A 57,671-nucleotide genomic window follows, 5' to 3' on the forward strand; every position below is an offset into this window, starting at 1 on the left:
ACCGAAGTTTCGGTCGACCAACAAGACACACAAGCCAGTACGCCCGCACAGGAGGTGAAGGCCCCTGCCCCGGAGCCGCCGGAAGAGGAAGTCTCCGACACGCCGACACCTGAGGTGACCGAACCCAGCCAGACAACAGAAGACCTGAATACCGAAGAGGTGATCCCGAACCCCGAAGTAACACTGATGACGTCATCGGTCAGGCCAAAGATACGGTCCAAACCGGTGAAGGATGTCGTGCTCCCTCGTCCCGCGAGACCCAAACCCGCGCCACAACCCAGTCCGCAAAAGAAATCAGCGGCCTCTCAATCAATGGTTAAGGCGCAAAACCAGCAAGCGCAGAAATCCGCACGCAACGCCGCAACACAATCTGCGCGCGGCAGCGGGCGCACAATAAGCCCCGCAAAATGGCAATCCCGTCTTTTGGCACATCTAGAGCGTCGCAAGCCCCGCTCTAAGGGCGAAAGAGGCGTGGCCTATGTTACCTTTCGACTGGATGCTGCCGGAACGGTTTTGTCCGTCCGGCTTGCCCGGTCGTCCGGCAATCAAGCGATCGATCAGGCCGCGGTCAGCCTTGTCCGGCGCGCATCCCCTGTTCCCCCTCCCCCGCCTGACGCATCGCTTACGATCACCGTACCTGTGAAGTTTAACAGACGATAATTGTCACCGCCCCACGGCAGCGGAGACCCGATAGCGCGGAAAGCCGCCGAGCTTGTAAAAAGCATAATGAGCCGTGGGAACCGTTTGTGAAATCCAACGTTCATCCGTCACGATACAGCAGTGTCGTGACCCACATTTTTCTTATCAGTAAAGAGGACGTAACGATGGCCAAAACGAAGACGCTTGAAGACCTTTTTCTAGATACCCTGAAAGACATTTACTATGCCGAGCGCAAAATTCTAAAGGCATTGCCCAAGATGAAGCGCGCGGCGACAAACGAAAAGCTGGCCCAGGCTTTTGAGAAGCACCACAGCGAGACAGAAGAGCAGATCGAACGGCTGCAAAAGGTCTTTGAAAGCATGGGCAAGACCGCCCGTGGCAAGACCTGCGACGCCATCGAAGGCATTATCGCCGAAGCAGAAGAAATCATGGACGAATTCAAAGGCTCTCCGGCCCTTGATGCTGGCTTGATCTCCTCAGCTCAGGCTGTCGAGCATTATGAAATAACCCGCTACGGTACCCTGCATCGCTGGGCGAAAGAGCTGGGCATGAAGGACGCGGCCAAGCTGCTGAATGAAACATTGCAGCAAGAATGGAAGACCGACGAGGATCTTACCAAACTTGCAGATAAAACAGTGAATGATTCAGCAAAAGCGCCAGAAAACGCCTAAGGCTGAGGACGGCGGGCGGGGTGCGCTGGCCCCTGCCCGTCAACCAGATCTGACAAGATAGAGGTTTTCAGCAGCGCTTGGCATGATCTGAGCGTGTTTGTCTGACACAAGCCGACGGATCATGAGGATGCTGCAATCGTCCACAATGCCGTTTGGCGGCATATCCGCGCCTTCCAAGAAACGGCGTTGTGCATCATCGTCCATTCCGGCCCAAAAGCCATCCGTGGCGACAACAAGCGGCGCGGTGCCCTCACCCTGAAGGGTCGATATATCAGGGGCAATGAATTCCGTAGCCCGAAAACTGCGTGTCAGCCTATTTCTTAGCGGTGAGCCTATGATCTCATCTAGGGGCACATCCTTGATCGCGTTGGCCAATGTGTGTGGTTTTATCAGCCACTCTATCGCGGCATGTGTACGGAAACGTCCGATCAGACAGTCACCAGCGTAAAGAATTTCTATCTGGCGTTTGGGCTCGATCAGCGCCACAAGATAGCTTGCCGACGCCCATCGCAGTGCCCTCGAGCGTTTGGTATGAATCTGTCGCAGCTGATCGACGATGTCATTGGCGGATACACGTGTTTTCGCAGATGTGAACCAATCGACCAAATCGCGCGCGATCAACTGTGCCAGCTCACCGCTTTGCGGTTTTGCGCTTGCCCCGTCTAGCACAATGCACAGCACCGTATCATCCCGCAGGCCGATGCCACAGTAATCCTGATTGGTGTCTGTGCCCTCGCCCCTAATACTGCGCCAGCTTATCTCAACACCCACTTCACATATGCCCATCATCGGCCGCGGCCAAAGCCGCAAAACGTTTCCGAACGATATCGGCTCGCCCCTCTGGCCCTCTTATGTTTCCCGCGACGAAACCATCAAAATCCCAATGTCGCTGCAGCGCCTGGCATTGTTCGGCGATAAAAGAACGGATGTCTGCATCAGCATTCTTCACATCCTCCACCAACGCCTCGCGCCCGTCCACGACCAGCAGAATATCCTCGATATCGCGGCTCATCAGCAGGTCGTCATCCCCGCGCCCCAGGAATGCTTCGAGCTTTGTGGCGAGAAATAGTTCTGGCACGAGGTGTTTGATTTCCAGCTGATCTGTCAGAGGGTACGCAACTGCTGTCTCGATACCTTTCGCATACCACCGGTTGCTGAACCCCAGTATTTTTTCGTCGTCAGGCATAAAGTCGACCTTCAGCTCGCCCAGGCGCATCCGGCAAATCACATTGTCCTCGTGGGTTTCTGAAAACCCCTTTTTGCGCAACTGCATCTGCAATTGCGCCCACTCCGCATAACCGGCCAGATCAATGATAAGATCCACGTCATCCGTGGCCCGAACATCCTCAAGGGTTATGGTGTCTGTGATAAACAGCGCTGTTGTGCATCCGCCAACAAAAACAAAACGTTTTCGCAGTTCGGGACCAAGCGCCGCAGCGACCGTTTCAAGCATGTTTCGCAATTGCCCGTGAACGGTTGTCATCTGCTCAATAACTTTTCTGATAGACGGTCAGATGCAAGCTTGGCTTCCCGTTGGCGGCCCAATCGTATCGCATCAATGAGTGCGAGGTATTCGTAAAGTTTCTCATCTTCTTGAACAGCATCCGGTACGGATTTGAAAAGGGGGTCAACGGCTTGTCCCATTTCCGTGCCATAGGCATATGGCCATACGTAAATATAGCTGCCACCCGCCACCAAATACGGCTCAAGCATCGGGGCTGAAAAGGCGGTTGGGATACCTCTTATCATCGCGCCGGGCTTGGCTGGAAACACAAATTTCAGACCATGTATGATAAAGTTGTACAGGTCGCGGCGATTTGGTTTGGCATGTCCGTCTGGACCGCCTTTGAGGGCAAGCCCGGATGAGCAGCTGCGGTTGATCGAGGCATTCACCTCGGACTTGCTGATACCAAGGGACGCCTCGAGGCTGCGAACAGAATACGGGTCTTCGCGCGAAGGCGGGCTGTTGTGGTTGGAAGCGCGTTCTTGTTCTTCAAGGCTCACGAGCTTGAGCAGTATGACAATGTCCTGGCTTTTCATATGGTACCTTTATGCGTCCCTTGTCCATGGACTGCGGACAGTTAAGCACACTACTGGCCATTCTGTCAAAGGGGGTACCCGCAGCGCGTTCCCGGAAACATCAACCTACGGACGCCCGCGCTTTTCAAACCACTTCCGACTGAAGCCGACAAATGCTTTGTCTGGGATCTTGGGCGCATCCAAGCCCCCGTCATCCATCCAAGTGCGCCACTCCTGCTCTAGGTGGTAGACATCCCACCCTGGTGCGGCCTCACGCGCGGCTTCATACGCCTGAGGCGACAATTTGATGCTGCTGATTTCGTCATTGACCGGCCCCTCTTTAACCATGGTTCCCCGGTTTTGGAAAACCATGAAATTCCCATCCAGACGTACCGCATAGTCTGGCATGTGATCATGGCTTTCGTCTTGGGCAACAATGCTGCCCACAAGACGTTTGAACTCGCGGCTCGTAGAGGTCGACCCACATTTCCGCTGCAACACTTCCAAAGATACACGCCAAGATTTCTGACGCCCGCAATGCTTGCGCGCAATTTCATAGATACGTCTTTCAAGCGGTTTCCTCAGGCGGAAATAATTCCGGTGAAGGGTCAGCACCTCTTGGGCCTGGATCGCGTTGAAAACCCAATCGGATAATTGCACTTCGATCTCTTGCATGCGGCCATCGCGGGTCTGGCGCACGATGCGGGCGCGGTCGATGATACTGAACAGGTCCATCTGTTCCGTGCCACCGGTGACAATATTCGTTTCGATCTGCGTCCCTTGCAGGCGGGTAAGCGCGCTTTTCAAAGCATCATAGCCGCGCCCATCCGTGACGCGGTTTGTCGCCTTTAACAGGTCAAACGCACGCAATCGTACGGTCCGCGACACCTGCCTGCCCTCGTTAAGGGCCGCCATAATCTGGCTGATACAGTAAATCAGGACATCCCTGTCATGGATCGTCGCCACACCCTCGCTCGAGGGTTTTACTTCAAGATAGTTCTTTCCTGTCTCATCTTCATATCTGCGAACGCGGTGGTCAGGTTTTGTAGAGAGAGAAAAAATAGGATGCGCCATCGATGCCATGTCGCCCTTGGGAGCCGCATCAAAAATATCGCAGACAAAGAAGTCCCCCTGCTCCTGCCGATCTGGCAAAAGCGGTGATCTGATTTCTTTCGTGATTTCACCCACACTATTTCCCTTTTCGTGTTTTTACACACAAATCCCTACACTTTCGTGATTTCACACACACCCTGCTAAGAATCGTGTTACCAATAGAAAGAGTCGAATCGAGTCACAGATTTCGTGATTTCACACACGGGGTCAAGGTTTTTCGTGATTTCACCCACACATTGGGTCCCGTCGTGACTCCGCACACGTAGTTTTGTGAGTTCACACACATATAATCGTGACTTCACACACGCCATGTTTTGAATAGGTATTTGATCTCAATTAGTTACCATACCAATTCAGAGCCCTAACACCCTTTATAACACATATATAACACTCTACAGATTTAGGCTTATCCGCCTTTGATATCTCATAGATATGCAATGAAATAAGGCTGCACATAGCCAAGCAAGCGAATCCATCCAGACTGACTGAACCACAGGGCTAAGAAAGCTAATCGGCATCCGCCCCATCACAGATGACTTTGACTTCGGCCCGGAAAGAGGCTGTCATCAATGGCGATACGACTTTGGTTGCCAATCCGATATCAAGCGGATCATACCAGTTGCGCAGGCGGTCCATCTCGTCTTGAGAGAGCGACACAGCGACCCTCAAGGTTTCCCCCCCTTTTTCAAACTCATCAACGGTGGGCTTCTTGGTCACTGTAATACGCCGGCGGAAATTTGCGATCGTCTTTTTTCGGGCGGCATACAAAAGATCATCAATTGGGACACCAAATTTCTCGGCCGTATCATGTAGGCGTTTGGTCAGTGGCACACCCAAGTGGATAATCCGGCTGACAATTTCACCCTTTGAAGGATCTTCATCCTGCTCAGTTTTTACGCGGGGCTTGGGTCGCGCGGGTTTTGAAGGGGCAGCGCGCTTGACCGGTTCTTGTTTCTTTGCCGGCTCAGCCTTGGCCGGTGTTTGTTTCTCAACGGGTTGTTCAGGTTCAACCGCCCTGCCCTCTTCTACAGGGCCGGGCTTGCCAATAATCTCTTTGGTGCGAAAATATTGCTCATCGGTTCCCTTAAGCTGCAGTGGAACTCTTTTACGTTTAACCATTGTTCGCCTCCGCTATCTCAAGACAAAGATCCAAAAACTCGGTCATCTCGTCCAAGGCATCTTGCAAGTGCTTGGGGTTCTTAAAATATCTTTCTTTACGCGTTTTCTCGGTCTGGATCATGCGGTCTAGCAGGCCTTCTTCGTCCATCCGGCGATATGCGTCGCGCTGCTGCACGTAGCGCGGCACAAACTTAAGCTTTTCGACGGGCGGGGATTTACCGTCGCCGACCAGCTTGTTCGCCCGCGCATGTAACATCACCCCAGATTCTGTTTTCGTCGGTTTTGAACCAACGCGGTTAATCGCCGCCCGGAACGGTGGAAGCGCAGTCGGGTCCTCTACCCTCGCCCGCATCCGGTACATCCAATTTGCCGTACCGACGGCAGTAGAAAGATCGCTGGTGGATGGCTGAATGGGGCACAGAATCAAATCGGACACAGTGGCCAATTGATCATGCAGCTCGTTTGCGTCGCCCGGGGTATCGACGATGAAAAGGTCCAGATCGCCTTCGTCTTCCAAATCCAGAACCATTTCGCGGGCTTCTTGCGGGTTAAGCGTTTTGAAAGCTTCGACTTTATCGCTCCAGTTGCCAGCGACAGTCGCGCGCCCTGCCCACTGCACAAGATTTTCGGTCTTATCTGTATCCAGAAACCCGCAAGAAATTCCTGCCGCGCTCGCCGCGCTCAGCAGACCGCGCGCAATCGTCGATTTTCCTGCGCCGCCTTTTTGATTGATCAAGGTGATGACCAGCATTTCGATGCCTCATGTAAATATGTAAAATTGCTGCAATGCCTTTCTGTAAAAATGAAGGCTTGTAAGCAGTACTACGTGTAAGTGTGTATGAAAGCAATATGGTAAATTGTGAGAATGTAGATGTGCAAAATGTATTTGCTTAAATGTGTAATGTAGCGAGTTGTAAATGTGCATCTTTGTAAGTCGGTAATGTGTTGAAGTGCCGGTTTGTAGTGTTGCATATCTGTTGATGTGTAAATAATTGCGTCCATATAAATACCATCACTTGTGATGGTACCCACATGGTGGTTTTGGCTTTAGTTGGCATCTTAAGGATCGTTATGGCGCTTCTGAGGCATAGTTCAGCGCAAGATACTCCCCGCATCTTACGTTAGATGTCCGAATCCACGGAAATATTCCCAAAACCATGGATCTGACCACGCTACCTCTTCCAAATGCGGTCAAAAACAAAGTGTCTGTATTCGGCGCACCAAGAAAATGCTCCACTCTCGCCCCCGTGGTTCGAGAAGGGTATCTTAAAATCATAACATTGATAAGCCGAGACCGCTATGCCGCATGTAAGCGCATCTTTGCCTCGCCGCGCGGCGAAGGCCGGTGCGTGGGAGCAATGTTTTTGATGTCTCGGCTAATGAGGGGTCCAAAAGATGTTTTCGCGCATGGCCGTCAGCTCACATGACAGAGCGGCCGCGGCCTAGCCTGTCACTACACTATATATACTTTCCGAGGCGGGCATAACTTCGGCAGTATATATAGTGCTCTACCCAAGATGCGCTGGAAGCTGTGATCGCCGAACGCATCAGCACCCTCGCTCAACTTATTGTACTCAATGCAAAAACAATAACGTCTTTTTGCCGATTATTGTCGCTCCGGGTGCCACTGATGCAGGGACCGCCTTCAATAAAACTTGGCCCAATTTTCAGAAAAAGCTTTGCATGAAGGCCAGTTATTGACATGATCTGGGCATAAATGTGTCAAGATTGTGATTGCCGTGGGCCAGTGTTTTTTAGGGCCCGACTTTGTTTCTAGGGTTTCTTCTGCCTATTTGGCTTGGAATGTTTAATGTCCGTTTGGTCGTTGTTTAAGAGAATTGTTCGGAAGGATGGCGTGCGCGCTAGCCCTTCTCGATTCCATTCTCACGGCATCCTACGTGACCCTTCCAATGACAGCCTAAATCGCGAAGAGTCTTTTCGCGTCGAGGCGTTAGAACCCCGCATCCTGTTATCGGCTGATCCCGTCTTGGGAGAGATGGCGCGTATCGCGGACAAGGCCGGGTGGGATGATCCCTTGGCCACCACTGCCGCCATCGTCGACATAATTGACGATGTTGCCGGGCAGGATAGCAAAGTCGCCGAGATCAAAACCCTTGAACCTGTAGATCCCGAGGTCATCTGGCCAGAGGCTTGGTCTGACGAAGCTGCTTCACATACTGATCATCTAACGTTGGTGCCCGACAGTGTAGCGGCGGCCACTGCAGAAGATGCAACTGCTATAGACATGGCGGCTGCCCAAGCCACAATCGATAAAGCGTTGGCGTTATGGGCCGCGTTGCCCGGGTTTACACCTATCACGACAACATTTGCCGTCGCTGATTTGGGGAGCGCAGCGCTTGCGTCAATTACCGACACACATATCACTATCGATGACAATGCGGCAGGTGCTGGCTGGTTCATTGATGCGACGCTTTCCGACAACGCTGAATATACCACGCTTGACGGATATACCTTGCGCGCCGGGGCAGGGGATGCCGCGGCGGGCGTTGATTTGCTGACGGCGGTTCTGCACGAGCTTGGCCACGCATACGGCTTTGATCATGGTGACGGCTTGGCGCTTATGGGCGCAGAGCTGGATGTGGGTGAGCGGCTGTTGTTGCCGACAACTGTCCCTACGACCCTTCCTGCGCTGAGCACCCAGCTTTATTATCAGGTCTTGGCGGACGGCGCGATCACCGCGTATTCCGACGCTGCCTTGACCGAACAGGTTTTGACGACAACCGGTGTCACCGAACTGATCGGTTTGTCCGGGGGCACTGACTCCTTGATCGGGGCTGATGCGTTGTTCGACAACGGCGCGGGTACCTTTACCGTAACGGGCCCTGACAGTGGCACCCTTAGCTTTGCCACAGATGCGAGCACCACCTACACATTGTCATACTCTGGCATCGGGTTGCTGCGCGGTGGCAATGATACCGACACCGCCCTTTATGTGATCGAAGGCCAAGACGTAGACACTGTGTGGGATATCACATCGGTGAACGCTGGCACGCTGACCTCCGAAAACGGCACCACAACGTTCGAGAATATCGGCAAGCTGGTCGGCGGGACGCAGGACGACGCGATCATCTATGCAGCGGGTGCGCTGCTGACCCACGGGTTTGACAACACCAAACAGGACGCAACTACCGGCGCAACCAATGTCTATGAAATGACGGTCGCTGATTTTGTAACCTTGTCGCTGGGTGATGCCACATCCGTTAACTCTACCCTTCTGCAAAATCAAACCGTCCAAGGGTTTATGATTGGTGGATCGGCCGTAACGCTGGAAGGCGTTGATGTCGCCACCCTGACCGTCACGGCCGCGACGCTCTTTGCTGGCTCTGACGGCGACGCGTATTTTACGAACAAGGCGAACGGGGATGAAAACCTAGGCACCGGGGTTGAAGGCGAGAACTTTAATTTCGATCTTCGGTTCTATCGCCAAGCTTATACCGATGGCGCGGTTTCCGGCTATCATGTCTGGGTGTCGCTTGGCGCATCCATCGACCAACTGACGCTGATCAACGCAGACGCGATCAAAGGGTCTATCGGTTCGGCTGAAATTCTGTTGAACGCCGCATCCGAAGGGGCGGTGATTTCTGGGATCAATACCGCAGGCGCGGTCGTGTTACGAGAAACAACGGCATTTTCTGCGGCCACTGCCGAATTTGCCTCGGTCACCGGTACGGCGGCATTGGCGTTCCAAGAAAAGGCCGAGCCGACGACGGGCAATTTCACCTATACGGATGTGGCATTCTTTGCCGGTGGCGTGACGCTGACCAAAACCACGGCAGACGTTAACCTTCCGTCCGGCGACACGGTTTTTGGTGATCTGCTGGTATTCCAGCTTCAGGACGCGTCGGCCTTTATCGGGGTTGGTGTCGATCTGCCCAGCGTTCTGATTCCGCCGGCGGAGGTTGAATTTGACACGACCGACGCCGAAGGGGTGCTTGCCACCGATTTCAACTTCACCTTGGGCCTGTTCAAAACGCAAGCGACGACAACCGTTCCGTCGGTGATTTATGGCGGGGTCAGCTTTACCACCGCAGCACAGGCCTTTGGATTGCCGGAGACTGAGCTGATCGCACGTGAGCTGTCGGTCAAATTGAATGCGGCGTCTGATCTAAGCACAGCGCTGGACTGGACGCAGGCCGCGCTGGAAAATCCGGCGGGCGATTCTTACCTTGATCTAGACTTTGACGGCATCGAACTGCTGGCTGATGTTGAGATCGCGATTGCGGACACTGTCTCCATCGCGGGTCAAATGGAGCTATCGGTTAAGACGGAAACAATTGACGATGGCGCGATCACGGCGGCCAATGCCACCGTGGTGACCTTCAAGCTCAGCGATGGCTTTTTCGCCGCTGGTACGTCGGCCTCTACCTTTGATACCGACGGTACCCTGATATCCGAACCCTTTACCCGTAATGTTGTCGATGGTCCGCCCACGGGCGTGACGGCTGCGTTCCAAGGGTTCTATGGGGCCAGCATCGGTTTTGAATTGGCGATTGTGGCACGCGGTGCCCAAGATGCCGCTGGCGCAGAAAGCTGGGTCGCGTTCCGGGCAACTGTCGATGCGATAGATGTCGTTGGCCTTGGTGATCCGTCGAGCTTTAATATCGATGGGCGTGATTTCTTGGTCACCGGCAACTTTGCGTCCACGTCGCTGACGCCGACCATTATGAACTGGCAGAACCTTTCCGATGACCTGACCGGGCCGCAACTGGATTTGACTGATGCGACGCTTGGCCTGAACGGGCTTGAGCAGTTCAAGATCGGCGGCACACTGACGTTGGAGGTTCCGGATGCCGTCTATCTGACCTCCACGTTTACAATGGCTGTGGTCGCGGATGCTGAAGCAACTGCCGTGGGCACTGTGACCGGTGACCTGCTGCTGCTAACATTAAGTGAAACAACCGTCTTTGGCGGGTCCGGTGCGCAGTTTGTCGACAATGGATCAGGCGAGCCGGTGATCGAACGCGGCAACGCAGCGGGTGTTTACATCGAAAATGCCGGACTGGCCTTGGGCGTCTTGATTGATCAAGGTGCTGATCTGACCGTTGCGACTGACGACACCACCTATATCGGGCTGGTGGGCGGTTTTGACCTCGCACAGATATTAGGCCTTGGTAATGTCGAGGCGCAGGCCAATGATGTGAGCCTCAAGTTCAACATCGCGGAGGATGCGTTTGGTGCAGAAGTTTCCAAACTGGATTGGGCCACGATCAATTATTCCGATGCAGCGACGGCCTTGGCCGATCTTGATAGCAGCATCGACTTTGCCCTTGGCGGGTCGCTTTTCTATGGCGACGGCTTTGTCTATCTTGGCGGTGGTTTCTCAATCGCGACGGGTGGCTACACCGTGTCCGGCGGTGGAACGGCTGCCGACGTAGCCGCGAATGTCACGACCTTTACCGTTTCGAATGCCGCACTGTTTGCGGGTGTCGGGGGCGGCTTCACCTACGACACTACCGACCCGACGGTGATCACTGGATTGATCGCTTTGGCCGACCTTGAGGGCGCAACCGGGTTTAATGCGAGCGGCGTGTCGGCTGAACTGGCCTTTGTGAACGAAGAAGCCGGTACCTTGCGCAGCTGGTCAGCCGTCGACGTCAGCGTTGCGTCGGCTGATCTGGCGGGTTTGCCAGCCGGATTTGTAGCCAGCACCACGAACCTGAGTTTTCGCACCAATGTTGCAGATGCAGTTTCTGGTACCAAACTGGATTGGACCAGCCTGAAACTGGATGGCAGCGGTTTTGATGTTGTGACCGGGCTAACTCAAGTCGCCGAGATTAACAGCACCTTGAATGTCGCCTTTGGCGGTTCTTTCCACGGAGAGATTGACGGGTCGGTATTGTTGGCCGGCACCCTGTCGGGCGAGATTGTGACGTTGGACACGCTTGATGCCTTGCCGGGTGATGTGGGCGCAAATGAAAACGTCAATGTCATGCGCTTCTCGGTAAACTCTGGCTATGTCTTTGCCGGTGTCGGGGGCGGCTTTACGCAAACGGACGGGGTCGTTGATGGTATTGCCGCGGGCGGTACCGGGTTTGCGGGCCAGAACCTGTCGTTCGACTTGCTATCGATCAGCCAAGGGCAATCGGACCCGACAATCCAAGGGACCACACAAAGCTGGACCGCACTACAAGCGGGTTCCGCGCAATTGGATGTCCGTGGTATCAACGGGATTGATCTCAAGGCCTATGACCTTGAAATTCGCCTGAACTCGGCCGCCACGACAGATGCGGCCGCCACGGCGACCAAGCTGGACTGGACCACGCTTGAAGCCACGGGCGTGCCCATCTTTGATGCGGTATCGATCACCAATACGGCTGATGGCATTACCTCTGATCTGGACTTCAGCGTCCAGGGTGCCGTTGAGGTGCGTATAGAAGACAACGTGCTTTTGTTTGGTGCTTTCGGAATTAGCGCCCAGACCAAAACCATCAACGACGGCAACGGCATTGAAGTGGCAGACGCGTCAGTTCTGTCGCTGTCGGTCACTGGCGCGACTTTGTTTGCAGGGGCAGGGGGCGCGTTTATCTATGATGGCACCACGGGCCGCGCCACCGGACTGGAGGGCGCTGGCACCGGTATTGCGGTTCAGGGTGCAAATCTCGAGCTTGGGATCATCAGCCAACCATCGACAGCCACAACACCGCTTAGCTGGGTGGCTGTGGCGGGTGAAATCGGTCAGGCTGACTTGCGCGGTATCGACGGAATTGTGGCCATCGCACGCGATATTACGTTCAGGTTCAATGGTGCCGCCGCTGATACAACCAAGTTGGACTGGTCCGGCATTTCTGATTTCAACGGCACGCGGATTGGCACCATTGAACAGACGCTCGACCTGTCCTTTGGCGGCGAGATAGAGCTGAACATTCAGGACAATGTGATTGTTGCGGCGGGCTTCTCGGGCTCGGTTCAGTCGGTGGCAAATGTCACGGATGGTGCCATTACGATTGCAGACGCCCGGTTGGTTCAGTTCAACCTTACTGATGCGTATCTGTTTGTCGGGGATGACGGTGCCTTTACCCGCGTCGACGACCTGGCCAGTGGTGTCGTCAACGGCGTGGCAGATCAGGGAACAGGCTTTGCCGTCACCAATGCAGCGCTGGACCTTTATGTCGTGAACGAAACCCCGGCAGCTGTGGGCGCATCGGCACGCAGTTGGACCGGACTATATGCAACGGCTGCTCAGGTCGCACCGCGCGGAATGCCTGATGGCTTTGAAATCGCGGTGACCGACATTGCGATCACCTTTAATAAGGCGATTAATGCGGACACCACAGCTGGCACCAAGCTGGATTGGGTCAATGTTGCGCAGTTCAGCGCCGTGCCGGATGTGTTTGACGCGGGCACCGATCTAAAGGTGTCTGGCACGCTGACACTGGATGCCTTTGGGTTCGTTGATCTTGGTGCGACATTCGACTTGCAAGTGATCTCTGGGGTGACAGCGCAGCTTGATACGGATGCGGCATTAGAAGATGCCAAGCTGCTGTTGCTGGGTATGACCCTGACCGATCCGCTGTTTATCGGTCAGCCGGGTGGTGTGGGGATATCAGTCGGCAGCGGTAACGTGGCTGTGGCCTTGTTGTCGGCGGTTCCGGACGCGGTGCCAACCGCGACGGTTACCACTATCCCAAGTGCAACGGCGATCACCGCAAACTTGGGCGATGCCACAATCACCGGGCTGCCATCAGAGGTCGATTTTGTGATCACTTCAGTGACGCTTGATTATTACACGCACGTACCTCTTACCGCATCTGATCCCGGGTTCGACTGGACAACAGTTGTAATCCCAGACGAAGCAACCTCAGGCGAGGGGGTCTTCTTTGAATATGGGCCGCTTGGCGCACCGTTGACCGCGCAGTTTAATGCCACGGCGGACCGCACGCTTGTGACCGGTGCCGTATCCTTTAGCGCGTTCGAGTTTATTGCCGCTGATGCGACATTCAGCTTTGCGCAGGATATAGTGGACGTTGATATCAACAGCGACCAAAGCTTTGATCTGGCGACTGACATGGATAACGCAGCTTTGACCCGGATTAGCTTGGGCGTTGTCGGAACGGCTGCGGATCCGGGCCTGACAATTGGCATTCGCGATGGGCCCGGCGTTTCGGTTGCCAGTGCTGAGCTGGTGTTTGCCAGCATCACGTCCTCAAACCCTGCCTTGGACGCTCGCGGTTATTTCGGCCTGAAAGCGAATATTGATACTGCCACCCTAGAAGGGGTGGATGCGATCGCGGCGACGCTGAACAACGGCACCCTTGAACTCAACTCTGCCGCCACCACAGGCAGCCTTGCACCTCTAACCGTCCTCAACTGGACCCAAGCCGTTAATCTCGATTCAACCGAGTGGTCAGACGGCACAGTCATCACCCCCACCAGCTATGACGTTCTTTCGGCAACCAACACCAACGGTGTGGTTGAGCCTGAAACCGTGACCGTACTGGACCTGAGCCGCGATGGCGTTGCCCTTTATGCGGATGCGACAATCGTTGTGGGTGACTTTGTCCATATCCGCGGTGAGGCAACCCTGATCGCCGAACAAAACGTCGCTGCGCGGACCTTGGATAACGCCACTACCTTTAACACGTCGGTTCTGCGCCTTGGCCTTGCCAATGTTGTTGTCTTTGCCGGTACAGGAACACCTGAATATCTGACCGATGTGACGGGGCGGGCAACCGCCGTTGACCCAGACAGTGATGTGGTTGGCGTCGCGCTGACCGTGGACAGCCTTGGCATTCTGCTGGTGTCTGAAACACCTGAATCCGCAACAGCTACAGCGCAGTTGAAATCATGGTACGCGATCAAGGCAAGCGGCACGGCGGCCCTGCTTGGGATCAATGGGCTAACGCTTAGCGGCACGTTGAATGTTGCAATCAATGGCACGTCGACCCCGACGCTTGGCACCAGCACTCTTGATTTCAGCGACACGGGCATCTGGAATGTGACCGTCGGATCAAACCCTGCCATCACCTTTGATGATCTGAACGAAAGCGTGCTGGAAGTACGCGGATCAATCGTGCTGGGTGTCGAAGAATATGTGTTCATCTCGGGTGAATTTGCCTTCCGTAAGGGTGACGCCCTGCTGGATGTTGTCTTGGCGGATGGTCAGATCAGAAAAATGAGCGCGATGACTGTCGGTGCGCGTGATGTGAATATCTTTGTCGGTACCGGTTATGACCAGACCAAGGCATTTGGCGCGCAAACCGATCTGGTTGGTTTGCAAATCTCTAACGGATTTGTGGCGCTGGCGTTGTTGCAGTCGGTTGATCCTGTAACCGGACTTCCCATCGCTGCTGGTGGGGCAAATGCCGGATCCTATACCGCACTGAGCGCCGGGGGCGACGTGACGCTGGTGGGTGTCGATGGCCTGACGCTGGCGGCCTATGATTTCGAGGTGTCTTATAATGCCGCGTCGGTCGGACGCGCGATAGACTTTGACACGAACAACCTGACCATCCCGACCGGTCTGAATGCGGCAGATGATGTTACCCTGTCGATGGCTGCGGAAATTCTTGAGGTGACGGGTTTTGCCGTCATCGGGATTGACCAATATGTGTTCCTGTCCGGGAATGTGACTTTCTCCAAGGGGTTTGTCCTTCCTGCTGCTGCCAACCCGACCACCAAGAATTTTGCCGTGACCCAGATCAGCGGTAGCAACATCAACGCCTTTGTCGGCGTTGGCGGCCCGTACTTCGTGCTTGATACGGACGCGCGCACCTCGACAGCGCCCGCTGTCGCTGGAAATGCAGTTGGTGTCGCGATCGAGAATATCACCTTCGATTTGGCGCTCTTGAGCCAAGTTGATGAAGTGACCACCGGGACCAACACGTCTTATGTGGCGACCGTGAATGGTGACCGCTATACTGCGCTTTATGCTGAGGTCGCGGGTGTTGATCTGGTGGGCGTTGGCGGCGTCGCGCTTGAGGCCAACAACATCAAGATCAAGGTCAACCAAGGCCGCGCTGGCGCGCCCACGGGCCCACAAGTTATTCTGCCTGCCTTCGACTTTACCACGGTTACCGGCCTATCACCGGGGACAGCGACCACAGAAGCAGATTTCCTTTATACGTTCAAAGAACAGGGCTTTGCCGATACCGTTATAGGGTTCCAAGCCATCGGGGCCACAGCCGGAACCGGCGCATCGCTCCTTATCAATACTTCCGGTGTAAAACCGACCAGCGTTGCAGACGCAGACTTTGCCCTTCAGGCCGACATCACGTTCGAGCGGACTACCCTCAGCAACGGCCAGATCGTCACCAAAATTTCCGCCACTGATGTGACTGCCAGCCTTGGCACGATAGACTTTGCCGCCACAGGCAATGCGCTGATCCTGATCACATCTGCGGGTCTAAGCGCCAATATCGATATAACATTCTCGGCGGTGTCGTTCACGGATGGCCGGAACACCTTTGCATTCGCATCCCCGACATTCCGCCTTGAGATCAACACAGCAACAGTTGCCGTGAACCAAGAGTTCAACGTCTCGGAATATGTCGATGGCGACGGGATCACCCAGACGACTCGGACGCTCACGCTGCCAGCGGGCAAGTTTATCCGCATCACGGGCGAAAACCTGGGCCTCAAGATTGACTTGGGCAACGCGACCGGAACCATCGGTGCCTCCGATACCCCCGAGCTTGAGTTTAGCGGTACGATTTCTATCGCGCAGGTCACGGATGTTTCAACGGCAACACCAACAAAACGTACAATCTTTGCCTTCACAGATGTGTCTGGCACCTACCGTGATCCTGACAGTTCCGACGTGTTCGGCCTGACCGAAGGCAAGGGCGTGATCATTTATTATGATGACGGTCCTGCCGCGACGCAAAACGGTCTTGCCGGTCAGATTGAACTGACGGCACAGGGCGGTGCAGGTGATTTCGCAGCCGAGGCGACAGCGATCTTGCGGTTCAACACCACAACACGCACCAACATCGCTCAAAGCGTCAGCATCGGAGATGCGCTGTATCAGCTGAACTTTGGCGCGGGCGAGGGGGATTTTGTCCAACTTGCGATTGCTGACGTTACGCTGACCTATGACCCATATCTGACCATCACCGGTTCGGTGAATACGCTCAACATTGACGCGATTGCCAATTTCAAAGCTGCGGGTGTTACCAGCGGGATCGCGGGCCGTAACATCAGCATTTTCTTTGGCGACAAAGGTGCGGATCTGGAAAGCACGGCAGATGATGTGGGTCTTTTGATCACCAACACCCAACTGGTGGTGCTGGAATTCGTGACAAGCGGTCTGCGGACATTCGCCATCTATGCCAAGGGTGATGCATCTGTCGTAGGGATTGATGGCCTGCGCATCGAGGGTCAAGTCGAAGTCTGGATCAACAACTCCGGCAAGGTGATTGCCCCGACGCTGGTCAATGACGTGCCACGGCTTAACCCTAGCGAAACACTAGAGCCGCTTCAGGTCAAATTCACATCCGGCACGATGGAGCAGGTGTTTGGTAATGTGTCGATTGGCATCGGTGCCACGGCGGGTGCCGATATCGTAACGATTACATCGGATGACGTGCTGTTCACCCGCACACCGTTGGGTGTGATCGAAGTATATGCGCCCGAGACCGTGATCCTTGTGAACCCCGAAGGGGATACAAGTCGCGCCATGGGCTTTGGTGGGGCCGCGCGGTTCAGCTTTGGCGGGATAGATGGGTTCCAACTGTCTGATATCCGGCTCACCAGCTATACGATCAACGGCGAAAGAGGCGAAATAACCAGCACCAGCACGCGCGGGCTGGTTAAGCTGAGCGCTGATCTGGCATCGCCGCTGCAAGACCAGATCGTGCGCCTTGATCAGCTGGAATACATCGACGTCATCTTTAACAACAACAACTACCTGACCAGCGAAGCGAACCCGAATGGTATCGTTGAAAGCTCGATTACAGATGTCGAACAGGAATTCCTGATCCGGGCCATCAACCAGAGTGGTGATGTCTATAACATCGAAGTGTCAGGTGCCGCGACACGTGTTGAGGGCACGGCCAAACCGACTTTCCGCTATCAGATCCTGTCAAAACCGACCGAGATTACATCGAACAGCCCGATCACCTATGAGGTCGAGTTCCTTGCTAATTCCTGGAAAGACAGTGCAAACCAGCTGGGCGCGCGCGAAATCGAACGTTTCCGTGTATTGCGCAATTTGACATCAGAATTTGGGGCCGCTCAATTTGAACTGGCGCGCCTTGCTGCGGCACAAGCACCAACAATTGCCCTGGCCAAACCGTTCTCTGGTGCCACGGTTGATGCGACGCAGTTGAACGCCAGCGGATTTATCGACGTGACGTTCCGCACCATCGTCGGGCAGTCGTTGAACGTGGACACGATTGATGGCAACGAAATTCGTATCTCCGCCGTCGGTGGTGCCGCAAATGTCGGCAGCGTTGTCGGCGTTGCACAGGTATCCGCGACCACATGGCGTTACTTCATCGCGGCCAAGCCACCTGCGTTGGCTGCGGGCCCGACCGGCACCGCTGCGAATACCCGCTCAAATGCGGCCTTCGGCGTGGGTGATGTGACCGTCCAGTTCTTGGCCGGTACGTGGTCCTATCAAAACTTGAATAACCAGACCGTATTGTTTGGTGCCGATGACGGGCTGACACCTACCGATCAGACAGACGCAAACAGCGTCAGCACCATGGTTGTCTATTCTTCTGTCTTTACCGTCGCCGACATTCCAGAAACGCAAACCAGCGGCCTGTCGCTCAATGTTGGTCCTGTCACGATTGAAGCGCCCTCTGTCGGTCTTGATAAGCTGGCGTTCAAAGATGGCCGCCTGATCTTGACCATTGCTATCGGCGCTGACCGCGCGGCGCTCGCGTTTGGCAGCACCACACCGGCTGGCGGCACGCCGTCCAATACCGGCGGTACAAGTGTTGTAATCAACGGTTTGCTGGTCAAATTCGACGTCGGCATTGATGTCTTGGCAACCATCACCGGTGGCGAGCCGGACATCGGGTTCACTGGCAAGTGGGAAGTCACAGCAGATAGTCTGCTTGGCACCATCCCCGAGGTTCTGACCTTTGAGGCATATGCGATCAAAATTGGATATGACCCTGATTATGATGCGTCAAAAGCACCGGCGGAAGTTCTGTCCGATGCCGGACAGAAACTGGTTGAAATTGGCACGGTCAAGGTCACGTTCCCACGCTTTGGCTTGACGGGCCTGATCACTGGCGACGTCACTACGCCGGGTCTGATTGTTTACGAAAACGGGTTTAGCCTGAAGACGGCGCAGCTGATCTATAGCAGTCTGTCCAGCAACCCGCAGTCGGCCACCCGTACGGACGGGCAGACCGGCACGATCAAATTTGGCAGCTTGCTTGAATTTGTTGATCTGCGCATCGGGGTGACAGACTTTAGGGTGGTCTTTGGTCAGGCTGTGACCTTTGACGGATCGATTTTTGTCGCCTCTGGTGGTGCAAAATTTGCACCCGGCAAACCAGTTTCAGCCGATATTCGCGACCGCACCACTGCGGAACTGACCGATACTGTGGGCGCGCCGGACACAGAGGCGATCCGCCTTGGGTTAACCTTTACCGACGGCCGTGTTGACGGGTTCATCTGGCGGATGGACACCTTCCGTATCACCTTGGGGCCAAACCTTGTTCTGACGGGCGTTGACCTGAACCTTGATACCGGTGCCGCGAATGACGAAGAGCTGATCAGCTTTGCCGCAATCGGCGCTGAACTGACCGTGGGGTCGGTGACGCTGATGGGTGAGGCACGGCAGTTTGCATTCCTTGGCGACGGCAGCTTTGTCACCAAGCGCGGCTTTGGCGTGTTCATCGGTGTTGGGTCGGCCACCGGCGCGACGTTCAAATGGCCGGCATGGCTGCCGATACGTATCACGGAAATTGGCGTGCAATGGGCTGATATTCAGGCCGCGCCCGAGAAATTCGTGCTGACGCTGTCCGCGACGATCACTGGTCTGCAGGGCAACCCGGGCCTTAAATTCGAAGGCACCGTAAAAGGCATCCAAATCGATGTAGGGCTGTTGCTGGATGGTAAGAACCCGATCATCGGCATCGAAGCATTGGGTGTGTCGGTTTCGGGCAACCTGTTTGGCGGCCAGATCGAAGGTACGCTGATCGGTGGCATTATCAATGTCGATGCGTCAGGAAACGAAGTGCCGACGCTGGATACGACAACAGTCGTGGCCGACCGTGTGTTCTTTGTCGGGGTTGAGGCCGGATATGCCTTTGCGGGTCTGTCGGGCTTCACCATCCGCTTCGCGATGAGCGAACTTGGCCCGTTGGGTGTTCTTGTGACCGCGCAGATTCCCGGTGGTATCCTGCTTGAGCCGATTTCGGGCCTGACGATCAATAACTTTACCGGCGGCGTTGATTTCTTTACCTCTCTGCCTGATATCACGACGCCGGGTGAATTGACGGGCCCTGCATTCCAATTGCCTGCGAACGTAAGTGTAGATGGTTGGCTGGATATGGTGCGCGGTCAGGTCCTGACCCAGTATCGTCTGATGCAGGCAAACCCATCGCAAAGCGGTTTTGCGGCCGCGTTCCAAGCGCCGATGGTGTTTTTTAATGATACGGCGACCACCGAGATCTACACATCCGAGTTGACCTTTAACGGTCAGGTGACGATCAAGATTTCCACAGACGGCAAAATACTTGTTATCGGCCAGCTGAATTTTGCTGCTGACAACCTGTCACTGTCCGCGCGGCTTTATGCCAACCTAAGCAAAATTGCCGCGGGTGAGGCGACGATCCTGTTCTTGGCAAAAATTCCGGATCAAGTTGACATCATCACGATCGAAGGCAGCTTGCGCTTTGGCTTCCAAACGCTGCTTGGCGACGATGTCGAGATTGAAATTGTTCAAGACCGCGCAGCCAATCCGACGCAGGAACTGGCAGGGCCCGGTGCAGGTACCGAAATTGGCGCTTCTGCGATTAACGGTGCCGGCTATATCGACGTTACATTCGAAGATTTGGGCACCGCAGTTCTGGATAAAGCATCGGTTCTGGATCTCGCGCCGGAGTTGATCATAACCACAGCTGGCGTAGTGCTTGATGATACGCTCGCGCCGGTACATCTGACTGGTACGACCTATCGCTTCTGGGTCATTGGTACGGCGACAAGCCCCATCAGCTATCAATATGTAAACCAGGGTTGGTCATACCTGAACGAACAAACGGGCGAGGTGCTGTATAGCACGGTTGTTAATGAGAGTTCATCCGCTGTGGGGACGGCTACGGTTGTCACCGGCCCTTGGATCGACATCCGCTTTATCCCTGAAATCGGTGCCGAACTGACCGCTGCAAACATGCAAGCGATTGCTGCCGGTGGCGCGCCGTTCGTTCTGCGTAACCAAGCGGGCGAAGTGGTCGAGTTGAAAACCACCGGGGAGGCTAACGACAAGCGCGTGATCGTTGGCAAGGATGTGATCCGGTATTTCCTGGCAGACACCAGCCTGCCGTTGGGCAAGTACACTGTGACCTTTACAGATGGTGCTTGGAATCGTGATGGGTTGGCCAATATCGCGACTGCCAGCCAAAGCTTTGAGATCGTGAGCCCAAGCGCATCGATTGTAGGACCGTTTGCCAAAACCGAAACCGGGTACACCGCTGATGTGAACGTCTTGAACAGTGGCGCGAAACAGCTGATCATTTCCTTCCGCGCGCCGTCCGGCAATGCGCTGAATTACGCCTCCATTCTAGACAGTCTAGCTGAATTCACGATGACGACCCCAAGCGGTGGTAGTGTTACCGTGGGTGACCCAGCAGCCGTACGGATGGTGATGGGTTCTAATGGTGCGGTAACGTACGAGGTGATCTCGGACGCAGGTATGACCCAAGCGGAATATTACGAATACCTGACCTCCGAAGGGATCACGCAGTTCCAATATACGCTGACCGGTCTGACTTACGCACCCGGTGTCTATGAGATCAGCTTTGACGCTAATGCATTCCGCGATGCTGCTGGTAACCAATCTATCGCGACAGCCACACCCATCGAATTGGTTGCAGAAGGTGCCACAGCCACGCTTGTTAATCCGGGCGAAGGCGCATCGATTGATGTTAACCGTCTTGGCGCGCGCAGCTATATCGACATTCAGTTCCCAACGGTGCCCACCGACTTTACCGGATATGACCACCGCTCGATTATTGATGCGGCCCCTGAATTCACCCTGTCTGGTGCAGGTTTGAACACAATCGCGCTGGATCCAGCACAGGCACCAACCCGGATCGGTGAAAATACCTACCGCTACTGGTTGACGGGTGACTTTGCCGATGGCGCAGAGACCACCAGCATCACAGTAACCGCAATCGCCGGTGCTTGGTCCTACACCAAAGCAGCAGCGGATATCACTGTAACAGGTACGGTAATCGATGGGGTGCTTCAGATTGGTGAAGTTGATGCTGTTACAGGTATCCAGAACCCGCTTACCTTGACGGGTATTTTTGGGGCGCCTCCTTCCGGATATGTCTTTGACATTGAATCAATACTGGATGCAGGGGCCGAGTTTACAGTGACTGCGCCCAACGGGGAGTCCTATACAGCCGAGCTGGTGACGACAACAGATGTGGTGCGGGCAGACGATGGCACGGGTAGCGATAGCGCCGTCCAGTACCAATACGCGATCTTGCTGACTGGAACAGTGGAGACCACTGAAGCAGTGACGCTGACCTTCGGGGCGGACCTGATCTCCTACAAGTCGACGAGTGTGGAAACGCTGACGCTTGTGGGTGCAAATGGCGGCACGGGTGCGATCAACAATTATGCAAGCTACATTGATATTCTGATTACCCCGGCGACGGGCGATGCAGCGCCTGATTTTGCCGCTGGTGATCTGTCGAAACTGACCCTGACTGTCGGCGGTGCCGCCGGGCCGGCTGTCGTTTCGCTGCTTGATATGGGCAATGGCGTGACACGGGTGTTCCTTGACGGTGCTGTTGCGGTCGGTGATGCGGTTCTGACAATTGCCAAAGACGCGTTCGGTGCCGATGGTGCCAAAAACCGTGCCCTGGCGCTGAATTTCCACATCGCCGGGGCGCAGGGCACGATCCAGAACCCCGGGCCGGATGGCACGATTGGGATCGGGACGTTGAATGGTCGTGGCTATGTCGATCTGAGCTTTGCCCGCCCAGACGGTGGCCTGCGGATTGGATCGATCATTGATCTGGCCCCAGAGTTTGAGTTTATCGGCGGCAATGTGACAATCGCCTTTGACGACACGCAGGCCCCAGAGTGGCTGAACCCTGATGACCCGACCATCGATCCGGATACGATCACCGAAGATTACCGGTTCCGTTACTGGACCACGGGGACCTATACACCCGGCACAACGATCAATCGTATTGCCAGCATTGATGGCGAAGCCACCGTTCTGCGCAATGATGGTACGGCTGCGGATAATGCGGGTACAGCCGGGTTTGTGGCGACGACCCTTGATACATCCTGGATCGATATCCGGTTTACCCCAACGTTTGGCGATCAGATTGAATTTGACACCCTAGGCGACGAGATCACCGTGACAGGTGCGACCCTTTCTGGCGACGCCATGCGGATCGGCGATGGCCTGACAGTGCGTTACTTCATAAGCGGCAATGTCGCGGCGGGTTCCGTGAATGTTACAATCAACGCAGGTACCTTCAGCTCGGGTGCAAATGCTGGCGAAGGGTCCGAAACGTCCTTCCAAGTGTTGCAACTGTCGGGCGCGCTGGCTGATCCTGTCGATGGGGGCGTGATTGGGCAATTGGATCTGAACAACCGCGGCTATATCGACGTGCGGTTTGTCAAACCGTCCTACGCCTTTGAGATCGACGTCGCATCGGTCCTTGATCTGGCCCCCGAAGTTATCTTTAGCGCGACGGGCGGCACCATTACTGCTGATCTGACACAGGCCCCGCTATATCTGGGGATGGATGGCGATGATGCGGTCTTCCGGATTTGGTACATTGGCAGCTTCCAAGGATCGGACGTTGCTGACAACGTTACTGTTGAGTTCATCGGTGGCAGCTTCAACTGGTTGGACACCAGCGGTAATACCATCGACGCGGTGGCCGCGAACAACAGTGTCGAACTTCAGGTCCAGTCAGCGACGAGCGGGTTCTTCTTGCTGTTGCAGCTGGGCACGAGCGAATTGCTGGATACTGGCAGCTTTGTGAACGGGGCCTTTACCCTTACCCGTGCGGACGGCTCAAGCCTGACCGTCACAGGGAATACAGCCCGCGCACCCCCGGGCCAGATCGAATTGACAATTACTGGCGGCACCTCCGCCAACCCGCTCGTAGCAGGCGAATTCGTAACGCTCAGCTACGGCACAGACGCTTGGAAATACGACGACGATATTGCGATTGAGGCTCAGGCCACCCAGACGCTGAGCATTACAAGCGACCTGACAAACGGCTATATCGACGTCACATTCGCCATGTTGGGCGACCTGACAACAAACCCTCTGTTTGCGTTGAATATTGCAACCCTGAACGGAGATGAATTTACCCTCAGCGGCGCCGGTTCATCGGTCAATATTCTGGCAATCGCCCCTGATGATATGGGCAATGGCACGTACCGCTATTACACCACAGGTGCCTTCAACACCGGCACTGTATTTGTTAAGTTCGAAGCCGGAACATGGGCTGACCTTGCTGGAAATACCGGCGCGGAAAGCACCGAAAGCTTTAAGGTTATCGACCGTGTTGCAGACGGTTCAGCCCCGGCTGACGGTGATACATCTTCGCGCATCTTCTATATCGAGATCGCAGGCGGCATTCGTTACAATGTTCCTGGCATCTCTGATCCCTTGCTGGAAGAACGCGGGATGGCCCGCCTGACCTTTGGTACTTACACCGATCCGGACCGTGGTGATGTCTTCCGCTTTACGTTGAAATTCTCGGGTACTGCCAAGGTTTATAAGCTGGGCAATATCGGGTCTATCGCCGGATCCTTCACAATCGAAGATGGTGGCGACACCGGACGTCCTGAGTTTTGGGGTGTAGCGGCTGTTCAGACAAACCTTTCTGCGCTGGCCGCGTTTGGTTTGCACGTGAACGGCAATGCCTTGCTGCAAATCAACCTGTCGGGCCAAGAGCGGACCGAGACGATCTCGCTTGAGGGGATTTCCGGCGACCTATTGGGTTCTAAAATTACCGGTGCCAATGTTAACGCGCTGGTTCTGAATAGAACCGCGAGCCTGTTCGCCGAAGAAGCGGTTGATACGACTGTAAGGCAGGCATTTGCGGTCAGAGACGTTGCGCTGGATGAGAATGCAACCATCGCGCTTACCAAGCGGTTTGATGGTGGTGTCTACCAGTGGCGGATTACCAGTGGTGCCAGCACCTATTATGTCGATCAAGATGGCGACAACACCCTAAGCCTGAGTTCCGAAGCGCGGGAATTCACGATGCCTGCCGGATCTTTTGCCTTCGAAGTTCAAGGCTCGATCAAGCTTACCATCCCTGGTGGTAACCCAGACACTGATGCCTTGGCTGAATTGAGCGGCGGCTTCTATATTTCGATCACAAGGGATCGAGCAGAAGTCTTTGCTCTAGCCAATGTCGTCGTGGGTCCATCGGATGCACCGCTGATTGAAGGGCGCGCACAGGGTCTGTTCATTGTGAATTATAGCGGTGCCAACGATGGTATTGCGGGCAAACTGTCGCTGGAGCGGACTGGTGGCAGTGAAGAGGATGGAGGGTCTCAAGCCAATAACGATTTTGCGGGAATTGACCCCACCCAATTCCGTCTTGATGTCACCATTTCGCTGCAGTTCAACACGACGCTTGCCTTGCAGGAATTCACCGTTCCGACATCCTTCTTGGGACTTCTACCGCCGGATGCCGAACCTACCGTCAAAATTTCGGCAGGCCTTCCCAACTTTAGCGATCCGGATGATCTATCCGCAGCGCCTTCTGTCTACTTCATCGCTTCGCTCAAGGGCTCGCTCACTCTCTTTGATGCGATAACATTGAACGGATCGCTGACCCTGACCGTTTCCAGCACGCCTGAATTTATCAACGGTGTTGATGCTGCTGGTGGCGAACGGACAACATCGACGGTCCGCCTGACGGGTGTGGTAAATGGCAATATCGCCTATATCGGCTCCGTCTTTGGTACGGTGGATTTGAAGTTTGAAAGCATTGCAGAAACCGTAAACGGCCAAACGACGTTGACTGCCGGTCTTGTAGGTCGGGCGCAACTTAGCTTGGTGGGTGGCTTGGCCATTCCGGGGGTTGCTTTGGATGCGGCAGTGTCGTTTAGCCTTGAAATCAACACCTACGATGAAACGATGCCGCTGGTCACATTCTTGAACGATGAGGAATATGTGCTGGCTGGGACCGTTGGTAACGCACGCTACTCTGATGCGGCCATTGATGCCAATGGTTTCAAGACCGGTACGATCCAGATCGCAAATGGCCTGTACCTGAAATTCAATGCCGAAATGAGCATTCAGAACATCGTCAAGCTGAATGGTAACTTCGAACTAAGCATCAGTAAGGCGACCGGGGTCATTGTGATCGAGGCCGAGCTCGACGTTAACGCACGGGTTGTTGGCGTCCTTGATAATCTGTCGTTGCAGGGCAAGCTTGTACTCTCTGAAGGTGGGATGATCATCTACGGTAGTTTCGGGATCAATGCTGGTATCAATGGCATTCTTGAATTCAAGGGCCAGGCGACCTTCGGGCTGAACACGTTCTCATCGGCGCGCGTCATTAGCGTTGGTGGTCAGAACGTTACTGTAGGGTCCGGCGTCAAGCTGGTCATTCAGGGCAGCGTTGAATTCGTGGGCTTCGCCACTGCGGCGGGGAAAACCACCATCGCGATCCTAAGCGACCGGACCGAAATCTCGTTTGATGTTGTCTTTGGTCTGGGTGGTCTTAACGTCCGCGCGGCAGGGGCTGCTGGGCTCTATTACACCGGTGTTAACATCACCGGTATTGCCATTGCGCTGAACGTGTCGATCGACGCAAACATTGCGCGGATCATCGATATCAGCGCCAGTGGCCGCCTGACGTTGAACACCACCGGTTCTGTGCAACGGATTGGCAGCTTCACGCTTGCGGCCAACAGCTTTAGCCTCGCGCTGACAGGGGACGTGCAGTTCCTCAAGACGATCAAGTTCAACGCGTCGTTTAACGTCACCATTCTCAACAACGCATGGAACGTGAACTTCAACGCCAACATCAACTTCTTTGGCATCGCGACGCTGGCGGCGAATGGCTGGTTCAAAAGCGATGGTACGTTCGATGTCAGCTTGCGCGGGGGCGTCTTGCTCGGCAGCCGTGGTTTCGGGATGGAGGGCAGCTTCTATTTCAACGTGTTCTACAAGCCCGTTGGCGGGGTCGACACAATCGGTTTCTCGGGCAGTGCGTCTGTTAGCCTTTATGGTCTGGGGATCAATTGGGGTGGGGCAAGCCTTAGCTTTGGGGCAAACATTCCAATCGGCAACGGCGGGAGCGTACCAATCAGGGTCAGCGCAAGTGCTAGCGTCAAAATTGTCTTTGTCCGCATCCGGTTGAACCTGAATTTCACCATTGGATATCTGCAACTGCCCGAACCGATCAAGCTGGCTGAAGTAGACAACGGCAACCTGATCCTGAACATGGGTGACGGCAATGGCGACCGTGGTATCGGTGAAGGTGCTGAGGACGAGACCTATGTCATCGAGCAAATCGCACCGGGTACGATCAGGGTTACCTACTCGGGCCGCGAACAAGTCTTTACTGGCGTAAATAGGATCACTGGCTACGGCGGCGCTGGCAATGACGTGATCCTTGTACGTGAAGGCGTGACTGCTGATCTGCTGTTTAACGGCGGCAACGGCATTGACCTTGTCGACTATCAGGGCAGTGGCAAAGCCACGATCAATCAGGGCGAAGCCGTCACAGACTTTGGTGACCAGATCACCATCGGGCGATTTGCCCAAGCGGAATCTGTAGTACACGGTGCCAATGTTACACGCGTCCTTGCCGCGGGCGAGACCCCCAGCCTGTTGGGCGATCGGATCGTTTCACACAGCAATCAGTCAATTTCGATCTTTGGGCTTGGCGGCGATGACTTTATCCAGCAATTGGGTGCCGGAAGCGCGACTATTGAAGGCGGCAATGGCGCTGACATCATCTTTGGCGGCGCAGGTGCCGATGCCATCAATGGCGGCAATGGTGCAGACCAAATCGACAGTGGTGCTGGAGATGACAGCGTTGACGGCGGCGCTGGCGCGGACCTGATCTTCCGTACCTTGGGTGCTGCTGGCATTCTGACGGTCAACGGGTCTGGCAGCGAGGATACGCTTTACGTCACCGGCTCTTCCAGAGCGGACACAGCGCGTTTGTCGCGTGGGTCTGTTGTGATCCGCAATGTGGATAATACACGCGGTGCAACGATCACTGGCGGCGTCGGCACCGTTCAGATCCAGTTGCTGGGCGGGCAGGACACAATCATCGTCAACGACATCTCGGGCCAAGGGGTCAGCCGCCTGATTATCGAGGATGACCTTGCGGTCGAAGGGCCTGGCTATACCGGGTCTGCAGCATCGCGCGAGGGCACCACGGACAACAACGCCGATATCGTGATTATCAACGGTACCGCTGCGGCAGATACGTTTGCATTGGTGCAAGACGACGTTGATGGCACTGACATCAAGGTGAACGCGACTTGGAATGGTGCCACTGCGGTTGCCATCGTCCTGAATGATTTCCGCCGCGACGCAGGTGACAAGCTGTTTATCAACGCAGGCGGTGCTGGTGACGTGATCGATGCCCACGCCCTGACCCAAAACACCGTGGCGCTTGAGCTAAACGGTGACGCAGGTAACGATACAATTATCGGTTCGCAGTATAATGACGTCATCGATGGTGGGGCCGATAATGATACGATCACCGGTGGTGAAGGCTTCGACATCTTCAGAGATGGCGGCAACACCTCGGTGGGTGACACGCTGATCGAAACATTCACTGCGTATGACTTTGGCCTGTTCGAAGACCGCTTTGTTGTGGGAACCTTGTCCGGCACGTCTGGCGATGTCTGGACTGCGGCAACTGTCGAAAATATTAATGGTATCTTCGAAAACGTCATTTTGACCGGTGGTAACGGTGTTGCCAATCGCATGGTGGTTAATGACCTGAACCGTCAAATCCGTGTCGCTGGCAGCGTCGTATCCGTGGCCGCGTTTGATGGCACCGTGACGCTTGACGCCAAGTCAGAAGGCACGCCAGAAACCTACCATATCAACGCGCCCAAAGGCTCTGATTTTGTCGTTAATATCAACGACACCGGCATCGGCTTTGCGACTGTGCGCTTTGACGGGTCGGATGATGCTGATCTGATTATTGTAAATGACGACACGCTTGCGGTGACAGGTGCGGCGACGGTGACGATCACGCACATCAACACGAACCAGGTTAATCTGAACACCGCAGGTGGCGGCGATGAAATCACGGTCCAAAGCACCGACATCCCGCTCTATATCCGGTCCGGTCTGGGCGATGACACGATCCGCATCGGTAACGCAGGTTCGCTGACCGAGATTGATGCGCTGGTTGATCTCGATGCCTATGATGTCTTTGGCGGCGGTACATCCCCAATCGACCGTGGCAGCGACACGTTGCTGATCGACGGCAGCAATGATGCACATACATCTGCAGGCACACTCGGACTGCGCAATCTGGCCGCTCTTGAGGGATGGATTGACGTCACCGGCTTCAACCTGTCGGCGGCTGGCATCAGCTATATCGCGGTCGAGAATATTGAAATTGATCTGGGTGCAGGGGCGAATATCGCCACGATCACCTCAACAGGTTTGGCCGACAAAACCACACTGCGCACAGGCGGCGGTGTCGATACCGTAAACCTTTATGCGATGAACGGCCCAACCTTCATTGAGACAGGGACCGGTGTAGATAGCGTTGTGGTCGGCAAGCCCGTGATGACGACGCCAGTTACAACATTCACCGTAAATGACATCCTGTTTGGTCAACTGACCATCAATGGCGGTTCCGAGGCTTTGGCCGCAAACGAAGGTAACGACACCCTGCGGGTCAGCGACAACGGTGACAGTGCCGTTGATCGTGGCAACCGTCTGACCGCTGACGAGATTATCGGCCTGGGGATGACAGTCGGGATCAAATACGCCGGGTTCGAAACCCTCGTGCTGGAAACCAGCAACGGTAACAACGAGCTACATGTTGACGGTACCCACGCCGGATTGACCAAGATTGATATGGGCGACGAGACTGTCTCTCCCACCGACGATTCCAGCAATGATGTGCTGAATATCGAACGGCTGGGCGGCCCGACCGAGATCAAGCTGGGCCAAGGCAATGACATCGTGCGCGTTAACTATGACGAATACGGTCAACAGACATTCGTTAACGGCCTGCAAAGCGGCAGCCTGAGCGTAACCTATGTGCTGGAGCTTGATGGTGAGCAGGGGTCGGACTTCTATCAGATCGGGCTGGCGGGCGAAGGTACTGCACTGATCCGTCTGCTGGATAGCGGGTTGCCAGATCAAGGTGCAGATAGCGCTGAAATCAACGGGACCAACCGTGCCGACCTGTTCCTGTTCCGTGCCAACCTGAACCCGGCGGTTGCCACTGGTGTGGTTGCGGCCCTGCAGCTTGATGCCAATGGCGATCAGATTGCCGGCATTCTAGAGCGCGTTGAATATAATGGTGCCCTTGAAGGGGATATTCAGGTCAATGGCCGCGACGGCGACGACATCTTTGTTCTTGATGACACATTGGCGACCTTCAACATCTTTGGTGACGCGGGCAATGATACCTTCCAGGTCGGTCAGCTGTTCGCCTCTGCCCGTGACGCGTCTAACCCGTATAACGGTCTGGACGGCATTGATTACTATGCGACCACGCAAGTTACGCTTGGCTTCCTGTCCAACGGGATCAGCAAGAACGCAACGCTGAACGGCGGCACTGGCCAAGACAACTTTACCGTCTATTCCAACAAGGCCGAACTGTTCCTGTTCGGGGACGAAGACGATGACAGCTTCCTTGTCCGGTCCTTTGTTCGCGTCGATCCAAATGATCCGGCCGCGCCATATACAAATATCAACGGCGGGCAGGGCGCTGACTTTGTTTCCTATAACATCAACGCCCCTGTGCGGATTGATGGCGGTGATGGCTTTGATACGCTGACCATCGTCGGCAGCGAGTTCGGCGATGATTATGTGATCACTGAAAACGGTGTGTTTGGCGGCGGTCTGTTTGTCAGCTTTGTCGGTCTTGAGAAGCTGGTAGTCGACGCCTTGCAGGGCAACGATACCTTCTACATCGAAAGCACAAATGAAAACGTACAGGTCGAGATCATCGGCGGCATTGGCAGCGACAACATCAACATCGCTGGCGCTGATCTGAATGCCATTACCGAAGGCGGTGCGATCACCGTCGTTTCAAACAGCCTGAACGGTCACAACGGTCTGATCCAAACCATCGTCAGCAGTAACGATGCCCGCTATAACGCAATCTTTGCAAAAGATGTCGTGGCGAACATCGCCGACAACGACGAAGCCGGGATTATCGTCTTTAACGACTACGATGCGCTGCGTGTGTTCGAAGATGCGCTTACGTCGCCGTTGCTGATCCACAACTCCTATGGGATCGCCTTGTCCCGCGCGCCAGAAGACATCGTGACCATTACCATCACGCCAACCCGTGGCACTGAAAGCAGCCAAGCTGCGGGTGGCAAAGGTGTCATGGTCAACGGGTCCGAGATTTACACCACACTGACATTTGACGCGTCCAACTGGGATCAAGTCCAATACGTGACAGTGACGGGCGTGAACGACGCGCTTGCCGAAGGTCGTCAGGTTATCAACCTGCGCCACACCACCGTTCAAGGGACGATCAGCACAGACGAGCAGGCCTATGACGGGGTCGTCGTAGCCGACGTACTGGTCGAGGTCATCGATAATGACAGCGCCAAGGTATTGGTATTCTCGCGGCTTGAAGCCGGTTCGACTGTTGATACCATCGATGCGGATGTTGTCGGTGAGGATGTTCTTTTGACCGCAAACGGTGACAGCATTTATGTCGCCCTGTCGCGCGCACCAACGGGCCCTGTCACGGTGACGTTCAATGTGAATGATGGTGCGACGGTATCCTTTAGTGGCCCATCCGGTACGCAATCGGGCAGCTCGGTTACGATCGGCTTTGACAGCAGCAACTGGAACACGCCGCGCCTGCTGCAATTGGCGGCCAACGACGATAATGCGCCCGAGGGTGTACATTATACCCGCGTCACGCCTGTCATCACGTCGGGCCAGGATGCATTCCTTGGCTTGGGGCAGGGTGACATTGCACGCGGCCTTGCGGCGAATATCAACGCCGATATTTCGCAGACCCGCAATGCCGTTGCCTTGTATCGTTCGGCTGATATCCAGATCTTCCGTGGCACGCAAAACGCCACGATCTCGGAAGTATGGACCGTCACGATCAATGGCGAAGAATACAGCGCTACGTTTGGCGCAGGGGCGACCAGCCTTACTGTGGCGCAAGGCCTGCGCGATGCCATCAGATTTGATGCCCGCAAGCCAGAAGGCCTGACGGCCGTGGTGATTAGCGGCGTTTTGAGAGTGGAAGATACGGCTGGTTTCAGCATTGATGCCAAAGTTCAGACCCCGTTCTATAATAACGGGTTCGAGATCGAAGCGACCGCGAACACCACAATGCGCGTGTTTATCGACGGTCAGGCATTCGAGCTGGAAACCCTTGCACCTGCGGGCGCGACTATGCCTGTGGTTGGACAGCGCGCCCTTGAAGTTGCGGTTGTGACGCTGACCTCTTCCGTCAGCGACGGCACGCGGAACGCCGCGGGCGGTATTGTGATCGGGGCGACATGGAATATCGTCTTGGATGATCTGACCGTTTCGGCGACCGCTGTTACCGGCGACACGTTGCAAAGCATTGTCCGTCGTCTGATCGGTAAACTGGCTGGTAGCGATTATGCGGCATCCGAGCTGTACCGGTCGGCGACCATCGTGCCATCTATCGTGGGTGGGATCACAGCGGATGCCACTTGGAACATCCTGCTGGACGGTCAATTGGTCACCTATACTTCGGTCGCTGCTGATGTGCCGAATGGTATCTACGGTATCGGTGAAAAGATCGCCGAACAGATCACTGCATTGAATCAGAACTATGTCGTTTCGGTTCGGACCGGTGGCGCGATTACTGTTTCGCGTCCACTAGGCAACCCGTTCTCTATCGTGTCAGTTAGCTCAAACGGGGTGACTGATCTGGTTGCAGCAGGCGCGAACAGCATTGCACCGCCGCAGGTTGTTGAAAATGCCATCGTGATCTTCAAACGCCCCGAGGCTGCCGGTGTGCCACCGTTCGGCCTGCAGGTTGTGCGTTTGTCAAACCCCGCTGCACCCACCAGCCAGAACGGTGCCAGCAGCAGCCCATTGCGCGTCTTGAGCAGCACCTATTGGGATTATACATCAGTTTCGATTGCGCCGATCACGGGTGTTATTGCGCAGGGCACGACATGGGGCCTGCGTCTAAGCGCGGCTGACATTGCCCAAGGTGCGGATGCCGCAATTCTTGAGAACTATGACTACGTGGCCGGTCAGAACAACGAACAGCTTGCGCCGTCTGCCTTTGATCTCAAGCTGTTGGATGATGACGCCCCGACGGTCGAGATTATCGAGAGCGGCAATTCCACCGATCTGGCAGAGCGCGAAGAAGAAGATGCGCGCGTCGTTGACAGCTTTGATGTGGTCTTGACCGGTGCGCTGACGGGTAACAAGTGGGTTATCGTCGATGTGACCCCGCTCAAGACGCGTACTTACAATGGCGATCTGGCCTTTGACGCATCTGCGAACTTTGGCGAAGCCAACCGCGTTCAGGTCCGCGTTGCAGCACCGATTGCTGAATTGTCATTCACCGGGTCGGCTGTTGCGGGTGAAGTATGGTCTGTCGCGCTATATGATGACAGCACGTATCAGGCGACCATTTTGATCGTAAATTACACTGTTCAAGCGAGTGATCAGCTGTCTGACATTCGCGGTGGGCTGATCACGCAGATCAACGCGCAAGCGGGCTATCAAGCCGTATTGGCGGGCGATGCAATCAAGATCACGCGGGCGGGCGTAACCCCAACGCCACGCTTCTTTGTCGAGGCGACGATCACGCCAGATACCCGCGGCACGATCCTGACGCGCACGGTGCCTGACTTTAACTTCGACAATGTGCTTGAGATTGAATTTGCGGGCATCCCTGCCGTCGGCGAGACATGGGACGTCACCTTTGTTGGTAAGCTCTACAGCCAGACTGTTGCCGCCGGTGACAGCCTTGCAACGCTCGCGGCCAAACTGGCGGCTTCTATTCAGGCTGATGACGATGCGCGTATCGCGGCCGGTGGCGCGCGGCTTTATGACGTTAGCGTCGATGGCACCGTGGTTTCGGTTCAGGTGTTGGCTGACAAGCGTGCCACGCTGGCAGCATCAGGCGAGATCACGCCAGTCGGTACGGCCCTTGCGGATAGCGACGGGGCGATGGTGCTGCGCCAGTATGTCAAATTTGACGCAGGCAATTGGAATGTGGCCCAGACAATCACCGTGATGGCGATTGACGATGAAATCATTGACGGTGGCGATGCCAAGGTCTTTGCCGCCTTTGACGAGCGTGTGAATTCTATTCGTGGGCCGATCAGCGTTATCGGTGGTGTGTCGCCAACAGCGGTTGAATTGAACAACCCAATCCTGCTGCCGGGTGAAAGCAACGAAAAACTGCCAAGTGGCACGGCTGACAGCATCGAGACCACTGATGGTGTGACCACAGTCACCGATCATGCGCTGACCCATGTGAACAAGCTTTATGGTGAGCGCCCAGGCTTTGATCCGCGCATCAATGGCACCGCAACGATCTATGATATCGCGACGATGGGCATTACAGGCACCAGCGACCGCGTTGATATCCTAAGCTCGGCGCAGGATATCCTGTCGTTTGCAAGTGGCACCAAGATTGGTGAAGGCACCCCATTCAGCGTAAATCTGACGGTCGACGGCAATGACGCGACAGTGACAGGTGCCGCCGAAGTATTTGGGACACCGGACCAAAGCGCCGCAGTTCTGGGGATGCTGGATTGGTTGGAAGCAACCGTTGACCTGACAGCTGGTGCAACGACTGGTCTTTACCAGATCACACTATCGCCGACCGCTGGCTCTACCGTGGGCCAAGAGGTGTTCAGCTATACCACGACTGCAGGCAACAACTTTGCCGGAACGATCGCGCTGGAATTGGCGAAGGCGATTAACCAGTCCAGCACACAGTTCCGCGCACGTGCCGTTGTTAATCTGGTGGGTGAAACACGTTTGCGCATCGTCGAAGTCGGTGACGCAACGGGCGGCTTTGATATCGGTGTCGTGACCCCGGCTGACGCCAAAGTCATCATCGGCGGCACCCCGGTTGCCGGGCAATATGCCCAAGCGGGCGTCAAGTGGACAATGGCCGCGATCCGCGTGCTCGATACAACAGCCGGTGCGACATGGACGCTAAGCGTCGATGGCACCGTGCGCAGCGCGCTTTCCACGGGTGACGCGGCATCGATCACGCAAACACTGGCGAACAAGCTGCCGGGAAGCCTGCGCCCCGTCGTGTCCGGTAGCTTTGCCACAATTGCAGCGGCACTGCCTGCCAACTTTGCGACCGGCAGTGATCGCCTGTATTCCTATGCACCCGTTAACGCCAACCTGCGCGTTGATGAGGCCGAGCAGGTCGATACCTTGACCATCTTTAACGGCCAAAGCCCTGCGGCTGATGTCGGTGTATTGACCTCGACCCGTCTCAGCGGTCTGGGTATGGGCGATGATGTTGTGATCGCGGGTAAACGCATCCTTGGCGGCATCACCTATAGCGGTATCGAAGCGCTTGATATCCGCCTGGGTCGTAATGGTGACGTGCTGACCATCGAATCCACGCATGAGGGCAAAACCCGCATCGATACCGGAAACGGCGATGATGTCGTCAACGTAAAGTCGACGTCGGGCCATACCTTCATCACCACGGGTCAAGGCAATGACATCGTGAATGTCGGGTCTGATCGTGGTGTCCTTGACCAGATCACCGGTATGCTGGTGCTTGATATGGGCGACGATGCAGGCGACAGGTTGAACCTGGACGACAGCTTGGACGTCAAAGCAAATGTCATGACATTGACTGGCAGCCGCCTGACCGGGTTGGACATGCCATCGGTTGCAGAGATCCAGCAGATCAATGTGCGCGCGATTGGCGGCACCTTTACTCTGAGCTTTGCCGGATCGGTTGGTATCGCGACACTGGGGGCCTTTGATTACGATGCGATGTCTGTATCCGCCATTGCCGCCGCAGCACAAAGCGCGCGCGAACAGATCGCCGCGATCACGGGCTATGACGTTACAGTAGAAATCATCCAGACCAAGAACGGCATCGCCTATCTGGTTGAGTTTGGCGGGCTGGCCGGTGGTCTGGACGTCGCCATGCTGAGCGTCGAAAGCACCGCTAATTTGGTGGCGGCACCTGACACCACAACCGATGTAAATGTTGTTGAAGTACGCGTCGGGACAACAACGCCGCGCCGCGACAACGTCGAAGTGTTGCGCCTGTCAGCCGACAGCGGCACCTTTACGCTGAGCTTCTTGGTTCCTGATGTGAACGGCATCGTGCGTCTGCAAACAACCGAGGCGATTGCCTGGGATGCAACCGAGGCACAGATTTTGGCCGCGCTCGATCCGATCCTGAATCCGAACAACGGTTATGACTTCCTGCCTTACACGCATAATGTTGACGTGGACCGTTTGGGCGGTGCCATCTATCTGACGTTCCAAGGTGCCCTTGCCGATGCGCGGATCGCAAGCATCGACACGCGCGGCTTGGGTGGCACCTATACCCAAACAGATATCAGCATTGCGACACCCGTTGTCGGCGGTATCTGGACGGTAACGGTTTCCGATCTGGTCACACCAACGCAGATTGCCGGTTTGCCCGCAGCGCAGTCGGTATTCAGCTATACCGCTGTCGCAGGGGATACCGCGCAGACAATCGCCCGCGCGCTGGCCGACTTGATCGCGGCGGCCCAAGGCCCACATCTGGTGACTGATGCGGTTGATGGTGTTCTGACGATTATCAGCGGGTCGGCAAACCCAATCACCGTTAACGTCACAGGCGCGCTTGGTGCTGCGGGCCAGCAAACGAACCGCATCGCGACCACGTTGCAAAAAGACGGGATCGGCTATCATAACGTTGAGTTCCTTGACCTCACGCTTGGCAGTAATGACGACGTTCTGAATATTCAGGGCACAACAGCACACACAACCTTGCATCTTGGTGAGGGTGATGAGCGCATTTATGTCTCGTCAGAGGCTGCAGAAACCCTGACCAGCGACACACGGTTCCTGACCGGTCACCTGAACGGTATCACCGGATTGCTGAACATCGACGCAGGTACAGGCCGCCATCAGCTGATGATCTCGGACGAGGCAGCGATCTTGGGCGATGGCACGTCGGATCAGCCTGCGGTGATCACGGATAACCGCGCCAAAGCGCAAGCCGCTGCCAGCGCACGCGGTATCGACGATACCTTTAGCACCGTGACTGATATCTACGTGGTTGGCATTGCTCCGGCTGCCATCGGCTATACCGCTGATGCGCAGGGCAACTTCCTGAGCGGTGTGACCTATTGGACCGGCTTTGGCGACGACACGATCTTTATCGACGCGTCTCATATCCGCGATATTCCAGGCGCGCAGACTGTGACTTCGCTAAACACCGGGTTGGGCAATGACACGGTCATCATCACACTGGATGCTGGCGATGGGTTCTTTGCGCTGAACACCCAAGGGCCGTACAACCAATACGCTGATGTCCGCGATGCAGATACGGTCACATCCCCCGGTACAACACGTCCGTTGGTGATCTTTGGCGGTCAGGATAACGACAAAATCGATACGGGTTCCGTTGACGACATCGTCTTTGGTGATCGCGGTGTGCTTGAGTATCTTGACGAAACCGGTGCCGTCAGCCTGCGTCTCGGGACCGGCGGCCTGACAGATGTCACCGATGGCGTTGCACGTGCGCCGACATCGTTCAAATCCACGTTCCTGAATGTGGGTGGCGTGGATACCATCAACACCTTTACCGGCACAGACATCATCATCGGTGGCCAGGCTGGCGACGTCATTGATGCCGGTCAGGGCGACAATATTGTCATCGGCGACAATGGCGAAGTTCTGCTGGCAACCGAGGCACCGAACTTTGGTACATTCCGCTATGCGCTGATTAGTGCCTTTACCGTTGATGCGACCACAGGCGGCGATGACATCATCCGCACCGGCTATGGCGCTGACTTGATCCTTGGTGGTTTCGGCAATGACACCATCACCGCCAATGTAGGCGAGACAGCAACGCAATCCGATGCGGTCAACCTGATCTTGGGTGACTTTGGCGCTGCCTTCTGGAACGACGACGGCGACCTTTCGACACTTGATCGTGTGGTTTCGACCGACACCTTTGTTGGCGGCAATGATACGATCCGCACAGGCCGGTCCAGCGACATCATCATCGGTGGTGATGCAAATGACGACATCGATGCCAGCCAAGGGGTCAACCTGGTTATTGGCGACAGCGGTGAAATTCTATCGGGTGCTGCGGCCACGAATATTCATGCCTTCGGTCTGGCCCTGCAAACCATCCGCACCATCGAAGACACACGCGGCGGTGTCGACATCATCCGCACCGGCGACGACACAGACATCATTCTGGGCGGTCAGGCTGGCGATGACATTGACGCCGCACAGGGCAACAACATCGTTCTGGGCGACAACGGATATGTGATCTTTGAGACCGACGCCCCGAACTTTGGCAACTTGGCCATCGCATTGGTCGAGATTTCGACCACATCGCCCACCACGGGTGGCAATGATGTTATTCGCACTGGGTTTGGTGCTGACCTGATTATGGGTGGTGGCGCAGATGACACCATCACAGCCAACGTAGGCGAGACCGCAACCCAAAGCGATGCGATCAACCTGATCTTCGGCGACTTTGGTGCGGCCTTCTGGAACATCGACGGTAATCTGGCGACGCTTGATCTGGTGACCTCTATCGACACAGCATTTGGCGGTCGTGACATCATCAACACCGGCCGCGGCGATGACATTGTCTTGGGTGGTTATGAGCGCGATGAAATCTATGCCTCAGAAGGGGCCAACATTGTATTGGGTGACAGCGGTCTGCTGGAATCTGGCGCAAGTGAAACCAACGTTCCGGGCTTTGGTCTGGCGCTGCGCACGTTGAAATCAATCGCTGACGCGCTTGGTGATGACGACAAGATCGCGACCGGTGCCAGCACTGACCTGATCTTTGGTGGCAACGGGAATGACATGATCGATGCGGGTCAGGGCGATAACATCGTTCTGGGTGACAACGGCACGGCACTGTTTGACAGCACGGTGACCAACTTTGGTAACCTGCCCATCGCAATCCTAAGCGTGACCACGCAAAGCCCCACCATTGGCGGCAACGACATGATCACCACGGGTCTTGGCAATGACATCGTATTTGGTGGTGCCAAAAACGATAACATTGTGACGGATTTTGCTGGTGGCTTCGCTGGTACGGATGGTCAGGATATTGTGCTGGGTGACCACGGGTTCATCAACTTTGTGAACCCGGTCACAGGTGCCTATACCTTCCTGCGGGATGTTGTCTCGATTGATCCTGAATTCGGCGGCAATGATGTGATCAGCACGGGCCTGTCCACTGATATTATCTTTGGCGGTAACGGCGATGATGTGATCAACGCCGGAACGGTCGACAATGAAACCGACATTGTCTTTGGCGACAACGCCAAGATCACCGTGAACGAAACCGGTGTCTTTACCGGGTCCACCGCTGCTGATCCAAGCGGTCAGGAATACGGCGTGATCAGCTTTAACTTTGGCAACGGCCGCTATCGCCATGACACGACAGTTGATGGTGTCGCAGGCGCGGATGGATCGGCATCTGACAAGCCCGCACCGAAGGCAGAAGGCTGGAACGAACTGGACGGCGGTCGGGGTACCTACGGCGACGACGCCGCAGAATTCGTGCGCGACGAAAGCGGTGTGATCATGTCTGGTGTCACAATCGACTGGAGCGTGCGCGACTACAAAGGCCGCATCCGTAGCGCATATGACGATACCCATAGCGATATCCGTTACCCAGACACAGCAGACGAGCGCCTGTTCGAAGGATACCTCTATGCCGGTCACAATGACACGCTGGTCGTAACGTTGAGCGGTCTTGATCGTCACTACGAGACATTTGATCTGTATCTCTATCTTGATGGTGATGACGGTAAGACGAAGCGTCGCTATGGTACTGTGCGTCAGGTCACCATCGGATCTGAGAGCTATTTCGTGAGCGACCCTGATAACGTGAACTTTGACGGCAGCCTGATCCGTGTGACATCGCAAGATCCGAATGCGCCGGGTCTGGGGAACTATGTCGTCGCGACGGGCCTATCTGGCGGAGAGATTACCATCGAGATCTCGATCCCATCAAACCAGCGCTATGGTTATCCGGTGCTTTCGGGTCTGCAGATTGTTGGCCAGTCCTATAAAATTGACACATTCGAGACTGTCGCAGACAGCATCGGTGGCAATGATGTGATCCTGACCGGTGGTGGCGAGGATATTATCCTTGGCGGTGCCGGTGGCGACATGATCAACAGCGCTGGCGATGCGGATATGGGGCGCTTTGATGCTGACACGGTTATCGGTGACGGCGGCATCCTGACCTTCCTGCGTACCGGCGGCGTTGGCCCGGCTGAATTCGGCGAACTGCGCGAAATCGTAAGCCGCAATGGCGACGCGGGTCCGAACTACAACGACGTAATCGTGACAGGAAATGGCACAGACCGCGTGATTGGCGGGCAGGGCGATGACAACATCAATACCGGTGACATCTTCGTCCACAACGGCGTCGATGACGCAACTTCGGGCACAGATGTAATCGCTTGGGGCATGAACTTTGGCGCACAAGTCAATGAGGGTTGGGTCGACGGCGAAGCTGGTTATGTGGCGGGCGGCAGTTGGGTGAACTTTGTCGATCAGGGCAACTTTACGAAAACCTATTCCGAAACCCACGGTTGGGGCCGCCACTACCACACACACACCTATCACAAACCTGTCGCCTCGATGCTGACGGCTGATGGTATCCGTGTCACTGTTGGCCAAGACCTAGAGTCCAAGCATGGCCGCGATGCCTATGTCCAAGACCATGATCAGATTAATGCCGACACTCAGAACGGCAGCCTGTTCAACGGCTACATCTACGCCAAACACAAGTCGGAACTGGGTGTTGATGTCTCGGGTCTTAGCAATATCTACGGCACTGGCAGCTATGACGTGTACCTTTATATCGATGCCGAGGATCGCGACGCAGCGCGCAATGGCGGTTATCGTCTGGTGTCCACCAATGGCGATATCATCAGCCTGAACGACCCGCGTGGTGCGAACTTTACCGGCGAATTTATTGAATATGATCCGTCGAACCCAAGCCTGCCTGCGAATGTCGTGGTCTTCCGCGGCATAACTGGCGATGCATTCGAACTGCGGATCAACTCTGGCGGCTATTACAAATACGGCAAGTGGTGCTGGTACGATCACGACACGCCAAGCATCGCAGGCTTCCAGATTGTTGGCGGTGCTGACAAAGATAACGTGGTTCAGCAAGGTGACTGGGATACCGATCTGGTTCTAGGCGATCAGGGCTTTATGCGGGTGTTTGACGACGCTGTGTTTGAATTTGCGTCGATGACCGGTGCCCCTGGAACGTCGAACGATACCATTCTGGGTGGGATTGACGGTGATGTACTGATCGGTGGCGACGGAAACGATACGATCCGCGGCGAAGACGGCGATGACCGCATCGTCGGCGACAATGCGCATGTTATCATCATTGGTGGTAACATCGTTGGTCTTGACCGCTTCTATGACAACAACAGAAAAGAATATCATCACAGCGAGCTCGACAAGCTTGACCCCTATACAGTCGTTGGGTTGCAGCTGATTGACGTCACAGTGGGCGGCAACGACGTGATCGAAGGCGGCGGCGATAATGACTGGGCATGGGGCGGAACTGGCGACGATACATATGTATTCGCTGGCTATGACCTGGGCACAGACCGCTTGGTCGAATCCGATGTTGTCGCAGGCGGCCACGGATCAAAGCATTATGGCCACGGTACAACGCCCGAAGGGCTGTTGAACGACACAGGCGACGCGCTTGACTTCAGCGGCTTTGAGGGTCCGATTAATCTGGACTTGGGCAGCGACAGACGCCAGGTAATGCCGGGTGCCCACGCACATGGTAAGTACGGTCATGCACACGCCACGCTGTCGATCAAACTGTCCTCGGCTGGTGGTTTCGAAGATGTTTCCGGTTCCAACTACTCTGACGTCATCAAAGGCAATGACCGCAATAATGCCATTGCCGGAAATGGCGGCAACGACCATATCAAGGGCGTTTCCGGGTCGAACTTCTTGGACGGTGGCGATGGCCATGACCATATAGACGGCGGATCGGGCCGGTTCGAAGACAGACGCGAGCATCGCTATGGCGACCTTGCCAGCCAAGTTATCATGGGCGGCGCGGGAGATGATTTGATCCACGGCACCCGTGCAAATGATCTGATTGATGGCGAAGACGGCAACGACCGGATTTACAGCTACGGAGGCTCGGATATTGTGTTCGGTGGGGCAGGGAACGACCGCCTGTACGTGTCAGGGTATAACAACATCGTCGTTGGCGGCGCGGGCCACGATTACATCTCGGGTCACCGCAAGTCTTACAACCATTTCGCCTTTGGTGATCGCTATGGCCGCTACACCCCGTCAGGTCACGGCTATGGCCACTTTGGTAACTACTGCCACTGGTCCCACCGTTCGAATACATATGTCCATGGTGATCTGGACGACGCGTTGCGCACCATGGTGACGCAGCAGTTCCTAACGGCGTTTGCCCATGATTTTGCCCGCGCGGATTTCACATTTGATGTGCTCGGAACCAGTTCCTTGCGGTTCGCGCTGACGCCTTTTGTGACGTCAATCTCTGCCCCGTGAAATTTGGAGATCATCAAGCCTAAGATATTCAACCAAAATATTTTTTTAGATGGGGAAATTGAATGCAGTTTTCTCTTACTTTTAAGTTACTATCGTTGGGATGACATGTCCTGACTTCTAGGAATTGCACTTTGACTGAACACACCACGGCCGCCGGATCTTCATCTACTTCTGATGAGTCTTTTTTGAACGCAGACACCTTAGACAAGCTGCGCAGCGGAACAGATATGGCGCAGGTCGCTGCGGCGTGGTTGTCAGCCTTTGCAAAGCAAACGCCGAGCATACAGCAGGGGCTTGTTGTTATGGCAGGCACGGGCAAAGCCAAGTTTGAACCGATTGCCATGTGGCCTGACGGTGCCAGCCCTGCACCTGAGCTTATGCGCGCGGTTGATGGCTGCCTAAAGGGCAAGCGCATGCTTGTTGAGACGGGTGCCAATGACAACGCTGCCATCGCTGTTCCCCTGCTGATCGGGGGTCAGTTGCGCGGTGTGCTGGCCGTACTGGCTGACAATTCCGTCCAAACGGATTTGCGCCGCGTTGTTGAGCAGTTGCAATGGGCATCGGGCTGGATCGAGGCCGTTGTGCGGCGCCAACGGGTTAGCGGAAATGATAATCTGGTAACGGTGATTGAACTGCTCGCGACCAGCCTGCACCACACACGTTTTTCCGAAGCGGCCACCGCCGTCGCGACTGAATTGGCCGGTGCACTAGGCTGCGAACTGGTGGCCATCGGCATGATGCGGGGCAAGCACGTGCGCCTGCGGGCCTTGTCGAATAGCGCCACATTCGGCAAACGCGCGACGCTGGTAAGGCTGATCGAAGCTGCGATGGACGAAGCCGTCGATCAGCAGGCCGTGATCGCGCATCCACCGCTAGAAGGATCGCCCGCGCGGGTGCGTCGTGCGCATTCCGCACTGGCCGATCACGAGGGCGGGACCGGGCTGTGCACGGTGCCCCTGACAGAACAGGGCAAAACAATCGGTGCCATGCTGCTCCAACGCAGCAGCAAAGACGGGTTCGACGCCGGTAGTATTCAAATCGCTGAACAGGCCGCCGTTCTGGTGGGGCCTGTCCTTGATCTCAAGCGCCGCGAGGATCGTTGGATTCCTGCTAAAATCTGGGATGCAACCAAGAACGTTTTCAAGATGCTGTTCGGCCCGCGCCATGCGCTTTTGAAGCTGGGGGTGATCACTGCAATCGCAGTGGCGGCCTTTTGTTGGTACGCGACAGGAACATATAGGATCACGGCAACCACAGTTGTCCAAGGCAAGGTTCAGCGGGTCGTCACAGCCCCGATTGCAGGGTATTTGGTTCAAGCCGAAACCCGGGCGGGTGATTTGGTCGCAGAGGGTCAGATTATGGCGCGCCTCGAAGACCGGGACATTCGCCTTGAACGGTTGAAATGGTTGGGCGACCGTACCAAGCAAGAGCAGGAATACAGTCAGGCCATCGCACAGCGCGAGCGGACGAAGATGCGAATACTGGCCTCGCAAATTGAACAGTCGGACGCGCAGATTTCTTTGCTGGATCAACAGCTGGAACGGATGACAATTCGCGCGCCGTTTGACGGGTTGGTGGTGTCCGGTGATCTAAGTCAAGCGCTTGGTGCGCCGCTGGAGCGCGGTGATGTGCTGTTTCAGGTGGCCCCGTTGAACGAATACCGGGTGACAATGCGTGTGGATGAACGCGACATTCGCGATATTGAGGCAGGCGATGCTGGCCCGTTGGTGCTCAGCTCCTTGCCTGACACGCCTTACCGCGTGGCCGTGCAACGCATTACGCCGATTTCCAGCCCACTGAACGGCGCAAATGTCTTTGAGGTCGAGGCCTCGATAGAGGACGGTCCGATTGCGGCATTGCGCCCCGGAATGGAGGGCGTTGCCAAGATTGAGGTCGATGAGCGGCGTCTGGTAAGTATCTGGACCCGAAGGCTTGTGCTTTGGGCCCGTATGACCTTCTGGTCTTGGAAGCCTTAAGCGCATGGCCGGTTCGCTATTCTCTCCTTCGTGGTACAGGGTCAAAGACCTGAAGCCGCGGCTGCGCAGACATGTGAACATCCATCGTCATGATTACCGTGGCCGTATCTGGTTTATCCTTCAGGATCTGGCCACGGGTCGGTCACACCGATTTTCACCTGCCGCCTATCGCATGGTCGGGCTGCTTGATGGCAAGCGCAGCTTGGGCGAAGTCTGGGACATCGCAAACGAACAGCTGGGCGAGCGCGCACCGACCCAAGACGAGGCGATCCGGCTGCTGGGGCAGCTTCATTCAGCGGATGCTTTGGTCGCGGATGTATCCCCCGATAGTCGTGAACTGTTTCGCCGTCACCAACGTCACAAACGGATGGAGATCAAACAAAAGATCTGGTCGCCGTTGGCGGTACGCATTCCAATCTGGGATCCCGACCGGTTTCTTACTGCAACGTTGCCTTTCGCGCGGCCGTTTCTGACCAAAACCTTTGCGGTGATCTGGTTGCTGCTGGTGCTGACCGCAGGGGTGTTTGCGGTAATGAACATCGGCGCGTTAACCTCAAACCTTACCGACCGTGTGTTGAACCCCGGTAATCTGGCGGTCCTGTGGCTGGTCTATCCGGTGGTAAAGGCGTTCCATGAATTGGGGCACGGCTATGCCGTCAAGAAGTACGGCGGCGAGGTGCACGAGATCGGGATCATGTTTCTGGTGCTGATCCCTGTCCCTTATGTCGATGCGTCAGCGGCGTCGGCGTTTCGGGACAAACACAAGCGGATGCTTGTTGGTGGCATCGGTATCATGATTGAACTGCTGCTGGCCTCTATCGCCTTGTTTGTTTGGCTCAATGCTGAATCCGGTGCCGTGCATGCGATTGCCTTTAACGTGATGCTGATTGGCGGTATTTCGACGTTGTTGTTCAATGGGAATCCCCTGCTGCGTTTTGACGGCTATTACGTATTGGCGGATTGGATCGAGATCCCCAATCTCAGCGGGCGATCCACCAATTACCTGAACTACCTGATACAGCGATATTTGTACGGGATGCGCGACGCAGACCAGATTACATCGCTGCGGTCCGAGCGGGTATGGTTCGTTTTCTACGGCATAGCAGCGTTCATCTATCGCATGTTCATTATGTTCGCGATTATCGCCTATATTGCCGGCCGCTTTTTTATCATCGGGGTGGTGCTGGCCATATGGGCCGCGACCACACAGCTTTTGCTGCCCATCGGAAAAGGGATTAAGTTTTTGTCAGGAAGTCCAAAGCTCCGTACCAATCGGCCTCGGGCTATTATCACAACTGTTGGCATTATCGCGGTTATTCTAGCCGGGTTTTTCCTGATGCCGTTCCCGTCTTACAGCATCGTGGATGGCGTCGTTTGGCCCAGCCAACAAGCGCAGGTTAGGGCAGGGACCAACGGGTTCGTCACGAGGGCTGTCATTTCCACGGACCAACCGGTGGAACCTGACGATTTGATGCTGCAGCTTGATGACCCTTTCATGCGCGCACGCCTTGATCTGATCGACGCGCAATTGGCCGGGCTTGAGATTCAGCGCAGCGCATTAATTCGCAGCGATCGTGTGCAATCCGCCCTGATCGCTGAAGAAATCGACGTGGTATTGAGCGACCGCGCGCGCCTTGTTGACGAACTGGATGCGCTTGATATTCGGGCCCCCCGGTCTGGTATTGCCGTGCTGCCTAACGCCGCTGATCTGAAAGGTTCATTTATCGCAAAGGGCAGTGTTGTGGGCTATGTCGTGTCCCCTCAGGATACCCAGACCGTGCGCGCGATGGTAAGTCAGAACAACATCGATCTTGTGCGGAACGACACCCGTTCCGTCAGTGTCATCCCGGTGGAATGGAACCCCGAACCGCTGCAAGCTGAGATTTTGCGCGAGGTGCCGGGTGCCACGCAGCAATTGCCGACGCCCGCCTTGGGAACCGCAGGCGGGGGCAAGGTGCCTGTTGATCCGGGTGATCCAAACGGGGTGCAGACGCTGGGACGTTTTTTTGAAATTGAAATCCTGATGCAATCTCCGTCCGACGATATCTTGTTGGGGCGGCGGGTTCGGGTCCGGTTTGATCACGGGTACACGCCGCTAGGGTTTCAGGCCTACCGGTCGCTGCGGCAGCTGTTCTTGAGGCTATACAATGTCTGATCGCATGATCATGCGACCGGGTCTGTTGGGCGGCTTTTATCCGGAACGCAGTGATGAAAGGCTCAGCACGCCGGACCGGATTATGGCCAATGCCTATGGCCGTCTGCAGCAGGTTTTTGCGCGGCGTCCTGTCTCGAAACGTCTGTTCTTGAGGCGGGTAAAGCGGGAGGGTCACCAACTGCAAGACCTTAGCAACTCAGAATTAGCTGAGATGCGTGTTGCCTTGGCAGAAGACTTGCAACTGAACGGATTGGGACGTCAAAATACTGCTGAGGCATTTGCCCTCGTGCGCGAGGTATCAGGGCGCGTTTTGGGGATGCGACATTTTGATGTCCAGCTGGTTGGTGGCCTGATCATGCTGCAAGGGCAGATCGCCGAAATGGCCACAGGCGAGGGAAAGACCCTGACGGCCACGCTGACTGCCGCCGTTATGGCATTGTCCGGGGTGCCGGTGCATGTGGTTACGGTCAATGATTTTCTGGCCAGCCGCGATGCGGATTGGATGCAGCCGCTGTTTGCTTTCTTGGGACTTAGCGTTGGTGTGATCCTTGAGGATATGGACGTTGACGAACGCCGTGCCGCCTATGCCTGCGACATTACATATTGCACCAACAAGCAGCTCGCGTTCGATTATCTAAAGGATCGCCTGATCCTTGAGGCAGAAACGCGGCCCCTGCATATGGCACTTGAGGGGTTGTTGCATGATCGCGCGCGACGGGAAGAGGTCATGATGCGTGGGCTGTGCTTTGCCATCGTTGACGAGGCGGATTCTGTATTGGTGGACGAAGCGCGCACACCCCTGATCATCGCACAAAAGGGCGACGCGTCTGAGATGGAAACGATCTATCGCCAAGCGATCAACACCGCCCGAACCCTGCAAACGCCACGCGATTTCACCATGTCGGAACGTGACTTCCGGATTGATTTCACCGACCTTGGCAAAGCGCAGCTTAGACGGTCTACGCAGCAGTTGGGTGGTGTGTGGGCAACTGAAACCCACCGCGAGGAATTGGGCCGTCAGGCATTGTCGGCGTTATGGCTGTACAAGCGCGACAAACATTATCTGGTTCAGGACGAAAGCATTCAAATCGTCGATGAATACACGGGCCGTGTTATGGCAGACCGCTCTTGGGAACGCGGCCTGCATCAGATGATCGAGGTCAAAGAAGGTGTCGACATTTCGATGCGCCAAGAAACCTTGATCCGGATCAGCTATCAAAAGTTTTTTCGCCGATATATCCGCCTGTCTGGCATGACCGGCACCGCGCAAGAGGTCGCCGGAGAGTTAAGCTCGGTCTACCGGCTGCGCACGCGCAGGGTGCCCACGAATAAGCGGTCGCGTCGGTGGGACAAAGGCGAATACTGCTATGCCACGAGTGATTATAAGTGGCAGGCGGTTCTACGCGAGGTCGTTAGGAAGCACAAAAAGGGCAGGCCTATTCTGATCGGGACGCAATCGGTCGAGGCGTCGGAACACTTAAGCGGGCTGTTGACCCAGCAAGGGCTGCACCACCGCGTGTTGAACGCCCGCCAAAATGAAGCGGAGTCCGAAATCATCGCCCAAGCGGGTCTGACGGGTCGTATTACCGTTGCGACGAATATGGCGGGCAGGGGGACGGACATCTCGTTGGATGATACCACTCGTGCCGCTGGCGGCCTGCATGTCATTGCGACCGGGCGCCATGATGCCGCGCGCATTGATCGGCAACTGTACGGCCGCGCGGCCCGCCAGGGGGACCCGGGAAGCCACATCACCTTTGTGTCGCTCCAAGATGATTTGCTGCGCGTGTTCTACGGGAGCAAGTTAAAACCGCTGATCGCGCTGACCTCGTGGGGCAGGGGGTGGGTGCCCGGATTTATCGCGCGCCCCTCTGTGAACCTAGCGCAATGGACCAGCGAAAAGCGGAACAGTAGGATCCGGCAAAACCTGCTAAAGGCAGATGACAGCCTTGATGAATTGCTTGCATTTAGCGGGCGCGGAGAATGATGGAGACGATAATGAAAACCCTTACACTGACATCCGCACTGGTGATCGCGCTTGGCAATTCGGCTGCCTTGGCCGGAGAATTTGACTGCCTGATGGACCCGTCTCTTGTGGTCGAGATCGGGAGCGCCGAGGCCGGGATCATCGAGAGCGTTTCGGTGCAAAGGGGGGATTTGGTCACCCAAGGGCAGCTTGTCGCAAAGTTGGAATCTGGGGCTGAACAGGTCGCCTTGGATTACGCCCATGCGCGCGCAACCGACACGTCACCGCTGGAAATCGCGCAAAGCCGCATTGACCTGTTAGCCACCGAAGCACAGCGTGCCAAAGATCTGGGGGCCAAGAACCTAGTCCCGCAATCCATCGTCGATTCAGCCGTCAGCCAACATCAACAGGCGATCCTTGAACTGCGTCAGGCGGAATTTGAAAAACGGCTCGCTGCCTTGGATGAAACCCGCGTCGCCGCGCAACTGGCAAGACGTGACATTCATGCGCCCGTCGACGGGATTGTTATCACTCGCATGATTGGGCCCGGCGAATACGTATTTGCGCAAGCCCCGATTATCCAAATTGCCCGCATCGATCCGCTGCATATCGAGGTTTTTTTGCCCACTGAGCTTTTCAAAAACGTAAAGGTTGGCCAGATCGCCAAAGTCAAACCAGCAGCCCCCATCGGGGGAGAGTACGATGCCGAAGTGATTGTAATAGACCGCGTCTTTGACGCGGCAAGTGATACATTTGGCGTGCGTCTGAGATTGGACAACCCCGAGGGAAAACTGGTTGCGGGCATTGATTGCAAAATCGAGATCGGCGGATTGTAAACGCGAGGCTGACAGCGTCTCTTTATAGAGTTTTAAGGATCACGGTGAGACAGTTCGTTGTTTTCCCGCAAGGCTGCCATATTCGCCTTAAATTCTTGCGCCGGTATATTGTTTGGTAAAAACCTGAATGCAAGCAACTCCGTCCTGCTCCCACAGCAAGGTCCCCTGTACGATACCGTAATTCCCAGTCCGCACACAGGCTATCTGTTCTTTTGAAGCCGGTTTCGCATCGTGAGATGCCTTCCATAGATTCACATTTTGGTGGATCATCTTCTAAACTCCTGTTTCGCTCGGTCCATTGTTGCAGGATTTTCTAATAAATCTCGCATTCGGAAGGCTAATTTTTATATGCTTTCGGATAGGCCTGCCCACGGGTCGACCAACAATATTAGCAGTGAGTGTGTTCACTCCGGATGAATTTCCAGCGGTTCTGCATTGCTCAGCTATTATTACGCGAAAATATATTGCTTATATGAGCGTCGAATTCATTCCAGGTAATCACAGCGCGATTTCCAGCATTTCCATGATAATATGAGCGTCCGGTTGACGTCGGAAATCCTGCCCAGATGCGTGCGAGGTTTTCCATAAACTGGTGCCTGCTGATCTTACCTTTGAGGAAAGCACTAAATCCAGCGTCTTCAAGCAGGATATCCGCCAGGCGATCCTGAACCTGAGGTGTAAAGCGTGTATCGTGAGACAGGCCCAGCTCATGCACGAGGTTTCTCAATGTGAGGGGGATGAACTGGTATCGGCCAATTGCGTGCTGCTGGCGTGGTGTGTCATCAATCCATTGATAAATCTCACCTATCGTCATCTGGGTAGGTAATGCTGATGGTTTAACCTTTGCTCCGTATTGCACAGCATCATACCCATGGGGCCCTGCCTCAGCCAGGCCAATAAGACTTTTCAAATATGTAGCGGAGCTGGAGCCATCACTGTCAGGCGCTACAAATGAGCTTTCCTTCTTAGTGTTCTTGGCGGGAGTGACATTGAGATGAATACGGCTACTTGGCTGATTAGGCAGGAATGAGAATTCTAAGTTACCACTGTTTATCAGGTCGCTCGTCGCGAAAGAAGCGGTGTCAGCTTGAACCGTCTCCCCGACCAATAAAGCAAAGAGTGGTAAGGCGATAATTGCTTCTCTAAAATTCATCTTTTTGGTCTCCATTTACCCATGTTTGTTAAGGAGACCATGCCGCTTTCCGGCTATATTATCATGTGCGCAAACAGCCATTTTATGCTGCAAAAGTATAGGCATATCATCGCTTAGTATACGCCGGAGCCCCAATTGGATTGGTCAGGTGTCTATTCGATGTAGGGCGACGCCGTAGATACGCTTGCTGCGTGGCCCTTCTCGCTGACCTGTGCCACAGCGTCCTTTTTGAACTCATCCGTAAATCGAATTACCTTGTTCATATCCGTCTCTCCTTGGTTCCAAAATTACCAAGCAAAGCGTCTATCAATCTAGGGGCACCTCAGGGCAGAGAACTACAGGCAACGGAGGATGACTTATGTGCCGAGAAACTGATCCAACTGGTCCCAAAGGGAGTTGTCGAGTAATAAGTTGAATCGGAAATAGAAACCTTCCTGATACAGGTCAGCTGACCGAGCGGTCTTTCCTTTGGCCTTGTTGTACCCGATGGCCAGCATGGTGCCCTTGGTTGGGACAAACCCAAATTCGGCACCCAGCCCGTTGGTCGTGTTGCCAGCATCATCCCAAAGGTGCGCCGCGTTTATGCCTATCTGAAAGCGGTCATCAGCGAACTCGTAGTTCACCCCGGCCTGCAGCAATTGTGTTGTTGAAGCAGCCGAATTGCTGTCGCCGACGTGGGCTTTTTGGTGCTGACCCGCATATTTGCCATTCAGGCGTAGATCGGAACCTGCTTCGTAAGCAGCATCGGCGGACCAAAGATGGCTTTCAGTTGTACTGTATTTCTCCTCGAGGCGGTGCTCATACCAGGCGAGAACTTCCAGTCGCGGGTCTGATAGCGGGCGGTATGCTCCACCAAGCCGAGTACGCATTCGCCGTTGATTTTGTCCATTGCGTTGATCCAGTGCAATTCGGCTCCGACCTAGGACGGTAATTTCGGGTGTGATCTGACCGGCAAGGCCAAGGCTTGCATAATAGGTGTCGCCTGAGTTTTCGAACGTTGCATCGAAATCCGCATCGCCAACCCAGCCGCCATCGCCGGAGTCCCATTTCACCCCGACCGCGGTGCTTGTTAGCTCGCTCTCGTTGGTTTCCATCGAGCGCGAGTGTTCGATTCCAAGGCTAAGCGAAGTAGCTTTGTTCAGCTTGAAATCGGCGTCGACGGCTTGGGTCAGAACGGTATCTGTCTGCCACCCCCCATTGCTTAGTTCCGTCCGACCGCTAACCCATTCGTTCAGCGTGAAGGTAAAGCCATGCGTCGCGCGAGACATCACGTTTTTGTCGTCAAACCGCAGTTCGTACTCGCCATGGACACGCCAACCTGGCGCGGCTTCGCGGTACATGCCCAATGTTAGTTCTATTGGTGCATCGCCGGCACTCAATGGATGCCTAAGTTGCGCTTGTATCACGGTATTTGGGCGGTCTTTTGGCGTCCAATGTGTGCCAAGAACGAGTGACGTTTGGTTTTTGGAAGCACCCTGCAAACGGTCATAACGATACTCAAGCCCGATATCGCCACGCAGATATTTGCTAAGCTGCCGTGTGTATAGCGCTTCAACGGACACCCGATCAGTATTATTGATCCGGTCACGTACCAATTCGGCTCCGAGCTCGATATCGCTTAACCGGTCGATCTCGTACCCGTAGTTCAGCCGCGCCTGGGTTGTGCCAGAACGTGCCAGACTGCCGCGCGCCAGAAAGTTTGTTCCGGTGTGAACTGTCGTAAGACTTAGGCGCTGTCGTTCGGTTTGGATTTCGTATGATAGGCGGGCGGCACCGGCTATTTTGCCGTCAGGGTCTTCAGAACGTGCAACTTCCGCTTCCCAGATGGCACCGAACTTGTCTTCGTGACGAAGATAGCCAGACTGCAACCGTTCACGGGATGGGTTTCCGGTTGGCGCATCGGCATGGACAGCACGTGCACCGATGGTGGTACGCTCGCCCAAAGCATAGTTCACTTCGCCACCATATAGCCAATAGGTCTCGGACCCTGCCGTTTCCACCTCATATGTTACGCGGATCGAAACGAGATTGCCTTCCCGATCAAACTGACGGACGGGCGCGTTGAAAGTGATTGTATTGCGAAAAAAGTCGAGAATGTAATCCGTGCCGCGGCGCATAGAGGTTGAGGACAGAATATCGCCGCCCTGTTTGTCACGAACGAGTATTTCGACTCGTTCAGTCCCCTGAACATAGCTGCCTAGTTCCAGATCATATGGGCCTGAAACACCACGCCCTCGTATTTCTTGCACCTTCTGCTCTTGCGCAGTGCGCGCGCCAAATACCGTGACAGATACCTTGTCGTTTTCCCAGTGGGCCTTGGCTCCTGTCGCTACGCGGCGCATGCCGTCCAGTTTCAGCGCACTTGCTTCGGGTTCAGTGGCGATATCACCGTAAAGAATATAGGATCTACCCTTCTCGACCTTTACGAAGAGGTTACCCGATGATTGTGCGTCTTGGCCGCGTTCGGAGCTATCGCCATACACTGGGTAGTATTCATCGCCACGAACGTCGCGGAACAAACGATCTTCGGTATCACGATCCGAGCGGTAGCGCAGGGTCAACAATGCGTCTCCACGGATCGCACCTTTCAGATACATTTCGCCGCGCAGGCCCGTTGCTGTATCTTCAAACGAACTGAAGCGGTCTTTATCCAACAGCGTGCCGCTGTTTTGACCCAGCGATACTGCCCCTTCGATGACGCCGATTAGGACGCGTTCTTGAAGATCGGGAGTAAAGGTAACGGCGACTTCGGCGGTGCCAAAGCTGCCAGTCACAGTAATGAGGTCTTGCCCCGCAATCTGTGGGGGAATTATGCCGAAAGTCGCCTCGCCATTGTCGAGGTAGGCCTGAACACCGGGGGTGCCAGGGCGAATGTCGGTGACGTCCCAAAGAGCACGGCGGGCACTTAGTGTCACCGTACCTGAGGCAGGCACCGGTAATCCGCGGGCATCCAAAACACGCACAACAACAGGCACAATGGAAGCCGGCGAAGCAGCGGCCTTTTCGGGCATGATGATCTCGAACTTTGAGGGCTTACCGGGGGCGATCAGCTTGATTTCTTTGCGCATTCGTTCAATGCCGAAACCGTCTTTACCGATCAGGGTCAGGGTGTTTTCGCCCGCGTTCAACTTGACAGCAGTGAATTCCATCGCCTGAACATTGGTCTCTTCCCACTTGGTACGCTCCCCGATCCGGTCCGAGCCTAGCGCGCGCCCGTTAAGCAATAATGCTAAGGTTAAGTCAGCTTTCCCTTTGACGCGAATACTCTGTGTGCTGCGGACTACTGTTTGCTCGTTCTCAAGGTCAACAAAACCTAGCGTCGAATCTAGCGTTTTGATCATCGCATCAAGAGTTTGGCGGCGCGCCGGCACTTTGGCCTTGGCCGCAATATCTTTTATAGCTTCGTCTTCGTCGATTAGCATCTGCGACGTTAGCTGTGTGGTCGTTGCAATCCCTTGCTCACTACGGGATGACCGCACAGCTGCGCGTCGGCCACTCATAGGCAAATCGGCAGCTGTCAAAGAATTGGGCTGCTGTTTGGCCTCAAAATACGCCCGGCGCTTTGCAACCTCGGCCAAAGCATCCACTGTGCATTCTGCCAGAGCAAACTGTTCAGACCGCATCTCACCCTTGCGGAGCGGAACTAGGCGGGAACCGCGATGCTTCAAGTCGTTGGTGCGGGTCACGGTGACTTCAGTTCCGACCGGTAAAGTCTCTTCTTGAACAAGAAAAGCATGTGTTGCAGGACGCAACCCGTTGAGAGAGTATTTGCCATCAATATCAGTAACGACGGAAATACCTTCTTGGGTTACAATCCGCACACCCGGGACGCCAGGTTCAGAGGTGCCGCCGCGGATTCCGTCTGCGTTACAATCCATAAAGACAGACCCGATTACAGTGCCTTGACGGGAAAATACGCCACCGGAATTATCCAATCGTACCATAGTGCGTGCAACGGGTGACTGACGCGGTGTACCTGTACCAGCTTGGCGGCCAGATAGAACTGCAGTGTTTTCATTCCGACCTTCACGCGCTGCGGCGGTGAATTGCATGACGTAAGTCAGTTCATGCGATGTAAGCGGCTCCAGAAGGCCAAGGTCAAACAACATATCACCATTTTGGTCAGTTTCAGGCTCCGCGATAGGCAAGCCGTTCATGAAAACAGAACCAGCAACGAGAGTGACACCGAAGGGCGGATGATCGAGCAACTCCGTACCAACAAGACCTTGATGCATGTTGTTGGTAAAATTCAGCGTGTAGTTTACGAATTCGCCAGTGTTAACGGTTTCGCGGTCGGCGGTCTTTAGCAAGGACAGCGGTGCCCCATAGTGAGGATCAACGGGTATGTCCGAAACGGACATCATGCCCCCAGTATGGCTAAAAGAAGCGCCAAAGCCTGCCTGCATTACAGTTCGGCCCGTCCTGGAAAAGTCGGCACGGACCGAAGGAAATTCCCATGTTGGCGCATCGATAATTTCGTAGTGGTATTGTCCGGCTGACATATCTCCGAAGGTAAAGAAGCCACGCGGATCGGTATCGGTCATGGCTAGTTGACGACCCGACGTCGCATCAACCAGCGCGATTGATATTCCTTCCACGGGTGCATTTGTTATCGAGTTGAACAGAAAGTTGCCCGGGTTGACCAGCAGGTCATCCTTAAGTCGATTGTCGCCACATTGAGCTGTCGCGGCTAGAGTGTCGCCGCGGTAGGAGGCTATGACGCCGTCGCCAGATGTAACAACATTCATGTCGGCGATCGGGAGCGCGGCAGTTTGAAATATCCCGGTGTTGGGGCCAGTTTCTGTGGCAGCAATCATTTCGACGTCGCCAGTTTGGACGCTGCGGATCGTGACCGTGGTATAATCCACATCCGTTGATAAATTGCACTGACCCGAGGTCAGGCGCAGCCGTGTATCGCTGCCGAGAACACCAAACTCTTCATCTTCTCCAGATTGCGGATTTTCAAAGCGAAGCGCACCTGCGCCGGTATTAAGCCGGTCGAACACCGTCGTGTTCGAGTCAACAGCAGCGCTAAAACCATCAGCTTCGAGGAAAGCCGTGGCCGTGTTCACTACTTTGACGTCGCCTACAGCGGCTGGCAAACTAACCGAAAACGCTGGATCCGTAGCACGTCCGACAGGGTAATCCCCCTCAAGGAAAAAGCCGATGGCGTCGATCTCTTCGACCTGCTGTGGTTGGGTCGTTTGGTAAGTATGAACTGGTGTGCCAACCAGATGAAACATTGCTGTCATACCGCCGGTGTCCGTGATCGCGCGAAACACCGTATTGAGGGGGATCATGTCACGCACCAGAACGCCTGTACGGTCTGCGCCATCAATGTTCAAAACCTGGCCGGAAACTGTAGAATAGCTTGGTACGGGAAGCTCGGAATTATTGCGAACCCGCAGCGTGTAGTCGATGATCGTCGCCGTGTCAGTATCACGTAGCACTTGCGATTTTTCGATCTCAAGCGAACCGCTGATAATTTTTGCTTCGCCTTGCCCTGCGGCTTCAATGCCCAGTGGCACGGCGGCATTGTCCTGTGTTGCGGCCGTCACTAACAACATCGATTTCAATTGGTTGCCGGGTGTGGCGTTGGATGACACGCGGAACTCATAAATCAGTTGCATACGCTCGTCTGCGAGCAGCGAAATCGGGGCAGAAAGATCAAAGCGACGCTCTCGATCATCAATTAGTCCATCGGCGTTTAAATCCGCCATCAAAACACCGTCACCCATGAGCGAGGCACCAATTTGGTCTTCAGCTATCAACTGTGCATCTAGTGGGACGTTGCCGTTATTGTGAATTTCAAAGTAGTATTGTGCCAATGCGCCACGGGTTAAATACAAGTTGGAAAAGCCCGAGACTTCGATGCTTGGAATTGCAAGAACCGTAGCTTCGACAGGGTTTGAATAGACGGTTTCAACCATTCCAAGACTACTGTTGAAATACGACGTTTGCGCGATGTTCCGAATAAGGGTGCCACCGGGGGTCGGCGCTGCCATCGCGGTCTGAGAAAGAACAAGAAGGGCGACGAGCACAGTCTGGATAATAGTCACGGCACGTGGGCCTGCTGTCTGAAGAAAACTGCGCATCAGTCGGCTCCTTTCAAAATTCAAGTTTGGGGATTGGCGGCTGATGGTGACCCCGGCCGAGGGACGGGAGCCGGGGCCACGAAAGCCTGCTTAGTTGTTCACCTGAACGGTGAACTCCAAGCGGGCAGACCCACCGGGGAGGATCGAGCCATGGGTGCTCGATACGTTGGACGGCGTAACCGTCGCGGTGCTGCCGGCAGGAAAGAGGCTCTCTGAACAAAGGCCACCACAGTTGATGACGGTGGTATAGGCTGGGGCAGCATCAGAGATCGTCACGTTGGTTGCTGTCGAAGAACCGGTGTTTTCAGCTTCGACCATGTAGCGGATACACTGGCCAGGTTCGACTTCTTGACGAGTTTTGCTGAAGGTGCCGACGGTCCCATTACAATCTGCGTCAATGTACTGGTACTTGCTCAGTGTCATGTCGCCCGAAATGATTGTGATCCGGTCCTCAATTGCATTGTCGGCACCGTCAGCATCGGTCTGGGTTCCATTGTTCAACGTTGTATCCAAGCTGAGGGTGCCAATTTCGGTCACGCCTGCGGTCGCAGTCGATGGGGTCTGCACGCGGTAAATCAGCGAGATGCTGTCGCCCGGAGCAAGCCCGTTTACGCCAGCCGAAACACCATCTGTCAGGTCGTCAAAGTTGTCGACAACTGGCTCTGAAGGGTCAATTACGCCGTTGCCGTTTTGATCCCAGAAAATTGCGCCTGAAAAGTTGGTCAGACCAGTTTCTGTGATTGCCCCTTCGGTAATGGCAACGTTGCCTTCGTTGGTGACCGTGTGGGTCAACTCTACAATGCCACCAGGTGCAGCCTGCGCGTTTT

Annotated in this window: 16 protein-coding genes (1 of these 16 running past the window's edge); 7 read left to right on the plus strand and 9 right to left on the minus strand. The window is 55.2% G+C overall.

What is annotated here, in order from left to right; all coding sequences use genetic code 11:
• Window positions 1-660: TonB family protein (locus tag AADJ11_RS16965; RefSeq protein WP_341235622.1), on the plus strand; the 660-nt coding region annotated here is incomplete at its 5' end.
• Window positions 661-824: 164 nt separating this feature from the next.
• A complete protein-coding gene (locus tag AADJ11_RS16970; protein ID WP_341235729.1) occupies window positions 825-1,331 on the plus strand; it encodes a ferritin-like domain-containing protein in 507 nt (168 codons plus the stop codon).
• Between the two features lie 39 nt (window positions 1,332-1,370).
• On the opposite strand, the gene AADJ11_RS16975 is transcribed toward AADJ11_RS16970, so the two are convergent.
• The 6 genes from AADJ11_RS16975 to AADJ11_RS17000 all read right to left on the minus strand — a co-directional run bounded on the left by AADJ11_RS16975 (window position 1,371) and on the right by AADJ11_RS17000 (window position 6,333).
• Entirely contained in the window at window positions 1,371-2,120 is a 750-nt protein-coding gene (locus tag AADJ11_RS16975; RefSeq protein WP_341235623.1) for a protein phosphatase 2C domain-containing protein, read from the minus strand.
• The gene (locus AADJ11_RS16980) at window positions 2,104-2,814 is read right to left on the minus strand and encodes a hypothetical protein (RefSeq protein ID WP_341235624.1); all 711 of its coding nucleotides are present in this window, start codon (window positions 2,812-2,814) and stop codon (window positions 2,104-2,106) included. Before AADJ11_RS16980 ends, AADJ11_RS16975 begins: the two co-directional genes overlap by 17 nt.
• Window positions 2,811-3,371 carry a hypothetical protein gene (locus AADJ11_RS16985; RefSeq protein WP_341235625.1) on the minus strand — a complete coding sequence of 187 codons (561 nt, stop codon included), beginning with the start codon at window positions 3,369-3,371 and terminating at the stop codon, window positions 2,811-2,813. The genes AADJ11_RS16980 and AADJ11_RS16985 overlap by 4 nt, the downstream gene beginning before the upstream one ends.
• 105 nt (window positions 3,372-3,476) lie before the next feature.
• Window positions 3,477-4,538, minus strand: coding sequence for a replication initiator protein A (locus tag AADJ11_RS16990; RefSeq protein ID WP_341235626.1), 1,062 nt, complete (start codon window positions 4,536-4,538; stop codon window positions 3,477-3,479).
• Window positions 4,539-4,970: 432 nt separating this feature from the next.
• Entirely contained in the window at window positions 4,971-5,582 is a 612-nt protein-coding gene (locus tag AADJ11_RS16995; protein WP_341235627.1) for a hypothetical protein, read from the minus strand.
• Window positions 5,575-6,333: a ParA family protein gene (locus tag AADJ11_RS17000; protein ID WP_341235628.1), complete on the minus strand. Its 759-nt coding sequence runs from the start codon at window positions 6,331-6,333 to the stop codon at window positions 5,575-5,577. The genes AADJ11_RS16995 and AADJ11_RS17000 overlap by 8 nt, the downstream gene beginning before the upstream one ends.
• Before the next feature lie 1,245 nt (window positions 6,334-7,578).
• On the opposite strand from AADJ11_RS17000, the gene AADJ11_RS17005 reads away from it, so the two are divergent.
• From AADJ11_RS17005 to AADJ11_RS17025, 5 genes are all read left to right on the plus strand, one after another.
• A complete protein-coding gene (locus AADJ11_RS17005) occupies window positions 7,579-42,663 on the plus strand; it encodes a calcium-binding protein (protein ID WP_341235629.1) in 35,085 nt (11,694 codons plus the stop codon).
• 185 nt (window positions 42,664-42,848) lie between these two features.
• Entirely contained in the window at window positions 42,849-44,639 is a 1,791-nt protein-coding gene (locus tag AADJ11_RS17010) for an HlyD family efflux transporter periplasmic adaptor subunit (RefSeq protein WP_341235630.1), read from the plus strand.
• A 4-nt stretch (window positions 44,640-44,643) separates the two neighbouring features.
• On the plus strand, window positions 44,644-46,794 hold the full coding sequence (locus AADJ11_RS17015; protein WP_341235631.1) for a peptidase M50: 2,151 nt from the start codon (window positions 44,644-44,646) through the stop codon (window positions 46,792-46,794).
• On the plus strand, window positions 46,787-48,781 hold the full coding sequence (locus AADJ11_RS17020; RefSeq protein ID WP_341235632.1) for a preprotein translocase subunit SecA: 1,995 nt from the start codon (window positions 46,787-46,789) through the stop codon (window positions 48,779-48,781). The genes AADJ11_RS17015 and AADJ11_RS17020 overlap by 8 nt, the downstream gene beginning before the upstream one ends.
• An 11-nt stretch (window positions 48,782-48,792) precedes the next feature.
• Window positions 48,793-49,596, plus strand: a complete 804-nt coding sequence (locus AADJ11_RS17025) for an efflux RND transporter periplasmic adaptor subunit (protein ID WP_341235633.1) — start codon at window positions 48,793-48,795, stop codon at window positions 49,594-49,596.
• 439 nt (window positions 49,597-50,035) lie between these two features.
• Here the strand turns inward: AADJ11_RS17025 and AADJ11_RS17030 are convergent, their stop codons facing one another.
• The 3 genes from AADJ11_RS17030 to AADJ11_RS17040 all read right to left on the minus strand — a co-directional run.
• Window positions 50,036-50,764 carry a hypothetical protein gene (locus tag AADJ11_RS17030; protein WP_341235634.1) on the minus strand — a complete coding sequence of 243 codons (729 nt, stop codon included), beginning with the start codon at window positions 50,762-50,764 and terminating at the stop codon, window positions 50,036-50,038.
• A 341-nt stretch (window positions 50,765-51,105) separates the two neighbouring features.
• Window positions 51,106-56,844 carry a hypothetical protein gene (locus tag AADJ11_RS17035; RefSeq protein ID WP_341235635.1) on the minus strand — a complete coding sequence of 1,913 codons (5,739 nt, stop codon included), beginning with the start codon at window positions 56,842-56,844 and terminating at the stop codon, window positions 51,106-51,108.
• Window positions 56,845-56,934: 90 nt separating this feature from the next.
• A protein-coding gene (locus AADJ11_RS17040) for an NEW3 domain-containing protein (RefSeq protein ID WP_341235636.1) crosses the window boundary here: on the minus strand, window positions 56,935-57,671 show its 3' portion. It continues 1,903 nt past the right edge of the window; 737 of the gene's 2,640 nt are visible here — the last part of the coding sequence; its start codon lies beyond the right edge, outside the window; the stop codon is at window positions 56,935-56,937.

The organism is uncultured Sulfitobacter sp. (genome assembly GCF_964021855.1).
In the GTDB taxonomy this organism is placed as follows: Bacteria; Pseudomonadota; Alphaproteobacteria; order Rhodobacterales; family Rhodobacteraceae; genus Sulfitobacter.

What these genes read in the sequence shown, in the direction of transcription:
- AADJ11_RS16980 (WP_341235624.1), bottom strand. Translation starts at nt 2,814, where the DNA reads ATGACAACCGTTCACGGGCAATTGCGAAACATGCTTGAAACGGTCGCT.
- AADJ11_RS17015 (WP_341235631.1), top strand. Translation starts at nt 44,644, where the DNA reads ATGGCCGGTTCGCTATTCTCTCCTTCGTGGTACAGGGTCAAAGACCTG.
- AADJ11_RS17020 (WP_341235632.1), top strand. Translation starts at nt 46,787, where the DNA reads ATGTCTGATCGCATGATCATGCGACCGGGTCTGTTGGGCGGCTTTTAT.
- AADJ11_RS16995 (WP_341235627.1), bottom strand. Translation starts at nt 5,582, where the DNA reads ATGGTTAAACGTAAAAGAGTTCCACTGCAGCTTAAGGGAACCGATGAG.
- AADJ11_RS17035 (WP_341235635.1), bottom strand. Translation starts at nt 56,844, where the DNA reads ATGCGCAGTTTTCTTCAGACAGCAGGCCCACGTGCCGTGACTATTATC.
- AADJ11_RS17005 (WP_341235629.1), top strand. Translation starts at nt 7,579, where the DNA reads ATGGCGCGTATCGCGGACAAGGCCGGGTGGGATGATCCCTTGGCCACC.
- AADJ11_RS17030 (WP_341235634.1), bottom strand. Translation starts at nt 50,764, where the DNA reads ATGGAGACCAAAAAGATGAATTTTAGAGAAGCAATTATCGCCTTACCA.
- AADJ11_RS16985 (WP_341235625.1), bottom strand. Translation starts at nt 3,371, where the DNA reads ATGAAAAGCCAGGACATTGTCATACTGCTCAAGCTCGTGAGCCTTGAA.
- AADJ11_RS16975 (WP_341235623.1), bottom strand. Translation starts at nt 2,120, where the DNA reads ATGATGGGCATATGTGAAGTGGGTGTTGAGATAAGCTGGCGCAGTATT.
- AADJ11_RS16970 (WP_341235729.1), top strand. Translation starts at nt 825, where the DNA reads ATGGCCAAAACGAAGACGCTTGAAGACCTTTTTCTAGATACCCTGAAA.
- AADJ11_RS17000 (WP_341235628.1), bottom strand. Translation starts at nt 6,333, where the DNA reads ATGCTGGTCATCACCTTGATCAATCAAAAAGGCGGCGCAGGAAAATCG.
- AADJ11_RS17025 (WP_341235633.1), top strand. Translation starts at nt 48,793, where the DNA reads ATGAAAACCCTTACACTGACATCCGCACTGGTGATCGCGCTTGGCAAT.